General features: G+C 49.6%; 46 protein-coding genes, 4 tRNA genes and 1 pseudogene (2 of these 51 cut by a window edge). 43 read left to right on the top strand and 8 right to left on the bottom strand.

Translation table 11 applies throughout. The annotated features are described in order from the left end of the window. The 8 genes from ACTQ3A_RS00255 to ACTQ3A_RS00290 all read left to right on the top strand — a co-directional run. A protein-coding gene (locus ACTQ3A_RS00255; RefSeq protein WP_441494238.1) for an ABC transporter ATP-binding protein crosses the window boundary here: on the top strand, positions 1 to 386 show its end. Its footprint begins 1,033 nt before the window's first position; the window shows 386 of its 1,419 coding nt (coding positions 1,034-1,419); the start codon falls outside the window, past its left edge; the stop codon is at positions 384 to 386. A gap of 150 nt (positions 387 to 536) precedes the next feature. Continuing rightward, positions 537 to 2,795, top strand: coding sequence for a methyltransferase domain-containing protein (locus tag ACTQ3A_RS00260; protein ID WP_441494237.1), 2,259 nt, complete (start codon positions 537 to 539; stop codon positions 2,793 to 2,795). A gap of 9 nt (positions 2,796 to 2,804) precedes the next feature. After that, positions 2,805 to 4,991 carry a glycosyltransferase family 2 protein gene (locus ACTQ3A_RS00265; protein WP_441494236.1) on the top strand — a complete coding sequence of 729 codons (2,187 nt, stop codon included), beginning with the start codon at positions 2,805 to 2,807 and terminating at the stop codon, positions 4,989 to 4,991. Beyond that, complete coding sequence (locus ACTQ3A_RS00270) at positions 4,988 to 6,856, top strand: glycosyltransferase family 2 protein (RefSeq protein ID WP_441100683.1); 1,869 nt, start codon at positions 4,988 to 4,990, stop codon at positions 6,854 to 6,856. Before ACTQ3A_RS00265 ends, ACTQ3A_RS00270 begins: the two co-directional genes overlap by 4 nt. A gap of 121 nt (positions 6,857 to 6,977) precedes the next feature. After that, a complete protein-coding gene (locus tag ACTQ3A_RS00275) occupies positions 6,978 to 8,819 on the top strand; it encodes a L,D-transpeptidase family protein (protein WP_441100682.1) in 1,842 nt (613 codons plus the stop codon). Positions 8,820 to 9,040: 221 nt separating this feature from the next. Then, positions 9,041 to 9,113, top strand: a tRNA-Thr gene (locus ACTQ3A_RS00280). A 437-nt stretch (positions 9,114 to 9,550) separates the two neighbouring features. Next, positions 9,551 to 10,585, top strand: a complete 1,035-nt coding sequence (locus tag ACTQ3A_RS00285) for a Kae1-like domain-containing protein (protein WP_441100681.1) — start codon at positions 9,551 to 9,553, stop codon at positions 10,583 to 10,585. A gap of 254 nt (positions 10,586 to 10,839) precedes the next feature. Next, entirely contained in the window at positions 10,840 to 11,646 is an 807-nt protein-coding gene (locus ACTQ3A_RS00290; RefSeq protein WP_441100680.1) for a TVP38/TMEM64 family protein, read from the top strand. Positions 11,647 to 12,012: 366 nt separating this feature from the next. On the opposite strand, the gene ACTQ3A_RS00295 is transcribed toward ACTQ3A_RS00290, so the two are convergent. Further along, positions 12,013 to 12,086, bottom strand: a tRNA-Val gene (locus tag ACTQ3A_RS00295). A gap of 339 nt (positions 12,087 to 12,425) precedes the next feature. Here ACTQ3A_RS00295 and ACTQ3A_RS00300 point away from each other — a divergent pair. From ACTQ3A_RS00300 to ACTQ3A_RS00310, 3 genes are all read left to right on the top strand, one after another. Further along, positions 12,426 to 14,129, top strand: a complete 1,704-nt coding sequence (locus ACTQ3A_RS00300; protein WP_441100679.1) for a glutamine--tRNA ligase/YqeY domain fusion protein — start codon at positions 12,426 to 12,428, stop codon at positions 14,127 to 14,129. A 303-nt stretch (positions 14,130 to 14,432) separates the two neighbouring features. Next, a complete protein-coding gene (locus ACTQ3A_RS00305) occupies positions 14,433 to 15,272 on the top strand; it encodes an HAD family hydrolase (RefSeq protein ID WP_441495209.1) in 840 nt (279 codons plus the stop codon). Beyond that, entirely contained in the window at positions 15,262 to 16,092 is an 831-nt protein-coding gene (locus ACTQ3A_RS00310; protein WP_441100677.1) for an HAD family hydrolase, read from the top strand. Before ACTQ3A_RS00305 ends, ACTQ3A_RS00310 begins: the two co-directional genes overlap by 11 nt. A 101-nt stretch (positions 16,093 to 16,193) precedes the next feature. Here ACTQ3A_RS00310 and ACTQ3A_RS00315 read toward each other — a convergent pair whose 3' ends face one another. After that, entirely contained in the window at positions 16,194 to 16,358 is a 165-nt protein-coding gene (locus ACTQ3A_RS00315) for a hypothetical protein (RefSeq protein WP_441494235.1), read from the bottom strand. 303 nt (positions 16,359 to 16,661) lie between these two features. Between ACTQ3A_RS00315 and htpG the strand changes: the two genes are divergently transcribed. Beyond that, positions 16,662 to 18,956 (top strand): molecular chaperone HtpG, encoded by a 2,295-nt coding sequence (gene htpG, locus ACTQ3A_RS00320; RefSeq protein ID WP_441100676.1) that lies wholly within the window; start codon positions 16,662 to 16,664, stop codon positions 18,954 to 18,956. Between the two features lie 161 nt (positions 18,957 to 19,117). On the opposite strand, the gene ACTQ3A_RS00325 is transcribed toward htpG, so the two are convergent. After that, positions 19,118 to 19,633, bottom strand: coding sequence for a DUF5721 family protein (locus ACTQ3A_RS00325; RefSeq protein ID WP_441100675.1), 516 nt, complete (start codon positions 19,631 to 19,633; stop codon positions 19,118 to 19,120). Positions 19,634 to 19,840: 207 nt separating this feature from the next. On the opposite strand from ACTQ3A_RS00325, the gene ACTQ3A_RS00330 reads away from it, so the two are divergent. Further along, positions 19,841 to 20,215, top strand: a complete 375-nt coding sequence (locus ACTQ3A_RS00330; RefSeq protein ID WP_441100674.1) for a hypothetical protein — start codon at positions 19,841 to 19,843, stop codon at positions 20,213 to 20,215. A 475-nt stretch (positions 20,216 to 20,690) separates the two neighbouring features. Here ACTQ3A_RS00330 and ACTQ3A_RS00335 read toward each other — a convergent pair whose 3' ends face one another. Next, positions 20,691 to 20,891, bottom strand: coding sequence for a cold-shock protein (locus tag ACTQ3A_RS00335; RefSeq protein ID WP_441100673.1), 201 nt, complete (start codon positions 20,889 to 20,891; stop codon positions 20,691 to 20,693). A 347-nt stretch (positions 20,892 to 21,238) separates the two neighbouring features. On the opposite strand from ACTQ3A_RS00335, the gene ACTQ3A_RS00340 reads away from it, so the two are divergent. The 15 genes from ACTQ3A_RS00340 (at position 21,239) to ACTQ3A_RS00410 (ending at position 36,164) form a co-directional block, all read left to right on the top strand. Then, on the top strand, positions 21,239 to 22,537 hold the full coding sequence (locus ACTQ3A_RS00340; protein WP_441100672.1) for a dihydroorotase: 1,299 nt from the start codon (positions 21,239 to 21,241) through the stop codon (positions 22,535 to 22,537). Further along, entirely contained in the window at positions 22,530 to 23,459 is a 930-nt protein-coding gene (gene pyrF, locus ACTQ3A_RS00345) for an orotidine-5'-phosphate decarboxylase (RefSeq protein WP_441100671.1), read from the top strand. Before ACTQ3A_RS00340 ends, pyrF begins: the two co-directional genes overlap by 8 nt. A 25-nt stretch (positions 23,460 to 23,484) precedes the next feature. Next, a complete protein-coding gene (locus ACTQ3A_RS00350; RefSeq protein WP_441100670.1) occupies positions 23,485 to 24,351 on the top strand; it encodes a dihydroorotate dehydrogenase electron transfer subunit in 867 nt (288 codons plus the stop codon). Positions 24,352 to 24,405: 54 nt separating this feature from the next. Then, complete coding sequence (locus tag ACTQ3A_RS00355; RefSeq protein WP_441100669.1) at positions 24,406 to 25,323, top strand: dihydroorotate dehydrogenase; 918 nt, start codon at positions 24,406 to 24,408, stop codon at positions 25,321 to 25,323. Positions 25,324 to 25,561: 238 nt separating this feature from the next. Continuing rightward, positions 25,562 to 26,257: an orotate phosphoribosyltransferase gene (gene pyrE / locus ACTQ3A_RS00360; RefSeq protein WP_441100668.1), complete on the top strand. Its 696-nt coding sequence runs from the start codon at positions 25,562 to 25,564 to the stop codon at positions 26,255 to 26,257. Positions 26,258 to 26,263: 6 nt separating this feature from the next. After that, positions 26,264 to 26,587, top strand: coding sequence for a hypothetical protein (locus ACTQ3A_RS00365; RefSeq protein WP_441100667.1), 324 nt, complete (start codon positions 26,264 to 26,266; stop codon positions 26,585 to 26,587). A gap of 148 nt (positions 26,588 to 26,735) precedes the next feature. Next, positions 26,736 to 27,332 carry an HD domain-containing protein gene (locus ACTQ3A_RS00370; RefSeq protein ID WP_441100666.1) on the top strand — a complete coding sequence of 199 codons (597 nt, stop codon included), beginning with the start codon at positions 26,736 to 26,738 and terminating at the stop codon, positions 27,330 to 27,332. Next, positions 27,329 to 29,434, top strand: a complete 2,106-nt coding sequence (locus ACTQ3A_RS00375; protein WP_441100665.1) for an aminopeptidase — start codon at positions 27,329 to 27,331, stop codon at positions 29,432 to 29,434. The genes ACTQ3A_RS00370 and ACTQ3A_RS00375 overlap by 4 nt, the downstream gene beginning before the upstream one ends. A 16-nt stretch (positions 29,435 to 29,450) precedes the next feature. Then, positions 29,451 to 29,957: a 5-(carboxyamino)imidazole ribonucleotide mutase gene (gene purE / locus ACTQ3A_RS00380; protein WP_441100664.1), complete on the top strand. Its 507-nt coding sequence runs from the start codon at positions 29,451 to 29,453 to the stop codon at positions 29,955 to 29,957. Positions 29,958 to 30,289: 332 nt separating this feature from the next. Then, a complete protein-coding gene (gene purM, locus ACTQ3A_RS00385; protein WP_441100663.1) occupies positions 30,290 to 31,315 on the top strand; it encodes a phosphoribosylformylglycinamidine cyclo-ligase in 1,026 nt (341 codons plus the stop codon). Between the two features lie 311 nt (positions 31,316 to 31,626). Then, positions 31,627 to 32,271 carry a phosphoribosylglycinamide formyltransferase gene (gene purN / locus ACTQ3A_RS00390; protein WP_441100662.1) on the top strand — a complete coding sequence of 215 codons (645 nt, stop codon included), beginning with the start codon at positions 31,627 to 31,629 and terminating at the stop codon, positions 32,269 to 32,271. Positions 32,272 to 32,480: 209 nt separating this feature from the next. Beyond that, entirely contained in the window at positions 32,481 to 33,764 is a 1,284-nt protein-coding gene (purD, locus tag ACTQ3A_RS00395; RefSeq protein WP_441100734.1) for a phosphoribosylamine--glycine ligase, read from the top strand. 930 nt (positions 33,765 to 34,694) lie between these two features. Next, positions 34,695 to 34,767: transfer RNA gene (locus ACTQ3A_RS00400), tRNA-Val, on the top strand. Positions 34,768 to 34,799: 32 nt separating this feature from the next. Next, positions 34,800 to 34,873: transfer RNA gene (locus ACTQ3A_RS00405), tRNA-Met, on the top strand. 208 nt (positions 34,874 to 35,081) lie between these two features. Then, entirely contained in the window at positions 35,082 to 36,164 is a 1,083-nt protein-coding gene (locus ACTQ3A_RS00410) for a diguanylate cyclase domain-containing protein (RefSeq protein ID WP_441495210.1), read from the top strand. Positions 36,165 to 36,170: 6 nt separating this feature from the next. Here ACTQ3A_RS00410 and rlmD read toward each other — a convergent pair whose 3' ends face one another. Together rlmD and ACTQ3A_RS00420 are read right to left on the bottom strand one after the other, a co-directional pair. Continuing rightward, a complete protein-coding gene (rlmD, locus tag ACTQ3A_RS00415) occupies positions 36,171 to 37,577 on the bottom strand; it encodes a 23S rRNA (uracil(1939)-C(5))-methyltransferase RlmD (protein ID WP_441494234.1) in 1,407 nt (468 codons plus the stop codon). 257 nt (positions 37,578 to 37,834) lie between these two features. Then, positions 37,835 to 38,122 carry a hypothetical protein gene (locus ACTQ3A_RS00420; protein ID WP_441100659.1) on the bottom strand — a complete coding sequence of 96 codons (288 nt, stop codon included), beginning with the start codon at positions 38,120 to 38,122 and terminating at the stop codon, positions 37,835 to 37,837. A 373-nt stretch (positions 38,123 to 38,495) separates the two neighbouring features. Here ACTQ3A_RS00420 and ACTQ3A_RS00425 point away from each other — a divergent pair, with 373 nt between their 5' ends. From ACTQ3A_RS00425 to ACTQ3A_RS00445, 5 genes and pseudogenes are all read left to right on the top strand, one after another. Continuing rightward, the gene (locus ACTQ3A_RS00425; protein WP_441100658.1) at positions 38,496 to 39,227 is read left to right on the top strand and encodes a glycerophosphodiester phosphodiesterase; all 732 of its coding nucleotides are present in this window, start codon (positions 38,496 to 38,498) and stop codon (positions 39,225 to 39,227) included. Between the two features lie 2 nt (positions 39,228 to 39,229). Continuing rightward, the gene (locus ACTQ3A_RS00430; RefSeq protein WP_441100657.1) at positions 39,230 to 40,189 is read left to right on the top strand and encodes an alpha/beta fold hydrolase; all 960 of its coding nucleotides are present in this window, start codon (positions 39,230 to 39,232) and stop codon (positions 40,187 to 40,189) included. A gap of 3 nt (positions 40,190 to 40,192) precedes the next feature. Beyond that, positions 40,193 to 41,701, top strand: a complete 1,509-nt coding sequence (locus tag ACTQ3A_RS00435) for an MFS transporter (protein WP_441494233.1) — start codon at positions 40,193 to 40,195, stop codon at positions 41,699 to 41,701. Between the two features lie 231 nt (positions 41,702 to 41,932). Continuing rightward, positions 41,933 to 42,058 (top strand): annotated as a pseudogene (locus ACTQ3A_RS00440) (carbohydrate ABC transporter permease); the annotation flags it as partial. Positions 42,059 to 42,092: 34 nt separating this feature from the next. Continuing rightward, positions 42,093 to 45,335 carry a glycoside hydrolase family 2 TIM barrel-domain containing protein gene (locus ACTQ3A_RS00445; RefSeq protein ID WP_441494232.1) on the top strand — a complete coding sequence of 1,081 codons (3,243 nt, stop codon included), beginning with the start codon at positions 42,093 to 42,095 and terminating at the stop codon, positions 45,333 to 45,335. A gap of 161 nt (positions 45,336 to 45,496) precedes the next feature. On the opposite strand, the gene ACTQ3A_RS00450 is transcribed toward ACTQ3A_RS00445, so the two are convergent. Beyond that, on the bottom strand, positions 45,497 to 46,300 hold the full coding sequence (locus ACTQ3A_RS00450; protein ID WP_441494231.1) for a DeoR/GlpR family DNA-binding transcription regulator: 804 nt from the start codon (positions 46,298 to 46,300) through the stop codon (positions 45,497 to 45,499). A gap of 578 nt (positions 46,301 to 46,878) precedes the next feature. Here ACTQ3A_RS00450 and ACTQ3A_RS00455 point away from each other — a divergent pair. The 9 genes from ACTQ3A_RS00455 (at position 46,879) to ACTQ3A_RS00495 (ending at position 56,392) form a co-directional block, all read left to right on the top strand. Then, a complete protein-coding gene (locus ACTQ3A_RS00455) occupies positions 46,879 to 48,108 on the top strand; it encodes a substrate-binding domain-containing protein (protein ID WP_441494230.1) in 1,230 nt (409 codons plus the stop codon). Positions 48,109 to 48,249: 141 nt separating this feature from the next. Further along, complete coding sequence (locus tag ACTQ3A_RS00460; protein WP_441494229.1) at positions 48,250 to 49,767, top strand: sugar ABC transporter ATP-binding protein; 1,518 nt, start codon at positions 48,250 to 48,252, stop codon at positions 49,765 to 49,767. A 51-nt stretch (positions 49,768 to 49,818) separates the two neighbouring features. Next, a complete protein-coding gene (locus ACTQ3A_RS00465) occupies positions 49,819 to 50,793 on the top strand; it encodes an ABC transporter permease (RefSeq protein ID WP_441494259.1) in 975 nt (324 codons plus the stop codon). A gap of 79 nt (positions 50,794 to 50,872) precedes the next feature. Beyond that, positions 50,873 to 52,132 carry an S-methyl-5-thioribose kinase gene (mtnK, locus tag ACTQ3A_RS00470; RefSeq protein ID WP_279200232.1) on the top strand — a complete coding sequence of 420 codons (1,260 nt, stop codon included), beginning with the start codon at positions 50,873 to 50,875 and terminating at the stop codon, positions 52,130 to 52,132. A gap of 126 nt (positions 52,133 to 52,258) precedes the next feature. Then, entirely contained in the window at positions 52,259 to 53,362 is a 1,104-nt protein-coding gene (gene mtnA / locus ACTQ3A_RS00475; protein ID WP_441494228.1) for an S-methyl-5-thioribose-1-phosphate isomerase, read from the top strand. 127 nt (positions 53,363 to 53,489) lie between these two features. Continuing rightward, on the top strand, positions 53,490 to 54,185 hold the full coding sequence (locus tag ACTQ3A_RS00480; RefSeq protein WP_441494227.1) for a class II aldolase/adducin family protein: 696 nt from the start codon (positions 53,490 to 53,492) through the stop codon (positions 54,183 to 54,185). Positions 54,186 to 54,295: 110 nt separating this feature from the next. Next, positions 54,296 to 54,733, top strand: coding sequence for an RbsD/FucU family protein (locus ACTQ3A_RS00485; RefSeq protein WP_441494226.1), 438 nt, complete (start codon positions 54,296 to 54,298; stop codon positions 54,731 to 54,733). Between the two features lie 2 nt (positions 54,734 to 54,735). Then, positions 54,736 to 55,725, top strand: coding sequence for a dihydroxyacetone kinase subunit DhaK (locus ACTQ3A_RS00490; RefSeq protein ID WP_441494225.1), 990 nt, complete (start codon positions 54,736 to 54,738; stop codon positions 55,723 to 55,725). A 25-nt stretch (positions 55,726 to 55,750) separates the two neighbouring features. After that, complete coding sequence (locus ACTQ3A_RS00495; RefSeq protein ID WP_441494224.1) at positions 55,751 to 56,392, top strand: dihydroxyacetone kinase family protein; 642 nt, start codon at positions 55,751 to 55,753, stop codon at positions 56,390 to 56,392. Between the two features lie 188 nt (positions 56,393 to 56,580). Here the strand turns inward: ACTQ3A_RS00495 and ACTQ3A_RS00500 are convergent, their stop codons facing one another. Beyond that, complete coding sequence (locus ACTQ3A_RS00500; protein ID WP_441494223.1) at positions 56,581 to 56,832, bottom strand: hypothetical protein; 252 nt, start codon at positions 56,830 to 56,832, stop codon at positions 56,581 to 56,583. A 480-nt stretch (positions 56,833 to 57,312) separates the two neighbouring features. On the opposite strand from ACTQ3A_RS00500, the gene ACTQ3A_RS00505 reads away from it, so the two are divergent. Then, positions 57,313 to 57,671, top strand: partial view of a ribokinase gene (locus ACTQ3A_RS00505; protein ID WP_441494222.1) — the 5' portion only. The gene runs 535 nt beyond the window's last position; the window shows 359 of its 894 coding nt (coding positions 1-359); its start codon is at positions 57,313 to 57,315; its stop codon lies beyond the right edge, outside the window.

A 57,671-nucleotide genomic window follows, 5' to 3' on the forward strand; every position in this document is an offset into this window, starting at 1 on the left:
TCAAGGGAACCCGCTTCACGATCCGCAGCAAGGTGCAGTTTAACGAAGAGATACAGAGCCCGATCTTTACCTATGCATTCAAAAACCTTCAGGGAGTCGCGATCACCGGGACGAATACCATGTATGAAAAGAAGGATATCGGACTGGCGCACAAGGGGGATGTCTATGTCGCGTCCTTTGAACAGGAGATGAACCTTCAGGGCGGGGAGTATCTGCTCTCCATCAGCTGTACGGGATATGAAAACGGAGGATTTGTCGTATATCACAGGCTGTATGATGTCATCAATGTCACCGTAATCTCGGACAAGAACACCGTGGGATTTTATGATATGAATTCGGTTACCCGTGTGGAAAGGGTGGGCGGAAGACCGGAAAGCGTTGTATGAAGCATCCGGCAGGCGCAAAATCCTGAACAGAGTAATATTGGAATGTACTCGTAAAAAGTATATATAAGGCATTCGGCAAACACAGAGAAAAAGTGGAAATACCGATACGTGCAGTAACGATCTCGTCGGTCTCGCGCGGGGCAGGTGTGTATGAAGGAACAGATCGGAAAGGTACAATTGCATATTCTGGGGGAAGATGAAATCCCTGCACCGGAGGTTCCGGGTGCTGCGAAGATCCCCGGAAAGGCAGCGTCAGAAATTTCCGGGACACAGAGGGAAAGGGCAGATGAGAAGGAACTGATGGAGGTCCTTAGAACCTGCCCGGAGGATCAGTACAGGTCTGTGCTGCAGGAACACAAGAACGAATTCCTGCTTGAGGAGCTTTCAGGCCTGAGAGCGAATCTTGTGCGCGCCTTTGCCGTACCGGACGGCGCATCTGTTCTGGAAGCAGGCTGCGGGTGTGGCGCGATGACCGGTACACTGGCAGAAAAATACCGGGAGGTCGTCAGCTGGGATTCCGATGTGGAGCGATGCAGAATCAATGCGTACCGGAACAGAGACCGGGAGAATGTGACACTGTATGCCGGCGATTTCCGGGACTTTTGTAACGAAATCCATTCGGATCATCCCGGGAACAGCTTTGATCTTATCACCTGTATCGGTCCGATGCAGAAGGCTTCCCGGATTATCCCGGGAGATACGCCGTGCCGGGCTATGGTACATGAGCTTCTTTCTTTTCTTGCGCAGGATGGAATCCTGCTGATTCTCTTGAAGGAAATCCGGGAGTACCGTCAGCTGATGGAAGGCAGCGTGCTTTCCGGTTACCGGACCATCTTATACGAGATCCGTCCGGACGCGATGTTTCCCATGGAGATCACGGGTGAACAGTGGCTTTCGGAACATCACCCCGGTGGCGAAGCCTGTAGGACGAAAGACGAAGGCAGACCGGCGCTTCTTCTGATTCAGGGCGCGCAGCGGGCAGCCGATACACTGTTGTACGCGAAGTTCTCCGGAGAAAGAGCGGGGAGATATGCTCTGTATACGGCTGTATATGAGAAGTATGGCGGATTGCCGAGCAGAGAGACAGGCGGCGTTGAAGCACCGGGCCTTTCAGATCAGATTGGCGAATGCGGACCGCAGCGCGCCGGAATGAACACAGATGGAAGCCAACGGTATGTGGAGAAGAGGGCGCTTACGAAGGCTGCAATTCCCCATGTGAGTCACATCAGCGAGCTCTCCGGAAAGCTTTCAGAGATGTACCGGGGAAGGTTGAAGATCAATCGCTGTGAGAAGACGGATATAACAGGAACCGTACGGATGGAATATCTCACCGGCGAGACTTTTGAGGAATATCTGGACCGGGTTCTTGCGAAGCAGGGACCGGATGCCTGTGAAAAGGCTCTTCTGGAGTATCTCGACATGGTTGTCCCGAAAGAGCTGGAGAGCGCGTTTGAGATGACAGATTCCTTCCGGGAAATCTTCGGGGAAATACCCGGGGAAATTTCCGGTGGAATACCCGGTGAGTATGAAATACATTCTCTGAAGACGCTGCCGGTGTCGGACGTGGATCTGATTCCGGCAAATGTGATCAGAAGCGGCGGGAGCAGCACCCTCATCGATTATGAGTGGAGCTTTGATTTTCCGGTTCCGTCAGATTTCCTGAGATACCGGATCCTCTTTTATTATCTGCGCTCCGACAAGAACAGGCAGGAGCTTGCTCAGAGCGGCATCTGGCAGAAAGCCGGACTGACCGGGCAGAAACGAAAAATATTCGCGGCAATGGAGGACTCTTTTCAGAAATGGCTCACGAGAGACAGAATCCCGGTGAGAGATCTTCGCGCCGGAATTTCGTACGAAGTGTTACACACGGGAGACGGGGACCGGAGCCTGCGGGTATATTATCCGGCACGGGATGGGTCGGAAAACTATTCCGAGCTGCGTTCGTCGGACTATCTGATGAGGAATGGAAAGCTCTCCGCTGACCTTGAGGTTCCTCAGGGAATGACGATGATCCGTCTGGATCCGGGAGACCGGCCGGGAATTCTGCGCATCCGCGGCCTGACAATTGACGGAAGACCTCCGGAGCTTATCCGCACGAATGGTATTCCGGTTTTCCGGGAATCAGAAGCCGGAGTGGAAGAGATCGGACCAGTTCCATCCGGAAGACCGGTATTTCTGTCCGCGATCTATTTTGGCAGCGATGATCCGAATTTCACAATCAGATGGAACAGGGATCATTCATCGGCCAATTGTTCCCAGACAGTTTCCGTCGATTTCAGCTTCACGGAGGTTGAAGGTGATTTTATCCGTCCTCTTTTGGAGCTTCAGAGTCAGCGGGTGGCGTCCGCATCATCAAAACACCATAGAAATGGAGGATTTCTTCATCGGCTGAATGGCCGGAAGAACTGAACAGCCTTTATGATAAAGTACAATATTGATGAGACGAAAACAGATGAGGAAGTCCTGACCGCCGCCGGCTGGGCGGCATGGATCAGCGGAGAAGGTGAGGAGAAGGCTCTGACCCATACAGAAATCCGGGTGGAACGGAAGAGCGGGAGAGCGGTCGCTGCCGATATCAGAACCTTGTACCGTTCTGATGTGATTCGCGCGCTTGGAGGCTCGGAAAGCGACGAGATGATGGGATTTCAGATCCGGTTCAGGAAGGAAGAGGACGAGAATCAGTACACCCTTATTTTTACCTCTCCGGACGGAACGGAATCGGAGAAATATCCGGTGGATTTCCGCACCGTAAACATGCTCAGTCGTCAGGAGAACCGCCATTATGAGGGAGCGGCTGACATGCTGAAACATGTCAGCCGGCAGCTGATCACGGATGATTTTCAATACCTGAGACAGTTCGGCCCCAGAAAGTACGCGGGACTTGTGGTCCGGAGAATGAACAGCTCCGACAAAATCCCCGCATATGAGAAATGGGCGAGACAGAACGATGTGAAGGCAGATGAGCTGGCAAGGCAGAGGAAATATCATTTCCGTTATGAGCCAAAGATCAGCATCGTTATTCCGGCATACCGCACCAGAAAGAAATATCTCAGAGAGCTGCTGCAGTCGATCGGGAAGCAGACCTACAGGAAATGGCAGCTCTGCATCGCTGATGGCAGCGGTGAGGACGCCTGTGTAGAAGAAGTGGTGAAAAAATACACGGCAAGGGATCCTCGGATCTGCTACCGGAGGCTTGAAAAGAATGAGGGAATCTCTGGCAACACAAATGAGGCTTTGAAAATGGCAGACGGGGAGTATATCGTGCTCTGTGATCATGACGATGTGATTCCTCCAAACGCTCTTTTTGAGCTTGTGAAGGCGCTTCAGGACCGGGAGGTTGATATTGTATACACCGACGAAGACAAGATCTCCATGGATTCTTCAAGGCGTTTCGACCCGAACTTCAAGCCGGATTTCAATCCGGATCTCCTGTGCAGCACGAACTATATCTGCCATCTGTTCCTTTTTCCCAGAAGCTTCTATGAGAAGTACGGCGGGTTCCGGAAGGAATTCGACGGGGCGCAGGATTATGATCTGATTCTGCGATATACAGAAAAAGCTGGAAAAATCTGTCATATTCCGAAGATTCTCTATCACTGGAGAAGCCACTACGGCTCGACGGCGGACAATCCGGAGTCTAAATCCTATGCTTTTGAAAATGGAGCCAGGGCGGTCAGGGAGCATTACGAAAGACTCGGTATCCCTGCCCGCGTCGGGCATGGGGTATTGGCCGGTACTTATCATACCATGTATGACTGGGGCGAAGAGCCCCTGATTTCGATCATTGTTCCGAATAAGGATCATGTCGGGGATCTGAAGAAATGCATGGATTCTGTCGACAGCAAATCGATCTATCGGAACTATGAATGGATCATTGTTGAGAACAACAGCACCGAGGCGGAGACATTCCGATATTACGACTCCATCCGGGACCGGAAGAATGTTACCGTTCTGACCTATAAGGGAGCATTTAATTATTCCAGAATCAATAACTTCGGAGTGAGACACGCCAGAGGGGAGCTTCTGCTGCTCCTGAATAATGACACGGAGATGATCCGACCGGAGAGCCTGAAGGCGATGGCAGATCTCTGCCTCAGAGAAGATGTGGGGATCGCGGGAGCAAGGCTTCTGTATCCGGACCGCACGATTCAGCATGCCGGGGTCATCGTCGGATTCGGAGGCGTTGCGGGACATGCCTTCTGCAACCTCTCCTCACGGGATCCGGGTTACATGGGCCGTGCCGTGATGACACAGGATTACAGCGCGGTTACCGCCGCCTGCCTTATGGTGAGAAAAGAAATTTTCGAGGCGGCGGGAGGACTCACAGAGGAGTATGCGGTCGCTTTCAACGACATCGATTTCTGCATGAAGGTCGGAGCACTCGGGAAACGCATTGTGTACGAACCTTCTGCGGAGTTTTACCATTATGAGTCCAAATCCAGAGGGTCAGAGGATACCAGGGAAAAGGTAGAGAGATTCCGCTCCGAGGTGGAGCGCTTCGAGTCCACATGGAAGGATTTTCTGGCGAAGGGAGATCCCTGCTACAATCCGAACTTTTCTCTGACGATCGGACCATTCTGCCTTCGACAGGAGACCGGAAAATGAATCTTGTATCGAAAACCTTTCATTACCTGAGAGAAAACGGCGTCCGCGATACCGGAAGAAAAATAAGCAACTGGTATCAGGTTCACTTCACTGCGGAGAATGACTATAAGGCGTTTCGGAGAAGAAACGAGACGGGGCCACTGGAGCTGAGACGGCAGAGAGAACGCCGCTTTGAGCATCCGGTTACCTTCAGCATCGTCGTACCGCTCTACCGAACGCCGGAAAAATTTCTCAGAGAGCTGATCGAGTCTGTGGAGAAGCAGACATATCCGCACTGGGAGCTCTGCCTGGCGGACGGAAGCATCGCGGGAAAAAAGATAGTGAATCCGGAAGGGGAGAGGCAGGCCGCTCCCGCCGTGAGTCCTCTACGTGATATTCTTGAGGAATACGTCCGGAAGGATTCCAGGATAAAAGTGAAGTACCTGGAGGAGAATGCGGGAATATCGGGAAATACGAATGCCGCGCTGGAGATGGCTGCCGGTGATTTCATGGTGCTGTGCGATCATGACGATCTGCTTGCGCCGGATGCGCTTTATGAATGCGCCGACGCCGTCAGTAAGGACCCGGAAATAGATATCCTCTACACAGACGAAGATAAAATCAGCTACAGAGGAGACCGATATCTGGAACCGAATTTCAAGCCGGACTTCAATCCGGATCTTCTGTGCAGCACAAATTATATCTGTCACCTTTTTGTATTCCGGAGATGGCTCTATGAACAGTGCGGCGGGTTTCATTCGGAATTTGACGGGGCGCAGGATCAGGATCTGATTCTGCGTTATACGGAGAAGGCCGGAAGAATCTGTCATATTCCCAAAGTACTGTACCACTGGAGAAAAAGTCCGGCTTCCACCGCGGCTGACCCTGAGCATAAGCGCTATGCCTTCGAAAACGGCGCAAAAGCAGTAACTGCTCATTACCGGAGGATCGGCGTTCCCGCAGAGGCACGGATCGGAGAGGTGCTCGGCATATACCGCACAGTCTACAGATGGACGGAACAGCCGCTTGTATCTATCATCGTCCCGAATAAGGATCATGCCGGGGATCTGAGACGATGCATCGAATCTGTGGAAGAAAAATCTGTGTACCGGAATTTTGAGTGGATCATTGTAGAAAACAACAGTACGGAAGAACAGACCTTTTCTTATTATGAAGAGCTGAAGAAAAAGGCAAATACCCGGGTAGTGGTCTGGAAGGGCCCGTTTAATTTTTCCGCGATCAATAATTTCGGAGCCGGATTCGCCAGAGGAAGATACCTGTGGCTTTTGAACAATGATACAGAGATGATCCGGCCGGAGAGCATGAAGGATATGCTTGATATCTGCATGCGCAGCGATGTGGGAATCGTAGGCGCAAAGCTGTACTATCCGGATGATACCATTCAGCACGCGGGAGTGATCATTGGAGCCGGCGGAATTGCCGGACACATGTTCACGGGTCTCGGGCGCGGTCTGGCCGGATACGGACTCCGGGCCATCTGCACCCAGGATCTGAATGCGGTAACAGCGGCATGTATGATGGTAAAAAAAGAGGTGTATGACAGGGTCGGAGGTCTGGATGAGAAATTTCAGGTCGCGTTCAATGACATCGATTTCTGTCTGCGTGTTCGGAGGGAGGGATATCTGGTTGTATATGACGCAGGTGCGGAATTCTACCATTTCGAATCAAAATCCAGAGGCCAGGACAACACGGGGGAAAAACTGAAGAGATTCCAGTCGGAGATAAACCGGTTCGCGGAGAGATGGAAGGATCTGCTTGTTCAGGGAGATCCTTATTATAATCCAAATCTTTCAATCAGACAGGCGGATTTCAAACTCCGGGTGGGAGATGAGAAGTGGGAGCTTCCGGTTGTGTACCGGGAATAATATTTTTATATCATAAATCCCTGCTGTATAGTATAATATAGGTAACTCATTACGGAAATAAGTCGGGGAAAGTGCGGCAGTTATATTACTCAAAATATGGATTGTGCAGAAGGGAGATCTTATGGGAAGAAAAAATCTGTTTAAACTTGTCACAATATTAACGGCCATTGGAGTGATATCTGCAGCATGTCCGGTTTATGCAGAGGATACAGCAGCTTCTTATATATCTGCCGAAACCGGAGAGACGGATGACTCTTTGGATGGCACATCAGGCAGTGCGGAGAATAGCAGCGATGCCGCGGAGAACAACACGGCGAAGTACAACACGGTTACATCTGCGGATAATGGAGTGGAGAATATATCATCCGAAAATATCGGTACACCAGAAAATGGAACCTCATCTGAAGAAGATTCCGGTGAGAAGGCGGGCGATAACACCTTGACAGATGCTTCGAATGAATCAGTTGAAGCAGAAATCGTGGGGACAGATTCCGTATCCGCATCCTCGGAAACCACGAGCGCGACTGAGGAATCTACTGAAGAAGAGAGGGAAGAGACAGAGGAGAAAGACGACAAAGACGACGCTCAGGAGATACCCGTTGTCAGCTATGCCGCTCATGTTCAGCAGAAGGGGTGGCCGGCGGAGGATGCCGTTTCCGGAACAGAAGCTCAGACTTATGCGGGATTTACGGGCAAGGGTCTTCGTGTTGAGGCAATCAGGGCCAGCGTGAAAGGCGACCAGAATCTCGGCATCACATACAACACTTATGTGCAGCAGAGAAGATGGACCGGATGGCAGAGCGACGGGGCGGTCGCGGGAACGACGGGACAGAGCCTCAGGGTCGAGGCAATCGTCATGAAGCTGACCGGATCCGATGCGGACAAGTACGATCTCTATTACCGCGCGCATGTGGAGAGCTTCGGGTGGCTTGCGTGGGCGAAAAACGGCGAGCTGGCCGGAACAACGAATCTGAGCCGCCGCGTCGAGGCGTATGAGGTCGCGATTGTGAAGAAGGGAGAGGCGGCACCTGCGAGATCTTCCGCCCGGAACGCTGCTTATCTCACTGCTCCGACAGTAACCTATCAGACCCATGTGCAGAGATACGGATGGAATCTGGGAGAGGTTTCGAACGGCGCTCTCGGCGGGACGACCGGACAGGGGCTGCGGATGGAGGCGCTGAAGATCCATCTGAACAAGACGACCGGATTCACGGGCGGTATTTCGTACTGCTCCCATATACAGAGACTCGGATGGGAACAGAACTGGAAGACTGACGGAGCACTGTCCGGAACAGAAGGAAAGGGACTTCGCCTGGAGGCGGTCCGGATCCGGCTGACCGGTGAGATGGCAAATTTGTTTGATGTGTATTATCGTACGCATGTGCAGAGATTCGGCTGGACCGGCTGGGCGTCAAACGGGGAGGACTGCGGATCCGCCGGTTATGGGTATCGTCTGGAGGCGGTTGAGATCCGCATAGTTGCCAGGGGAAGCAGCGCACCAGGAAGTACGGCAAATACATTCTGGAAATATGTCAACCCTCACGCTGGTATGGATGCTATAGCGCAGGGATATTCAAGCTCTACCGGGTATCTTCTGATGGTTGACCGTTCCGCTCATCGGACAGGCGTGTATACAGGAAGCAGGAATAACTGGCAAAACCAGAAGTACTGGCTTTGCTCCAATGGAAAAGCATCGACGCCTACGATTACCGGTGTATACAGACTGGGGATAAAGGGACTTTATTTCTGGAGCGGCAACACCAAATGCTGGTATTACAGCCAGATTTCCGGAGATTATTTATTCCATTCCGTAATCTATGATGGGTCTTCTTCGCCGGTCCGCATTCTGGATGGAACCCTGGGCGCAGCGACATCTCACGGCTGCGTGCGGCTTGCGCTTGAAAACGCAAAATATATTTATGATAATGTGCCTACCGGTACAACGGTTGTGATTTATAACTGAAGGCAGGCCGGTTCACACTGTGTGTGGGGGATGTGTCTCATCTCCCACGCATATCCGCACTTCCGTGCGGGCTGGGGCGGCAATGAAGCCCCTGTCTTCAGGAATAGAAGACGTTGCTGAAAATAAATGCAGAATCTGCCGAAAATAAATGTAGAATCTGCTTGACAATAGAAGAACGTTTTGATATGATCTTACTCGTTGGTGAGAAACACCGACGGATTGCTGATATAGCACAGGTGGTAGTGCGCATCCTTGGTAAGGATGAGGTCACCAGTTCGAGTCTGGTTATCAGCTGTAATGAGATTTCCCCGGAAGATCTGTCTTCCGGGGTTTTTTTTACGCGAACAGTGAGCCTCAGCCGAATGCGAAGTATTCGTGTGCGGCGAGCGTCGCGATAGCGAGATAAAACTCGCGCAGCGTGTTTTATCTCGTTGTAACCGCTTTTTGAAGGACTGGCAGATTACATTTTCACCGGCATATTTCATTGACGTTTTACTTCACAGGCATTACCCCGGTTAAGAGCATCTGAATTGTAAAAAAATACCGGGTAAAAGTCCGCTAATCCTATAAACATAAAATATATTTGCATATCGTACATGCAATGGTATAATTTTTAAATCAGATGACAGCATGGGCGACGTAGACGTAATTGAAAAACTTTTCGAACCGGATCCCGGCTGCAACACGGATATTGATGAAGGCGTTTATCTCAAAAGAGGGGATCAGAGATCATGGATGATAAAATCACATTTGTACTGAACGACGAAGCAGGACAGCATGAGAGGGACACAGTCGAATCAGAGGATATGAAAAAGCTGACCTCTGTTGTGGCACCGATTGCTGACAAATACAACATTCAGGGGCCCGCTCTCTACGTTGTGTATGATGACAATATTCAGGGAGAAGACGGTACTGTATGGGGCGGAGAATTTCTGCTCGGAGACAGAGAACATATATTGAAGATTCAATACACGAAGGAACCGGATGACAGTGGGGAGACTCTTCATGCGGTCCCGATGCATGATGAACTGGACGAGGAAGAGAAGGAGCCGGAGGTCGCGGAGCGCAGCGGCAACTACATTCGTATGGGGTGTCTGCAGCCGGTTCAGCTTCTCGGAGGCAGGGACGATACGAAAAACGCGCAGATGGTACTTGCCTGCATGATGAATGATGCGGAGGACAGAGGTCTGATCTGGGAGGATTATGAGTCAGATCAGATTCTCGATCCGAATCTGCACCAGACGATCGCAATTGCACTTGACGCGGGAAGAGACACTTATATCTCAACGTCACTGCTGCGGCTGTTCGATGCAGCCGCGGCAGTGCTCGGCATCTGCGAGGAGAATACCTATCCCGGTGAATGCGCAGAGAGGCTTGTGGAGGCAGCCAAAAATGCGGTCAGCAAATGGAATGACGGTACATTTGGAATGGCGGCACATCAGATTGATGTTCTCAAGAACCGGTATCCGGTAAGGATGATTCTAGAGAAGAAAAACGGCGAGTGGATTGCTGACGGCCCGCGTCTGATCGGAGATCTTCGCATGGCAAAGGACGGCGGCATTCCGACGGATGAGCTTGCACTGGAATTTCATGACGCGGTAGCGGAGATGACGGTCAAGATGTGTGAGAATATAGTTGCCGATGCTTCCGGGAATGGAATTCAGGTAAACCGTGTCGTGCTGAGCGGAGAAATTTTTGTTGACGATATACTGAGGGAGCGCACGGTTAAAGGACTTCAGGACAAGGGATATCAGGTGTATTACTGAGACGGTACAGCCTTGGCGGAGCCGATATGGTTCGACTTCGGGACAAGGGATATCAGGTGTATTACCGAGAACGGAACGGCTCATATCCTGCAGGGAATGTTGAATTTGACAGGAGACATCTTTTCTTATATAATCTAATGGTTGTCTGGCCGGGTGCGCAGATAATGCGCTTTTTCCGGCAGGGAAGTATCCGAACTTCCGATTCAGCCTGTTTTGCTGCAGAAGCGGTATACAAATCAGAATTTGGAGAATATATGGAAAAGAAGGATTTCAGCTGCTTCTGGAGAAAACACTGGAAGCTGTTCGCTTATATCGGCGTACTTGCTGCCGCTGTGCTGCTGATCTGGTTCGCGTTCGGCGATATGATCCCGCAGTATCTGAAATTACTGCGCGGCGGCGATGAGAAGGAAATTGAATCGTTTATCAATAGGGAGGCTTCCTGGAAGGGCCCGCTGTCGATCATCGTGCTGGCTGCGCTTCAGGTTGTCAGTATAGTCTTTCCGGGATTTGCAATTCAGATTGCATCCGGTGTAATCTATGGCTGGTTCCATTCTTTCTTGATGTGCTACTTCGGCTTTTTGCTGGGAAACCTTCTGGTGTTCTTTTTTGCGAGAAGGATGGGGAACCAGATTGCCGGATTCGCGCCGGTGAAGAAGAACAAGAACAGTTGGATCAAGGAAAAGCTGAAGACGACCAAACCGGAGTTTGTGGTTGCTTTTGTGAACCTGCTCCCTATTCTTCCAAATGGAATTATTCCGTATATTGCTGCTGGATCTTCGATCACGACGCTTCACTATTTTATTGCGATTGCTGTTACAAGCTGGATACAGATTTTCTTCAACTGCCTCGCGGGCGGGTTCATCAAGCACGGGCAGTATCTGTTCATGGTGCTTGCGCTGGGATTCCAGATCTCTGTTCTGATTTTTGTCACCCTGAAGAGAAAATGGCTGATGTCGTTGATTCCCGGCGGAGACGAGTCGGAAGAGGATGAACCGGATTCGAAAATCGGCCTGTCAAAGCATATCAAAACAGACAAAGAGAAGAATGACACAGCTGTCTGATTATCTGTATCGTATCATGTGATGCTGAATGGAGCTTTCTTTTCCAGGCAGTGGCGGATATATCTTTTTCTTTTCATTTTGTTGGAAAAATTTTTCTTGCTACAGGTAAATTCTGTGAGTCTGTTTCTGTGTATGCGGAGACAGGCTTTTTTTATGGGATGAGACGGTTTTTCCGGAGATCAGCAGCCATCCACGCAGGCACCGTTCCGCTCTGCTATGGATGTGAAATTATGCTGTGGATGCGGAGCTCTGCTGTGGTTGTGAAATTAGGCTATGAAGGTGGTGCCTTGCAACTAGGAAGAAAAACAGGCAGACCCCGCTGCGACAAAAGGCGCGTATCCGATTACTCGGATACGCGCCGAACAGTGGGGGCAACGAGGATCGAACTCGTGACCTTTCGCGTGTGAGGCGAACGCTCATCCCGGCTGAGCTATGCTCCCATCAATACTCAGGTTATCACTTTTTCCATCAAAATGCAATGAAAATTTGTCAGAAAATTCAAATTTTGACGCAAACTTAAGTCACTGCGGCACAAGCCCGGGCCCTTGCGATGCAAGCTCACGCCTTGCACGCAAGCGCAAGTCTTTGCAAAGGAAGATATCGTGCAGGATGACAGTTTGTATGAAAGGCAGATGAAGGCAGCCGCGGGGCAAGGTTATGCTTTGAAAAATGAAAAAGTTATGATATGATGTTATCTCAGTGAAAGACTTTAGATATCTGCCGAAACGGTGTACGTCCCGGTGGATAAATGATACAGGAATCGAGGAGGAACTGACACAATGGCGATCGAAGAAACTTCTAAAGAACAGGGGTCGGGTGAGGCGGAAAGAGAAGTCGTTTCCCGGAACTTTATCGAGCAGGAAATCGATAAAGATCTGAAGGAAGGCAGATATGACACGGTTATGACACGCTTTCCGCCAGAGCCGAACGGGTACCTTCACATCGGCCACGCAAAGTCGATCCTTTTGAATTATGGCATCGCGAAGGAATATAATGGTCAGTTCAATCTCCGTTTTGATGACACAAATCCCACAAAGGAAAAGGGAGAATTTGTAGAGGCAATCAAGCGTGACGTGGAGTGGCTCGGTGCGAAGTTCAACGGTCCGTTCTTTGCATCAGACTATTTTGACAAAATGTATGAGGCTGCGCTCAAGCTGATCCGCGATGGAAAGGCTTATGTCAGTGATCTGTCCGCTGATGAGATTCGTGAGTACCGTGGAACATTGACGGAGCCGGGAAGGGATGATCCGAATCGGAACAGAAGCGTAGAAGAGAATCTCGATCTGTTCGAGCGGATGAAAAACGGCGAGTTCGAGGACGGATCAAAGGTTCTCCGGGCGCGAATCGATATGAAAGCGGCGAACATCAATATGAGAGACCCGATTATCTACCGGATCGCTCATCTGCATCACCAGAATACGGGAGACAAATGGTGCATTTATCCGATGTATGATTTTGCCCATCCGCTGGAGGATGCCTTCGAGGGCATTACCCATTCTCTCTGTACGCTGGAGTTTGAGGACCACCGGCCACTGTATAACTGGGTGGTGGAGAACGTGGGCTTTGCGCACCCGCCGAGGCAGATTGAGTTCGCGAAGCTCTACCTGACCAATGTAGTCACCGGTAAGAGATATATCAAGAAACTGGTGGAGAACGGAACTGTCGATGGTTGGGATGACCCGCGTCTTGTCACCATCGCCGCGCTCCGCAGAAGAGGATATACGCCGGAATCGATACAGAAGTTTATCAGCCTTGGAGGAATTTCGAAGGCCAACAGCTCCACAGACTATGCGATGCTGGAGTACTGCATACGGGATGATCTGAAGACCAGAGTTCCCAGAATGTATGCGATCCTGGATCCGGTAAAGCTGATTATTGACAATTATCCCGAGGGGCAGACCGAGGAGTTTACGGTTCCGAACAACCCGGAGAATGAGGCGCTGGGGAGCCGCACGGTTACTTTTTCCCGTGAACTGTATATCGAGCGGAATGATTTTATGGAGAATCCGCCGAGGAAATATTTCCGGATGTTCCCGGGCAATGAAGTGCGCCTGATGCAGGCTTACTTTGTAAAGTGCGTTGATTTCCGCAAGGATGAAAATGGAAAAATCACCGAGATCCACTGTACCTACGATCCGGCGAGCCGCGGCGGCAACAGCCCGGACGGTCGAAAGGTGAAGGGAACGATCCACTGGGTGAATGCAGCAGATGCGAAGCCTGTGGAGATGCGTCTCTATGAGAATCTGATCGATGAGGAAAAGGGCGTGTACAATGAGGACGGCACGATGAATATCAATCCGGATTCTCTTGAGGTTCTCCAGGGAGTGGTCGAGCCCGCTCTGGCAGAGGCAAAGCCCTATGAGAGCTTCCAGTTTGTGAGAAATGGTTTCTTCTGTGCTGACGCGAAGCTGTCGAAGTCCGGAAAGCCGGTGTTCGGCAGAATCGTATCGCTGAAGAGTTCCTTCAAGCTTCCGAAGGCATAAGAGAATCAGAGAAACTTCAGAAGGCATAAGAGAATCGGAGAAACCTCAGAAGACGTAAGAGGTCCGGAGAAACTCCGGAAGGCACAAGAGGTCCGGAGAAACTTTCAAGACATAAGAAGTCCGGAGAAGTCTTCAAGGACATAAGAAGTCCGGCGCAGACTGACGCTGATATTCATTACAAAAAGGCTGCTGTATCACTGCTTCCTGCAGGTGCGGCAGCTTTTTCCTGTTTTTATACCGAAAATGCTGTTTCGCAAAAAATGTCCTTAATGGCGGAGAAATAATGAAGAAGTATATCTTCGATTGTGTTATCCTGATACGAAGAACAGGCGGGAGTTGTCCGGGTCAGTAACGGAGAATGAAGATGACTCTGCAGGAAGTAAAATCCTGGAAGGCGGGATCTTTGAAAGTGTTGCACACCGGGGATTTCCGGAAGAGAGAAAGGAAGAGCAGGAAATGATAAAGGCATGTATTTTTGATCTTGACGGTACACTTACGAAGACGCAGGAGTCCATTGCGCGTCCGGTCAATATGACACTGGAGCATTTCGGGCTTCCTGCGATGCCGGTGGAGAATTACAATTACTACGCGGGGGATGGCCTCGACAACGCACTTAAAAGAGCACTGAAGGATGCGGGTGATCCGGAGCTGAAACATTATGAGGAGGGAAGACCGCTGTGCCGGAAATGGTTTGTCGAGAATTCGCTGTATCATGTGAAACCTTACCCGCACATTGTGGAGATGCTGAAAGAACTGAAGAAACGGAAGATCCGCCTTGCTGTATTTTCCAACAAGATGCATCAGGGAGCAATCGATGTGGTGACGGCAATCTTCGGACCGGATACCTTCGACCATATTCAGGGACAGACCGACACTGTGCCGATCAAACCGGATCCGCAGGGGGTCTATGAGATTCTCAGGGAGTTCGGGGTGAATAAGACAGAGGCACTGTACTTCGGTGACACCAATACCGACATGCTCACAGGTCATAATGCAGGCCTTTTTACCGTCGGGGTGACATGGGGGTTCCGTCCGAGAACGGAGCTTGAGGAATATCGGGCAGACGATATTGTCGATGATCCTATGGAGATCGTTGATCTTGTGGATCGATTTAATTCGAGGGGAAAGGAAAATGTCAGATAAAAGAATTCCATCGATAAGAATTCCGTCGAATATCCGTCTCATTGCAAGTGATTTGGACGGGACACTGCTTCAGGGAGACGCACAAAGGCTGAAACCCAATACCTGCGAGCTGATTCACAGGCTGACTGACAGAGGAATTATTTTTCTCGCAGCGAGCGGAAGACAGTATGCCAATCTGCAGAGACTCTTTGCTCCTGTTCGCAGCGAGATCGCGTATCTCTGCGAGAACGGCTGCCTCAGCTTCTATGAAGGCGAGATGGTGCACAGAGTGACCATGGACCGGGCACTGGGACAGGAGATCATGCGCGAGATCATAGGGACGCCGTCCGCCGAGGTGCTCCTGTCGGGAGTGAATACAAGCTACATTCAGCCGAAGGACATGAGCTATTATTATCATATGCGGGATGTGGTCGGCAACAATGTCACACTGGTGCCGGATATTCTGAAGACGGAGGAGCCGTATTTCAAGATTTCCATCTACGAGAGGAACGGTCTTACCGATGAGGAAATCGCGTTCTGGCAGGAAAGATTTGGAAGATACGCAACGGTTGTTACGGGCGGAAATGACTGGCTCGATATCATGCCGCTTCATGTGAATAAGGGAACCGGAATCCGGAAACTGCTGGAGAAGCTCGATGTGCGGCCGGAGGAATGCATGGCCTTCGGGGATAACTATAACGATATGGAGATGATGAAGCTGGTCGGCTGGCCGGTTGCGGTGGACAATGCCAAACCGGAAATTCTCGCCGCAAGCCGTGACCATACGTCGACGGTGGAGGAATACCTTGAGAAAATATTGTCAGGCGATTTTAGCGGATAATGTTGCTTCGCATCGCTCCATGCTCATACCTGTTGTCGTCGCTAATGTTCTTACCCACTGGTGAGCAAGCTCCCCGCGGGCCAAGAACATTGCGACTGGACTTATACAGTACCGGCTATACGATACATTGTGCCACACACTGTATAAGTCCCCGCGTCACTTCGCTGCTTCGCAGCTTCCGTGCCGCTAACAGGTATGATCATTCTCGCGTTGCTTGGCATCGCTCCATGCTCATACCTGTTGTCGTCGCTAATGTTCTTACTCACTGGTGAGCAAGCTCCCCATGGGCCAAGAACATTGCGACTGGACTTATACAGTACCTTACTAGCACTCGATAAAAACGAGTGCTAATTTTTCCTTGACTTTCTGTAATAAGGGTACTAATATAACACTTGTCGGGTATAAAATGAATACCGGTCATAATGACAGAAATCACAGCCGGAATGGTCCGCGAAGTCGGGTTTCCACAGACAGCGGATCATCAGCGGCGATAACATAAATATCCATTTTCCTGACGGGGATATGTCACGAAAATGAAGGATCAAAAGTGAAAAGGAGTGTGTATTAGTATGGAAATGAGACATGGAAATCTGTCGATTAACAGCGACAACATTTTTCCAATAATCAAGAAATGGATGTATTCGGATAAGGATATCTTTATCCGGGAACTGATTTCGAACGGATCCGATGCCATAACCAAGAGAAAAAAGCTGGATGCCGTAGGTGAGGTAAGGCTTCCGGAGGGATATAAGCCGAAGATCACAGTATCGGTTAACGATAAGGAAAAAACACTGAAATTCACCGATAACGGAATTGGTATGACAGCGGACGAGGTAATCCGTGACATCACAGAGATTGCTTTTTCCGGCGCGACGGAATTTCTGGAAAAGTATAAGGATAAGGCGGACAGCGACCAGATCATCGGACATTTCGGACTCGGATTCTATTCTGCATTCATGGTAGCGGATCTGGTGGAAATCGATACATTGAGTTTCCGTGAGGGAGCGGAGGCCGTTCACTGGGAGTGCGACGGCGGTACAGAGTATGATATGAGCGAGGGCACCCGTACCGAGGCAGGGACAACGATCACACTGCACCTGGCAGAGGATAGTCTGGAATTCGCCAACGAGTACAAGGTACGTGAAACTCTGGAGAAATACTGCTCCTTCATGCCGGTAGAAATTTATCTTGAGAATGAGACGAAAGAGCCGGAGACGGAGATCATCGATGAAAAGGACCTCAAGGATACCGATGTTGTCATTGAGCATATCCATGAGGACGCGAAGTACGAGGAGAAGAAAAATGATAAGGGCGAGACCGAAAAGGTCGAGACCAGCCCGGAGAAAAATCAGGTAAAGATTCAGAAGCGGCCGGTATCCATCAGTGATACGCATCCACTGTGGACAAAGCAGCCCAGTCAGTGCACAGATGAGGAGTACAAGGAATTTTACCGCCATGTATTCCTGGATTACAAGGAGCCGCTGTTCTGGATTCATCTGAATATGGATTATCCGTTCCGCCTGAAGGGCATTCTGTACTTCCCGAGAATCAACACGGAATACGAGTCCATTGAGGGAAAAATCAAGCTGTACAACAACCAGGTATTCATCGCGGATAATATTAAGGAAGTTATCCCGGAATATCTGCTCCTGCTCAAGGGCGTGATTGACTGCCCGGATCTGCCCCTCAACGTCTCCCGTTCTGCGCTTCAGAATGACGGTTTCGCGCAGAAGATTTCCGATTACATCTCAAAGAAGGTTGCGGACAAGCTCTCAGGCATGTGCAAGACCAAGAGAGAAGAATATGAGAAATACTGGAACGACATCAGTCCGTTCATCAAGTTCGGAACGCTGAAGGATCCCAAGTTCTCTGAGAGAATGATGGACTACATCCTCTATGAGGATCTCGACGGCAAGTATCACACGCTGAAAGATATCATCGCCGCCAATACTCCTGAAAAGACTGAGGAAGAGAAAACAGGGGGAAGCGCAGAAGACAAGAGCAAAGCGGCAGATGCGAAGGAATCTGAGACGGGTGCCGATGGTGAGAAGAAGCCTGAGGCAGAAGCTTCAGAAGAGAGTAAATCCGGTGAGGCGGACCAGAAGGACGACAAGAAGGATGCACCGAAGATCACGATCTATTATGTGACAAATGAGGTGCAGCAGAGCCAGTACATCAACATGTTCCGGAGCCAGAAGAAACAGGCTTATAAGCTGGTCCATACCATCGACGCTCCGTTTATCTCCCATGTGGAGCAGCTGAATGAAAATCTTCATTTCCAGAGAATCGATGCGGATCTCACCGATGATATGAAGGAAGACAGCGAATCTCTGAAGGAAGAGAGCAAGGATCTGCAGGAGCTCTTCCGCAAGGTTCTGAACAAGAGTCAGCTGTCCGTCCGGGTGGAGAATCTGAAGGATCCCAGTGTTTCAGCCATGGTCACGATCTCCGAGGAGATGCGCCGTTATAGCGAGATGATGCGCATGTACGGAATGGCGGACAAGAACATCAACGTGGATGAACTCGAGGGACAGCAGACACTTGTTCTGAATGCAAAGCATCCGCTTGTGAAATATGTATTCGAGCATAAGGCATCCGAGGATGTCAGCCTCTTCTGTGAGCAGCTTTATGATCTGGCAGTTATCAGCAACCGCGCTCTGACTCCGGATGAGATGACAAAGTTCATCAGCAGGAGCAATGAGATCATGGTAAAGCTTGCAGAGAACGCGAAGCCAGCGGGAAAAGCCCAGATCAAAAAGGCAGATACAGCAAAGAAAGAAGTGAAAGCGTCGGAGAAGAAGGACACCAAGGCACCGGCCAAGAAGACTTCAAAGGAATCAAAGGACGAGAAGAAATCTGAATAAGCAAGATTGAAAGCAGAGCGGGATAAAAACGCGAGGTGGGCGTTTTTCCCGCTCCTTTTGTGTTCGCGCAAAACATTTTCCTGGTATTCGTATAAAATATTTCCTTGTATTTACACAAAAAAACACATTCCGATATTTGTACAACAACAATTTAAAGGTGATCAGTCGAGCCCGCAGGCGGTGAAAAATTTCTGCACATACCGGTCCCACGCCTGGTCAACGGAGTGATCCAGCGTAAAGACCCGGAGGGAGGATCCGGTAGTTACAGTCAGTGTCTGATTCCGGTATTGAATGTTCAGGAACAGTCCAAGGATATCATCCGGATCGTAATTCAGTTCGTTCTTTTCCATAAAACGCCGGATCTGTCCGGCACTCAGCTGGAAGACAAAACGGAAGGAGAGAGGAAGCCTGCGGCCTTTCAGGATCTGTACGCAGAAGGATCGGATATCCCTCCAGTGCACAAGAGATTCCCGGTGTGTCTGTGGGTTCGTGACTTTGTTCGTGATTCCGTCATCTGAAGCGTCGCCCTCATAATATTCCGGGTGAGCCTGACCGTCGATGGAAAATGTGGTAAAGGTTGTGATCTGCGCCTCCGAGACCAGAAAACGGTCGAACGTTTCCTTCAGAAGAAGGTGATTCATGAAGCTGCCGACATGTTCAATCTGTAATGCGATCATAGTAAAAACCTCCGAAATACAGTATCCATTATAATAGACTTCCGGGTATCTCACAATCCGGGAATTTACGGATTGTGCTTTGCATTTGATTGGAATTGTTGTATACTGTTTACATTGGGCCGACGCAGGAATTATGGCAGATGCTGAGAAATTTCTGCCCGAATCAGCCGGAGCCCGGATCAAGAGACAGGTAAGGAGTATGTTGGAATGAGTCAGGAAAAGGTCGATTTATATAAGGAAGAGAAAAAGAACCGCAAGAAAATCATGCGGAGAGAAAAGATCAGAACGAGACTGACCGTAGTTGCAGTTGTGGCCGTTTTCGGTATTCTGATCGGCTGGTTCAGCTGGGCGGTATATAATAATGTAAAGAACAATCAGGCGACTACGGCAAAGGCAACGACGACGGAGCTTGACCTCTCTGCCATCGAATCCTACACGACAGCTTTAAACAGCTATGTCACAGAGCAGAAGACAGGTTCTGACAGCACTTCAACTGAAGCATCATCTGCGACAGCATCAGACAGCAGCGCAGCATCTGCTTCCTCGGACGCATCCGTATCATCGGCGTCGGCTGCGCAGTGACGGATTCCGGCAGAACGAGAGAATGATTTCTCCCGTCAATGCCCATAAGTGCCATGCATGACAGCAGTCATAGAGGAAGCGCAGGCATAAAAGATATTTTACAGCAGCAGCCATAGGGATTATGTATGGCAGCAATAATATAGCACAAGATCTACAAGGCGTTCTGCGAGAGCAGGGCGCCTTTTTGAGATGCGTCAGCAGAGGAAACCGCTTTTTTGAGATGCGCCAGCAGAGAAAAACCGCCTTTTTGGGATGCGCCAACAGAGAAAACCCGCTTTTCAAAGATGAGACAGCAGAAAAAAACCGCCTTCCGGAGCGGAAGACGGTGATTTTTCGATTGAACTGATTATAACGTGTGCAAACACTTGATGCGTAACTTAATATCTATATATATAAATCAATGCTTCAAAATGCTGTAACAAGAAAAGCAATTCTTTCGATGTCTGGATTAGTGATTCGGGTTCATTCGCTGAAATTACAGTTTAACAACGTTTGCTGCCTGCATTCCCTTTGCGCCTTCAACCAGATCATAGGAAACAGCCTGGCCCTCGTCCAGAGATTTGAATCCCTCACCCTGGATTGCTGAGAAGTGAACAAATACGTCCTTTCCGTCCTCACCAGTGATGAAACCATAACCTTTTTCAGCATTGAACCACTTAACAGTGCCCTTGTTCATTTGAAGTACCTCCATACTTACTAAGAAAAATAATGAATCGGTGAAGCTTTCACCGTGATTTGATTATAGGTTTGAAAGGTTGAAAAGTCAAGAAAATTTGAACAATTCGACTTTCTTTTCAGTGGCCTCTTCAACGGACTCCGGGGCAGTATCGGCAAAGTTTTTCGCTTTTTTCACGCTTTTTTCCGGGAGCTCTTTTCCATGACAAGACAAGGGGTGATTCTTGAATTCTCAGGCACCATCTTGTATACTGTAAACGGAAATTTATGCCCGGGACAGGAAAGGCACAAAAGAAGGTTTGATGAAATCCGGCCGGATGTCCCTCATACGGAAAGGCAGAAATCGTTATGGATACAATTCTGATAAGAAACGGCAGAATCATCGATCCGGACACCCGTTTTGACGGCATCGCTGATCTCTATCTGTCCGGAGGAAAAATCACCAGAGTCGCGAAAAAGATAACAGAAAAGGCGGACCGGGAGATCGACGCAAGGGGCATGTGGATCATGCCCGGGCTGATCGATCTGCATGTGCATCTTCGTGATCCGGGGCTTACCTGGAAGGAAGATGTGACTACCGGCTCGAAGGCGGCTGCCAGAGGAGGCATTACCACCATCGTTGCGATGCCAAATACAAAACCGGTCTGTGACAGCCCGGACCGCATCGACTATGTTATGCACAAGGCGGAGCATACCGCGTCGATTCATGTGCTTCAGGCCGGAGCGGTCACTGAGGGGCAGGCCGGTGAAAAGCTGGCCGATATCAGAGGAATGGCGAAGCATGGGATCCCCGCTGTTTCCGAGGATGGAAAGTCGGTCATGAACGCTGAGCTTGCGCGGGAGGCAATGAAAATCTGCCGTGAACTGAACATTCCGTTTCTGGATCACTGCGAGGACAGGAATCTCGTACAGGGCGGCTGTGTGAATGCGGATGAGATATCCAGAGCTGAGGGCCTTCCCGGTATCACAAATTCGGTGGAGGATGTCATCATCGCGAGAGACATGATCCTTGCTCATGAGACAGGTGCACATCTTCATCTCTGTCACTGCTCCACGAAGGGAAGCTACGAGATGCTGAAGGCGGCAAAAGAAAAAGGCTGGGATGTGTCCGGCGAGGTCTGCCCGCATCATTTCATTCTGACGAGCAGCGACAGAGTGCACGGCGACACGAACTACAAAATGAATCCGCCGCTGCGCACCGAAGAGGACAGAAAGGCACTCTGCAGGGGGCTGGCTGAGGGAGTATTTGAAGCAATCAGCACGGATCATGCGCCCCACACGCGCGAGGAGAAGGATCAGCCCATGGAAAAGGCCCCCTTCGGAATTGTCGGCCTCGAGACTTCCGTCGCGCTGACCATCACCTATCTGGTCAAAACCGGTATCCTGACACCAATGCAGATGGCGGAGCGGATGAGCGCGGGCCCGGCGAAAATTCTGCATCTGGATCAGAGGGGATCCCTTGCAGAGGGCAAGGAAGCGGATATAACGATCATCGATCCCGATGTATCCTATAAGATTGACGCGCGGGAATTTGAATCCCGGGGAAAAAATACACCGTTTGACGGCTGTGAGGTTACCGGCCGGGTCGACACCACGATCTGCGGCGGGAAAATCGTATATCAGAAAGGAAGAATGTACTATGATTAATCGCCTGATTCAGAACATCAGAGAAAAGAACGCGCCGGTGGTCGTCGGTCTGGATCCGATGCTTTCCTATGTGCCGGAATCTATCTGGAGAAAAGCGTTCCATCAGTACGGAGAAACGCTGGAAGGCGCTGCGGAGGCGGTCTGGGAGTTCAACAAGGAAATTGTAGATGCAACCTTCGATCTGATCCCTGCGGTGAAGCCGCAGGTCGCGATGTATGAGCAGTTCGGCGTACCGGGGATGGCTGTTTATGAGAGAACAGTTTCATATTGCCAGAGCAAGGGGCTTGTCGTGATCGGAGATGTGAAACGCGGCGATATCGGATCAACCTCGGAGGCCTACGCTGTCGGCCATCTCGGGCATGTGAAGGTCGGAAATAAAGAGTATTCCGGTTTCCATGAGGATTTTGCGACGGTCAATCCTTATCTGGGAAGCGACGGCATCAATCCGTTTATCAAGGTCTGCCGCGAGGAGAAGAAGGGAATATTTGTTCTCGTGAAGACGTCAAATCCGTCAAGCGGAGAGTTCCAGGACCGGCTGGTGGACGGAAAGCCTCTGTATGAGCTGGTGGGCGAAAAGGTAGCTGAGTGGGGACGCGAGGCGATGGGCGATGAATACAGCTATATCGGCGCCGTTGTAGGAGCAACCTATCCGGAACAGGGAAGAATGCTCCGGAAAATCATGCCGAAGACCTTCATATTGGTTCCGGGATACGGTGCGCAGGGTGGAAAAGGCGCCGATCTCACTGACTTTTTCAATGAGGACGGACTCGGGGCGATTATTAATTCCTCCCGCGGAATCATCTGTGCATACCGGAAGGAAGAATATGCGGAGTATGGCGAGGACCATTTCGCGGATGCCTCCAGGGCTGCGGTTGTCGACATGATCCGGGATATCAACAGTGCTCTGGAAGCAGTCAGATGAATCTTTGAAAGGACAGCGAAAACATATGAAAGTAAAGGAGACGGCAACAATCGTCAGCCAGAACCGGATCAGCGATGGCATCTATGATATGGTTCTTCAGGCACCGGAAATTTCCGGCGAGGCAGTTCCCGGACAGTTTGTAAATGTTTTTCTCCATGACAAAAGCAGGCTGCTTCCGCGGCCGATCAGCCTCTGCGGAATTGACGCGGAGCGGCAGACGATCCGTCTGGTCTACCGTGTTTCCGGGGCGGGAACGGATGAGATGGCGCAGATGAGTGCCGGTGAAAAACTGGAGATTCTGGGACCTCTTGGCAATGGCTTCCCGCTCGAGGAAGCGGCGGGCAAAAGAGTGTTTCTCATCGGAGGAGGAATCGGAGTTCCGCCGCTTCTGGAAACGGCGAAAGTACTTTCCGAAAGCGCGGCACTTGATGAGGAACAGTCAGATGTGATTGAAGATGAGCAGAGAGTTTCCGAAAAGTCCGACGGAGTCAATGCGAAGATTCGTGATACAGAGGTGATCAGCGTCATCGGTTATCGCAGTGACTGCTTTCTGAAGTCAGAATTTGACCGGTACGGCGATACGATCATCGCGACGGAAGACGGAAGCGTGGGAACGAGAGGAAATGTAATGGACGCGATCCGTGCCGATGGAAGGAAGCCGGAGGTGATTTTTGCGTGTGGACCGCTTCCTATGCTCCGCGCTCTGAAGGCATGGGCCGAAAAGGAGCAGATACCCTGCTGGGTTTCCATGGAGGAGCGGATGGCTTGCGGAATCGGCGCCTGTCTTGCGTGTGTCTGCAGGACACGGGAGATCGACGGTCATTCTCAGGTGAAGAATACCAGGGTGTGCAAGGACGGACCGGTGTTTAATGTAATGACTCTGGATCTCTGAGAGATTATCCTTGCGCATAGAAAGAAAACCTGAATCAGCTGGAGGCACAGATAGATGGGAACAACGAACAGACTTAGCGTGAAGATCGCCGGGGTGGAATTGAAAAATCCGGTCATGACAGCGTCCGGAACTTTCGGGTCCGGCGAGGAATACAGTGAATTTGTAGACCTGAACGGACTCGGAGCCGTTGTAACGAAGGGCGTGGCCAATGTGCCGTGGCCCGGCAACCCGACACCGAGGGTGGCCGAGGTGTACGGCGGCATGCTGAATGCCATCGGTCTCCAGAATCCGGGTGTTGAGGTCTTCTGTAGGAGAGACCTTCCGTTTTTGAAGAAATATGACACAAAAATCATCGTAAATGTCTGCGGCCATTCGGCCGAGGAATATACGGAAGTGGTGGAACGGCTGGCGGATGAACCCGTGGATATGCTGGAGATCAATATCTCCTGCCCGAACGTCAGAGAAGGAGGAATTGCCTTCGGAACGGTTCCGTCTGTCGCGGAAAAAATCACAAAAGCATGTAAGAAAGTGGCGAAGCAGCCGATCATCATGAAGCTCAGCCCGAATGTCACCGACATCGGGGAGATGGCCAGGGCAGTGGAGGCAGGAGGCGCAGACGCGGTTTCGCTTATCAATACCCTGACCGGTATGAAAATCGATGTGAACCGCCGGAAATTTGTCCTGGCGAACAGGACCGGCGGAATGTCTGGTCCGGCCGTAAAGCCGATTGCCGTCCGGATGGTATATGAAGCGGCGCATGCGGTGCATATTCCGGTCATTGGAATGGGCGGTATCGCGTCCGCGGAGGATGCGCTGGAATTTATTCTCGCGGGAGCAACGGCTGTGTCGGTGGGAACCGCGAATTTCATAAATCCGCGCGCAACCCTGGATGTGGTAGCGGGAATCGAACGATACCTGGAAGAAAATGGAATCGACAGCGTACAGGATCTTGTAGGCGCAGTTGAGGGATGATGGGCAGACAGCGCAGATACGGAGAATTTGTCGAAGTGATCAGTACCCATCTGCTCACATTAATTTACGCGAACAGTGAGCCGCAGCCGAATGCGAAGTATTCGTGTGCGGCGAGCGTCGCGATAGCGAGATAAAACTCGCGCAGCGTGTTTTATCTCGTTGTGAGGCGATGGGATCACCGCCGTGGCAGACCGATGAAGACGGTCTGCTGCAGATTGGAAGGAGCGACAGAGAAAAGATGGAAGAATACAAAAAACAGTTTATTGATTTTATGATTGACAGTCATGTATTGAAGTTCGGAGATTTTACGCTGAAGAGCGGAAGAAAATCGCCTTTCTTCATGAATGCCGGCGCGTATGTAACCGGATCGCAGCTGAAGAAGCTCGGCGAGTTTTACGCAAGAGCTATTCATGACAGCTACGGGCTTGACTTTGATATTCTCTTCGGACCTGCATATAAGGGAATCCCGCTTTCAGTTGTAACCGCGATCGCCATCAGCGACCTCTACGGAGTCGATGTGAAGTACTGCTCCAACCGTAAGGAAGCGAAGGATCACGGCGGCGACAAGGGAATCCTTCTGGGGAGTGAAATCAGGGACGGAGACCGGGTTGTCATCATCGAGGATGTGACCACCTCCGGAAAGTCGATCGAGGAAACTTTCCCGATTATTCAGGCGCAGGGCGATGTGCAGATCAAGGGGCTCATGGTATCCCTGAACCGCATGGAGCGTGGAAAAGGAACCAGAAGCGCACTTTCGGAGATTACTGAAAAATACGGATTCCCGGCGAATGCCATTGTCTCAATGGCTGATGTCTTCCGCTATCTCGGAGAAAATCAGGAGACTGGACGAATGACGCTTACAGAAGATCAGAAGCATGCGATCCGCAGCTATTACGCGCAGTACGGGGCAGAGGAATATCAGGGGTTGTTCTGAGGCGGCATGATTAAGAAGAAAAATGTAAAATATACCTTTATCAAAAAAGATAAATTTACGGACACCAGAGTATCCCTGATACTCTCTTTGATCTCGTTAGGCGCGCTCCTGGTAACGGTTCTGATCTCCTTTGTTGTGCAGGCGCAGGGCGGGATTGCTCTCGGCTGCGCGGGGCTGATCGCGATGCTTTTTTCCTTCTACGCGTTTTACCTGGGCATGCGTGCGCTCTCGGAAAAATCAGAGAGCGTTCGCAGAGGAACCTTGTCGGCGATTGCCTCAGGCATCATGTCGATCCTGTGGATTGTGCTTTTCCTGCTGGGCATTCATTAAAGAAAGCAGAGGCAGAAAGCAGAAAATACATAAGCGCCGCTTAAGGTGCCTGCAGAAATGGGAGCAGGATATATCGGCGCCAATGTGAGGCAGAAGAAGGACCGTGAATGCCGGTGATGCTGTGCGGCAGAATGGAGGCGGATTTTATATGGAAATGGATCAGGAGCGATTCCGGAAACAGCTTGCTTTTATTCTTGAGATTGACAAGGAGAAAAACATTCTCCGTCAGACCCATCTGACAGGACACGGCCGCCGTGAGGATGACGCGGACCACGCATGGCATCTGGCTGTCATGACATGGATACTCAGGGAGTATTCCAATCAGGAGATTGATATTGTGCGTACGATTCTGATGGTACTGATTCACGATATCGTCGAGATCGATGCCGGGGACACCTACGCATACGATGAGGAGGCCAAAAAGACAGAGGCAGACCGGGAGATGAAGGCGGCGGAGCGGATATTCGGGCTTCTGCCGGAGGATCAGGGGCGTAAGCTCCGTGAAATCTGGGAGGAGTTTGACGCATACGAGACACCGGAAGCCCGTTTCGCGCATGTGATGGATAATTTTCAGCCGATGCTGCTGAACAATTCGAACGGCGGTGGAGACTGGAGGGAGCATGGTGTGAACCAGTCTCAGGTCAGGCAGAGAAACGCGAAGACAGGAACCGGATCAGAGGAGATCTGGTCTTATATGCAGGAAATTCTTGCGGAAAATATCAGGAAGGGCAGTTTAAAACCTTGAGGAACGAACAGATTATTGCGGATACCGAAGATTATAAGGAACGCTTCTCGCTTGCGCTCGGACGCGTAAGAGAGATTCCGGGGGAGAAAAGGGTGCGAGAGCCTTTCAGGGCGTGGTTTGAGCAGGAAGCTGCTTTTCTCTCGGATATGGCGGAGCTGATGCTGAAGAAGGAAAGAGGAGAATTCAGGGATGCCTCGTTGGAGGAGCTGAGAGAACAGAACCACAGCATGTATCAGGACATACTTCCGGAAAATTACGGGAAGAGCTTTGGAAATCCTGATTTCTCTGCCGATACCCTCGGTGAGGATTACGGGCAGCTCTTTTCTTTTCTGTACATGGAGCTCCGGGGAACCGTTGTCTATGCGTTTGAGGACAGAGTATGGGACATGCTGATTTCTCTGGAAATTTTTCTTGAGGTGTATCAGCTGTTTACAGGCGGTGAGCTTCCGGAACCGGAACTGATCCGGGAGTCGCTGTACTGGTACTGCAGCGATTACTCCGCGGAGATGATGGACAGAAGAACCCGCGAATGTCTGGATCCCGGACTTTCCTTTGCACGGGACATCATCATGAAGGAGGACCTTGGCGACCTGCGGTATCTGTACCGGTTTGGGGAATATGTGACAGAGAACGAGGAACAGACGGCGTTATTTCTGAACACCCTCTCCGAGGAGGAAATCGCGTCGATTGCCCGCACATGGACAGAGGGGTATCGGATCGGATTTGAGGTCGGTCACAAGGATATCCGCAAAAAAAAGACGGTCAACATCCGATACCGGCTCGGCTTCGAGCGGGTTGTGCGGCAGGCGGTTCTTCAGTTCCGGGAAATGGGGCTGGAAAGCGTCATATATCGTTCCGCCACACATGCGGTGAATAAGAGACAGCATCTGAGGATTGGCTACTACGGAGCCGTACCGAATCCTCAGTTTGAATATGATCACCGAAACGACGCAGGCATCTTCCTTGATGAGCGTTTTGTCACCCGGAAGCTGCAGGGACTGCGGGCAGCATACGAGAAATACAAGGACCTGGCGAAGGTCCACGGCGGTCCGGCGTGTATGGATGTGTTTGGTGAGACGCCTTTCACTCCGGCGGAATCCCGGCACAGCTGTACTCTGACCGAGGAGCAGCAGAAGGAGCAGGTGCGGTACAACAATGAGGCGGGACAGATTACGAACCGTTATATCATCGGATCGGAGCGAAGCTTTACGATCATTGCCTATCCCGTACCCGCAATCGGAGAACGCTTCCGTGATATTTTCCGGGAAACCGTGAAGATCAATAATCTCGATTACCGGAAGTATCAGAAAATCCAGCAGAAGCTCATCAACGCCCTGGATCAGGGCACGGCGGTCCGGGTCAGAGGAATGAACGGCAACTGTACCGACCTCAGGGTGGCACTGCATACACTGACGGATCCGGAACATCAGACAAATTTTGAAAACTGTGTGGCAGATGTGAATATTCCAGTCGGAGAAGTATTCACCTCTCCGGTTCTGAAGGGGACAAACGGAGTATTGCATGTGAGCCGGGTTTATCTCGGGGAATTCCAGTACCGGGACCTGAAGATTGAGGTCAGAGACGGTATGGTTGCCGGCTACAGCTGCGGCAATTTCGCGTCGGAGGAGGCAAACCGCCGCTATATCGAGGAAAATATTCTGTTCCATCACGCGTCACTTCCAATGGGCGAATGTGCCATTGGAACCAATACGACAGCGTACCGTATGGCGAAGATCTACGGGATTGCGGACAAGCTGCCGATCCTGATCGCGGAGAAAATGGGACCGCACTTTGCGTTCGGCGATACCTGCTATAGCTGGGAGGAAGACAATGCCGTCTATAATCCGGATGGCAAGGAAATCATCGCGAGGGATAACGAGCGTTCCATCCTGCGCAAAACAGACCCGGGCAAGGCTTATTTCGGCTGTCACACCGATATCACGATTCCCTATGAGGAACTGGGAAGCATTACCGTGGAAAAGGCAGACGGAGAAGAGATCACGCTGATTCAAAATGGAAAATTTGTGCTTCCGGGAACGGAAGAATTAAATGAGCCGTTGAAAGATTTATCGGAATCAGATATGATGAATGACGTCAAATGAAAGGAGATAACAGACGATGGCAAAAGTTGGAATTGTGATGGGAAGTGACTCGGACATGGCAGTCATGTCCAAGGCGGCAGCGGTACTCGAGGAGTTTGGAATCGATTATGAGATGCGGATTATTTCCGCTCACAGAGAACCGGAGGAACTTGTGTCCTGGGCAAAGGGCGCGGAAGAGAGAGGAATCCGCGTGATCATCGCGGGAGCCGGTATGGCGGCAGCTCTTCCGGGAATGGTTGCGGCACTCTTCCCGCTTCCTGTCATCGGAGTGCCGATGAGCAGCAAGGCGCTCGGCGGTACGGATGCGCTTTATTCTATTGTTCAGATGCCGTCCGGTATTCCGGTTGCGACGGTTGCAATCGACGGATCGAAGAACGCGGCGATTCTTGCGGCCCGGATCCTTGCGGTTTCAGACCCGGAGCTTCTTCAGAAAATCCGGGACTACGGCGAAGAGGGCAGAAAGAACGTCGTGGCAAAGGACGCAAGACTGCAGGAAACCGGCTACAGGAACTACACAAAGTAAATCTGCATGCCCCGCAGGCGGGGCGCCAAAAACGGAATAAGCTGCGGATTGCTCCATGCTTCGCACTCCCGCAGTTGGGGTGCCATAAACGGAATAAGTGCGGATTGCTCCGTGCTTCGCGCTCCCGCAGGCGGGGCGCCATAAACCGTATAAGTCTCCGCGTCATTTTAGCTGCTCTCGCAGCTGCCGCGTAATCAGCGGAAATGCGGAAAAGTCTGAAAGAACAAAAACAACAGAAAAAACAGAAGCAACAGAAACACAGGAACAACAATGGGCCATGCGGGATTTGCCCGCGCCACAATATGTCTGTCTGGAGAAGAATGGAGGACAAAATGGATTATAAGTCATCTGGAGTAGATATCGAAGCCGGATACAAATCAGTGGAGCTGATGAAAAAGTATGTAAAGGAAACGGTGCGTCCTGAAATGCTCGGAGGACTGGGCGGCTTTTCCGGTGCGTTTTCAGCGGATGCGTTCAAGAACATGGAGCATCCCACACTGGTTTCCGGAACTGACGGCGTAGGGACAAAGCTGAAAATCGCATTTCTGATGGACAAGCATGATACTGTCGGAATCGACTGCGTTGCCATGTGCGTGAACGATATTGCGTGTGCGGGCGGCGAGCCGCTGTTTTTCTTGGATTATATTGCGTGCGGAAAGAACTATCCGGAAAAGATCGCGGAGATCGTCAAGGGAGTCGCGGACGGCTGTCTGCAGTCCGAGGCAGCGCTGATCGGCGGCGAGACCGCTGAGATGCCGGGCTTTTATCCCACAGACGAATACGATCTTGCGGGGTTTGCTGTCGGTGTAGTGGATCAGAAGGATATGATCACCGGAGCGGATCTCCGTGACGGAGATGTACTGATCGGCCTCGCGTCCTCCGGCGTGCACAGCAACGGATTTTCTCTTGTCCGGAAGGTATTTGATATGACTCCGGAATCACTGGACACCTATTATGACGAACTCGGCGGAAGACTGGGCGATGTTCTTCTTGCACCGACAAAGATCTATGTGAAAGCGCTCAAGAGCATCAAAAAAGCGGGCGTCAGAATTCAGGGCTGCAGTCATATCACCGGCGGCGGGTTTTACGAGAATGTTCCCCGTATGCTCCGCGACGGCGTGTACGCAGAGATCGAGAAGAACTCCTATCCGGTGCTCCCGATCTTCAAACTGATGCAGAAAAAAGGCGATATCGACGAGCATGTGATGTACAACACCTACAACATGGGAATCGGCATGGTGCTGGCGGTTCGTCCGGAGGATGTGGACGCAACCATGAAGGCAATTCGTGATGCCGGCGAATATTCCTATCAGATCGGACATATCAGAGCAGGTGAGAAGGGCGTAAAGCTGATCTGATGCAGTGTATAAGTCCGGCCGCAGTGTTATTTGCCCACATGGAGCTTGCTCACCAGAGGTGAAGAAGATTAGCGGCGACAACAGGTATGAGCATGATGGAGTGCGAGAAAACGTGAGAATGCTCATGCCTGTCAGCGGAACGGAAGCTGCGAAGCAGCGAAGTGAAGCGGGGACTTATAGGTATTGTGGCGCTGTTTACATTAATGATATTATTGCTGTCTTCGAAACCGTGTTCGGTCATCAATGCACGCTATACGGGTAATCGTACTGACTGCGATTTCGAAGAACGCAAAGGGCAGGAGGAAAAAATAATGCTGAGAATCGCAGTGCTGGTTTCCGGCGGCGGAACAAATCTGCAGGCCATTCTGGATGCAATTGACAGCGGGACAATTACAAATGCCGAGGTTGTCGGAGTGATCAGCAATAATCCGAAGGCTTATGCCCTGGAGCGGGCGAAGAAAAAGGGAATCGAGGCCGCGGTTGTAAGACCTGCGGATTTCGCAAGCCGGGCGGAATTTGAGGACGCATATCTGGAGAAGACACAGTCCTATCATCCGGATCTGGTGGTTCTGGCCGGCTGTATGGTTGTAATCCCGAAGAAGATGGTGGAAGCCTTTCCAAATCGCATGATCAATATCCATCCGGCACTGATCCCTGCTTTCTGCGGGACCGGTTATTACGGCCTGCATGTGCATGAGAAGGTGCTGGAGCGTGGCGTCAGAGTGACCGGAGCGACGGTTCACTTCGTAGACGCAGGGACGGATACGGGGCCGATCATTCTTCAGAAGGCAGTCTATGTACAGAACGGAGACACGCCGGAGATCCTTCAGCGGCGCGTAATGGAACAGGCGGAATGGAAGATCATGCCGGAGGCGATTAACCTGATCGCAAACGGAAGGGTATCCGTAAGAGACGGAAAGGTGCAGATCCGGGATTATACCTTTGGTGAGATCTGAGCGATCACACAGGGACAGAGAAGTTCTGATAAACAGCGGATGATCTGCGCAGAGGATGCTGTCGGTGTACAGGCATTCTGACAGGAAACGACAGCGCAGGTATTGATTTGAGTGCAGACAGGTGATCCGGTATGGGATAGGGCGTATGCGGCCTGTATACAGACCGGCTGCCTGCAGGATAAAAAGAAAGCGAGGAGCGCGACATGGGAATGAAAGTACTGGTAGTCGGAGGCGGCGGACGGGAGCATGCAATCGTATGGAAGGTTGCGCAGAGCCCGAAGGTTGAAAAGATATACTGTGCGCCGGGCAATGCCGGAATCGCAGAATTGGCGGAATGCGTTCCGATCGGGGCGATGGAATTCGATAAGCTGACCGCCTTTGCCAGGGAGAAGGGAATTGACCTGACGATCGTCGGAATGGACGATCCACTGGTAGGCGGAATTGTCGATGCGTTTGAGGCGGAAGGACTGCGTGTCTTCGGACCGAGAAAAAATGCGGCGATCCTCGAGGGCTCCAAGGCATTCTCAAAGAATCTGATGAAGAAATACAACATCCCTACGGCCTCCTATGAGACATTTACATCTCCGGAGGATGCGATTGCCTATCTCGAGAAAAATCAGAAGTACCCGATTGTTCTGAAGGCGGACGGCCTCGCGCTTGGCAAGGGTGTGCTGATCTGTAACAACCTTCAGGAGGCGAAGGACGGGGTTAAGGAGCTGATGGTCGATAAGAAATTCGGTCACGCAGGCGATGAACTGGTTATTGAAGAGTTTATGACCGGCCGTGAGGTATCGGTGCTGTCCTATGTAGACGGGAATATCGTGAAGACAATGGCATCTGCTCAGGACCATAAGAGAGCCAAGGACGGGGATCAGGGCCTGAATACCGGAGGAATGGGCAACTTCTCACCGACGCCGTTTTACACAAAGGATGTGGACGATTTCTGCCAGAAATACATCTTCCAGCCCACCGTGGATGCGATGAAGGCCGAGGGACGCTCATTCAAGGGAATTATCTTCTTTGGCCTGATGCTTACGGACGACGGCCCGAAGGTGCTTGAGTACAATGCCCGGTTCGGAGATCCGGAGGCGCAGGTCGTGCTTCCAAGAATGAAAAATGACATTATCGATGTCATCGAGGCATGCATTGATGGTACGCTCGATCAGATCGATCTGCAGTTCAAGGATGATGCCTGTGTGACCGTCGTGCTGGCCAGCGACGGATATCCGGTCTCCTATGAAAAGGGATTCCCGATTCACGGACTTGAGAACTTCAAGAACAAGCCCGGATATTATGTCTTTCATGCCGGAACAAAATTCAATGACAAGGGTGAGATTGTGACAAACGGCGGACGTGTGCTCAACGTCACGGCACTCGGTAGGGATCTGAAGGAAGCAAGAGCAAACGCCTACAAGGCCGTGGACTGGATTGACTTCCAGAATAAGTATTACCGTCATGATATCGGTCACGCAATCGATGAGTTCAAGGGCTGAGGAGACGACAGTACTTTCACAATTCCCTTCGCGAGCTCCTCGTCCAATCAATGCGTTCAGAGGCTGAGCAGACAGCGGCACTGTAGAATGGCAGATTGGAGCAGAGCTGTTGTGGAAAACATCATAAAAATATCGCGCGGAAGCTCACACGGCAGTATGGTGTGGGCTTCCGCACTTTTTGCGCGAACAGTGAGCCGCAGCCGGATGCGAAGTATTCGTGTGCGGCGAGCGTCGCGATAGCGAGATAAAACTCGCACAGCGTGTTTTATCTCGTTGGCGCCTTGTTTGTGAGAACAGGTAAATTGCTAAATATGCAGAATACTCTGACAAATATATTTTAATAAAAATATTTGCAAAAAACGGTTGACAAATCTCAATTAGTTCTGTATTATAGACTCAAGAAAAGAGATAACCAATAAGGAATAAAAGTTACCGATTTTCTTTCGAATATATTTACTTCAGGAGGATGGTCCGATGGGAAAGTGAAAGCCGGATGATCAGAGAACGGGAAAGCAGTTGAATGTTATGCGAGCTCAATAGGATTTAACTGATAAAGCTAAAAAAATACTCACAGAAAAATCAAATCGCAGGAGTGCGATGAGCGAAGAACGAGATCTGAGAAGTCGGAAGGCGAAGAAACATTTGATCCGGAAGATCTGCCAGAAAAGTGAATATGGTATAATGAATAGAAAGTGAGGTTATACAGTGAAACTTCAGGATATTCATTAAGAGGGCTGCTTGATTTGAATGAGACGATCAGGCAGCCCTTTCCCATTGGGTTCGGCATTTCATAAATGTTTTATAACTGTTCATAAAAGCCATAAATGGTTTTTCAAAAAAGCCATAAATGTTTTTTCAAAAAAGTGTTGACAATTGAAACAATATCAGGTTATAATAGCAAAGCGAGTTGAGGAAAGAAACAAAGCAAACGGGATCTTAGCTCAGCTGGGAGAGCATCTGCCTTACAAGCAGAGGGTCACAGGTTCGAGCCCTGTAGGTCCCATATCTTTCACTCATATCGCAGCGATTTAATATGGCGAGATAGCTCAGTTGGCTAGAGCATGCGGTTCATACCCGCAGTGTCGAGAGTTCGAGTCTCCCTCTCGCTACGTATAATCGGGAAGTCAGGTTTTTGCCTGACTTCCCTTTTTCTGTATTACACGTTCTGCTTTTACACTTGGCTGTTGCAGCTTGTTAATGCTTTGTTAATTGAATCTCCCGGCAGGAGGGGAGTGGAAAGGCGGTGACCGGATACAAATGGCTGCGGTAAATTATTTGATCATAAATTTGAGCTGTCTTATATGTGCTGCTATTCTTTTGTTCCATACAGGAGATGACCTGGCAGGAGTGCTTGAGATTCATCTGTTCAGACTCCTTCTGTCTGTCTTCTGTATCTTCATGATCGATGACAGTTTGTGGGAAATCGGTGCCAGTCACATGATTTATATGCCATGGCATGCGCGCAGTGTGCTGAACGCGGTCGGGCTTGCGTGTCAGCCGGTGATGTGTTTTATCTGGTATTTATTTTCGGAGGTACGGATGAAGCACCAGCTGTTTGGCAGAAAATGGTTCCTGCCCGTCACAGCAGCACCGATGCTTATCTCTGTGATACTGATTTTCAGTTCCCTGCAGACGGGCCTGATCTTCTACAGCGATGCTGTATCCGAATATCACGGACCGTTGTATGACCTGGTCATGGTATTTGATTTTATCTACCTGTTGCTGGTGACAATACATGCGGTCATCAAATCCATACATGCAAAGTCCAGATCGGTAAAGAAGGGATATTTCACGATGATTACATTCGTTCTGTTCCCTTTTGCCGCGGGCATTCTGGACAGCATTGTGCCGGACACACCGACAATGGCACCGAGTATCCTCTCGGCGCTGCTGTTGTTCTTTGTCAATGTACAGGAGATGCAGATTTATTCCGATGCGCTGACGGGCCTGAACAACCGCAGACGTTCCGATCAGATTCTTGAGGAATACATCGAGAAGGCAGATGCATCCAATGGCTTCTATCTTTTTATGATTGATGTGAACCGGTTCAAGCTGATCAATGATAAGTACGGACACCTGGAAGGTGACCGCGCACTCCAGACCATAGCATCATCTCTGACACAGGTCTCGGGAAAATATCCGGTATTCCTGTCCCGTTGGGGCGGCGATGAATTTTTGATCATTGGTACGCAGAGTGCGCTGGAGCCGGTCAGCAGCTTTGTGGAACTGCTGCATCAGCAGGTAGAGGAGGATGCAGACAGATTCCACCTTCCATATCGTCTTTCGATCAGCGTCGGATACTCGCTGTGTATGTCTTCTTCAATGCCGCCAAAAGAGCTGACTGCCGCGGCGGACCGCATGCTTTACGAAGACAAGCGCCTCGCGCACCAGAAGGAGTGAACGGAATCAAATTTCGGTCCGCGACAGCAGGACAACCGTCTCCACATGCACGGTCGCGGGGAACAGGTCAACGCAGGCAATTCGCTCCAGCCGGTAGCCATGCGTCAGAAATACCGGGAGATCTCTGGCAAGGCTCGTGGGTTTGCAGGAAATGTAGATAATCTTGTTGACGCCGTAGGCGATGATTTTGGGCAGGGCTTTTGGGTGAATCCCCTCGCGGGGCGGATCGAGAATGATGGAGTCGGGCTTGTCCGGAATTTCGTCGAGAACCTTCAGAACATCGCCTGCGAGAAAATGACAGTTGTCGAGATGATTCAGGCAGGCATTTTCACGGGCTGCCTCTACGGCTTCCTCTACGATCTCGACACCCACGACCTTTTTCGCCACCGGAGCGATGATCTGTGCGATGGTTCCGGTACCGCTGTAGAGGTCGAAGACAGTCTGATTCCCGACATCTCCCAGAAATTCTCTGGCGGTGCTGTAAAGGACCTCTGCACCTCTGGAGTTTGTCTGGAAAAAGGAAAAAGGAGTGATGCGGAACCGGAGACCGAGAAGCTCCTCGTAGAAATAGTCTCTTCCGTAGAGCAGATCGGTGCGATCGTTACGGATGATATCCGCGACGGAGTCGTTTACGGTATGCAGAACGCCGGTTAGCGTTCCCTCAAGGTCCAGGTCTCTCAGCTTCGCGCACAGTTCCTGAAGAGCTTCCTGCTCCGGATACTGAGAGCTTGTGACAAGATCGACCAGTATCTCACCGGTTATGGATGCGCGTCTCACCAGAAGATGACGCAGATATCCTTCGTGGGAGATCTTATGGAAATACGGCCAGTGGTGCGCCCGGCAGAATTCAAGCACGCAGGAGAGGATGCGGTTGAAATCTTCGTGCACGATCTGGCAGTGGTCAGCCGTCAGAATATCGTAGGTGCTGTTCTTCCTGTGAAGACCAAGGGTCAGTTCGCCGTCCTTTTCCATGTCCCCGAAGGCATATTCCATCTTGTTGCGGTAACCTTTTTCTTCGGGACTCGGTTTGACACCCTCGAATACATAGTCCGGGGAGCCGTCGCTCCGGATCTGCCCGCCCTCGGCCAGCGCTCTGCCGATCAGAGACTTGATTTCGCCTTCCTTCAGCGCAAGCTGTTCCGCATAAGGAAGTGTGCGGTAGGTGCAGCCGCCGCAGCGCGGAAACAGACTGCATCCGGGGTCGGCTGTCTCGAGAATGGATGGCTGAAGAACCTCCAGAAGCTGTCCTTCTAAGCGTCCGGCCTTCTTCTTGTTGATGCGGAAGCGTACGGTCTGACCGGGGATAGTGTTCTTGACAATTACCTCACTGTCTTCCCCGGCGACAAGGACGTGTCCTTTGTTCGGGAAGGAAATATGGTCGACAGTGCCCTCGTAGATCTCACCTTTTTTCATAAATAAAATCCTTTCGGTTGTAATACAGGATGAATATGGTAATAACGGATGAATATGGTATCAACGGATGAATAATAACGTGGATTGATGATAACGGCTTATGAACGGATAAAAAAATAACTTCTCCTCAAAAAAGCCCCGGCACATCATGTGTCGGAGCTTAGTATTATTTCCGCTCTGTTGCTGTTCTTGTGATTGAATACCGGTTTTGCCGCCGGATATCCGCAGGTCTGAGGTGATCCATTCAGCGGATGATGTCAGTCTTCGCCGGATTCATCGGAACTCTTTCCGGAGGATTTCTCTTCTTCGTCTTTGTCGTTCTCATCAAAATAGCTGTCAAAATCATCGTCAAAGTCTTCGTCATCGAAATCTTCCAGATAATCCGGTGTGAAGTAGCGGTATACTGCGTATGCAATTCCACAGACCGCAGCGGTTGCGGCGACGGCTATCGCAATAATTCTGAGCAGAGAACCCTTCTTCATCGTTGTGCTGTTCTTCTTTGCCTGAATGGCATCGATAATTGCCTTGATTGATTCCTTATCCATGATCGGTCACTCCATTTCGCTAGAATTTAATATTGCAGCGGTATCCCCCTCATTCTGCGCTTTAAGATTAACTCTCAATTAACGCTATTATATCATAAGTACGTGCGAAAAAACAAGGAATCAACAGGGAAATACTTGCCGGAGAGACCGGTGTTTTTGTAGAAAACGTATAATTTTTACATAAGCATAATTCGGAGTTTAGGTAAAAATATTGAAATCCTATCTGGTGTTGCGGTACAATGAGATATAAATTTTTTCTCGTTGCAGTACAATGGGGGGTATGAATCATATCCTGTTGCAGCACAATGGGGTATGAATCATATTCTGTTGAGATGCAGCGAGATAGAACATTTCTTTTGAATGGAGGCTTATTATGAGTACACCTTTTGTTTGGGCACACAGAGGGGCAAGTGGATATGCTCCGGAGAATACACTGGAGGCATTCCGACTGGCTGCGGAGATGGGCGCCGATGGCGTGGAACTGGATGTTCAGCTGACCCGTGACAATCAGATTGTCGTATGCCATGACGAAAAGATTGACCGTACCTCTGACGGGGCCGGATGGGTGAAGGATTATACGCTGGAAGAATTGAAGAAGATGAATTTCGACAACGGCAACAAGGCGTATGAGGGAGCCCGGATTCCCACGATGCAGGAGGTTTTTGACGCGCTCCGGGATACCGGTCTTGTGATTAATATCGAGCTGAAGACCGGAATCATTTTTTATAAGGACATTGAAAATGCCATCGTCAAAATGACGCAGGAAAATCACTATGAGGACAGGGTCATTTATTCCTCCTTCAATCATTATTCCGTCATGAAGATCAAGGAACTGGATCCGAATGCCAGGACCGGATTCCTGTATGCGGACGGAACACTCGACATGCCTTCCTACGCAAAAAATCACGGAGTGGACGCACTTCATCCGGCGCTCTATAATCTTCAGTTCCCGGGATTCATGGAGGAGTGCAGGGAGAAGGACATCGATGTAAATGTCTGGACGGTAAACGATGAGAAGTACATGAAGATGTGCCAGGATGCCGGCGTGAATGCGGTCATTACAAATTATCCGAAGAAGGCGCTGGAGCTGTTCAGGAGGAAATAATCATGGAATTCCTCGGTGAAGATGATTACAGACAGGCAATGGACGGGCCCTGCCGCCGATGGCGGGAGGAGTGCGTGAAGGAGAATTATTTTATCTCCTCCGATGGGACAAAGATCCATTACTATTATGCGATACCGGAAAATGCAACGGCTGTCGTGGTGATGTTTCACGGCTTCTGTGAGTTTTACGGCAAGTATCATGAGATGTCCTGGTATTTTTACAGGCACGGATTCGGATTCTATTTTCCGGAGATGCGTGGACATGGACTGTCCGGTGGAAAACTGAAGGAGAAGGATCTGGTCCATATTGATAATTATGATACGTATGTCTCAGATATGAAGGGATTCTATGATCAGGTCGTTTCGGCGGACAGCCATCGAAGGCTCCTGTTTGCCCATTCGATGGGAGGGGCGATCGCGTCTCTGTATCTGGAGAATTATCCGGAAGACTTCGGTGGGGCTGTGCTTTCAAGCCCGATGCTGAAGCTGAAGACAAAGGGTTATTCTGAGGCGCAGATACGGGCGATGCGGTTTCTGGTGACGCTGTTCCATATGAAGAAAAAGCTTTCGGCGGGACAGAGCCGTTTCGACGGGGTCAATATTTTTGAACAGTCCAGCTGTCAGTCGCGTTCCCGTTATGATTACATGTTTGAGATGCGGTGCGCGAATGATAACTACCAGACCTACGGAGCTACGTTCGGCTGGTCGATCGCCAGCCTGGAGGCGACAGCGAGACTGATACGCGACGCGAAGAAGATCCGGACACCGCTCGCTGTTTTCATGGCGGGGCAGGATCATCTGGTTGATCCTGAGGGATACCGTGATCTCTTCCGGGCACTTCCACAGACGCACCGCTATGAGTTTCCGACATCGCGGCATGAGATCTTCAATGCAGCGACGGATGTGCGTAAGGACTACTACGAGAAGCTGTTCCAGGAGCTTGACTCCATGAGAAAGGAGTGACACATGCAGTCAGGAAAGCACAGTACAGGATTATCGTCCCAGTTCATGTACGGGGCGGGTGAGTTTTTCAACGGAGGAGCCTTCGTCATCATTAATGCGTTCTTCTCTGTCTTTCTGATCAAGGCGATCGGGATGCCGGCGGCGCTCGCCGGAACGGTTCCCCTGATCGGACATTTCTGGGACGCGGTCACAGACCCGATCATGGGAAATATCGCGGACCGGACCAGCGCGAAGATGGGCGCCAAGCGTTTCTATATGCTGATCGGTTCCTTTGCGACGGCGCTGACCTTTGCCACGCTGTGGGTACCGTTCCGCACAGACAGACCTGTCACGATGTTCATTTTCTATGTGATTATGTACTGCCTGTTCTCAACCGGATCGACGATCCTGATGGTTCCTTATAACGGGCTTCTGCCGGACATGGTGGATGATTACGACACCAGATCACGTTTCTCCAATGTCCGTATGATCTGGTCCACGCTTGGAGCGATGGTCTGCGGAGTTGCTCCGACGCTTCTGATCACAGATACGACGAAGACAACCATGTATCTTCGCTGCGGCGTTATCTTCGGACTTCTGTTCCTGGTGACCTGTCTGATCACGGTTGGGGGAACCTGGGAGAATTATCACGCGCCGGTTCGCTCTAAAATGATCAGCAGCTTCGATCATGCGGCAAGCGCATTCCGCAGCCGGTCATTCCGCCTTTTTATTGGAATCTACCTGACGGGGCAGTGCGGCATGGATTTTGTATCCGGAATGGCGGTATACTATGTGGATGACGTCATTAACGGCTATAAGAATCACTATGTCACCTATCTGATGGCGGCTCTGATTGTAGCGCAGCTTATCGGTATGCTGATCTGGGGCCCGGTGATGGCGAAGACCTCCAAGCGAACGACGATTCTGATCGGCGCCCCGATCCGTGTCGCCTGCACGCTGCTCCTTATCCCGTTCTCCTATGAGGGCGCCAGCATTTATCCGATCCTCGCGCTGGCAGTCGGGATCGGAATCGGCAATGCGGCTACGCTCACGAGTATCTTTGCCATCATGGCGGATATGCCTGATGTAGACGAGCTGATCACTTCAATTCATCGTCCCGGCGTAGTATCCGGAATGTCAACCTTTGCCAGGAAGATTTCTTCAGGACTTTCTGCATGGCTGATCGGTATTCTGCTCACCGCGGTCGGGTACAGTGAGAAGCTGGCAAACGAAGGGGCAAGGCAGTCCGCGTTCACACAGAAGGGAATCGCAGCGATTTTTGTACTCATGCCGGTCATTCTCTGCGTACTCTTATTTGTATTCGGGTATCTTTTCCCGATGACAGAAAAGGAATTCAATATTGTCAAGAAGGAGATCCGCAGACGCAGAGGAGAGGACAGCTCAGAGGCAACGCCGGAGGAGATCCGCATATGCGAGAAGGTGACGGGAATGCCTTTTGACAAACTCTGGAATATCCGGAACCAGTGGGTCGGAAACAGAACCCACGGAAAGGAAGAAAACGGAGATGCCTGAGGTTATGCCGGGCTGCGGCGTGAAACCTCAGATATTCTGTGGTCCGATATTCCGTGGTCAGATATTCCGTGGCCAGACATTCCGTGACCAGACATTCCGTGGCCAGACATTTCGTGGTCAGATATTCCGTGACCAGACATTCCGTGGTCAGATGTTCAGCGGTCAGATGTTGTGCACTCGGGTATTCTGCGATCAGAAACTATGCGGTCAGAGCAGATATTTCAGACCGGAAAGGGTTATACGACAGACTATGGCGTGCTGATGCTCGGTGTACTTTTCTGCTCCATTCCTACGATGATCATCTTCTTCGTACTGCAGAAACAGTTTGCGGAAGGTATTACCGGTGCTGTTAAATAATCCGAATACAGTGTGAGAACGGAAGGAATTAGAAATGACAGAATTTGATTACAATATAGTAAAAGATCCGCGGATCTTCAGCCAGAATCGTCTGCCGGCGCATTCGGATCACATGTTCTATCAGGGCGAACCGGGAAAAGCGAGGGAGGAGTCTGACTGCCGTTATCTGCTGAGCGGAGTGTGGAAGTTTTCCTACGCGGAGAATTACCGGGAAGCGATTAAGGGATTTGAAGCAGCTGACTATGACTGCAGAGGCTGGGCGGACATTCGGGTTCCGGGACACATCCAGATGCAGGGATACGGACATCCGCAGTATGTCAACACCCAGTATCCGTGGGACGGAATCGAGAAAATCTTACCGGGACAGATCCCGGAGGAGTTCAACCCGGTCGCGAGTTATGTCCGGTATTTTACAGTCCCCGAAAACATGCGAAATCATGAACTGCATATCTGTTTTGAAGGCGTTGAGAGCGGGTTCGCGCTCTGGCTGAATGGCAGTTATATAGGATACAGTGAGGACAGCTTCACCCCGTCAGAGTTTGATCTGACACCTTATCTCGTGGATGGAGAAAACAAGCTGGCGGTTCGTGTGTTCCGGTTTACGGCGGGAAGCTGGTGTGAGGATCAGGATTTCTTCCGGTTCTCCGGCATTTTCCGGGATGTATATCTGATCATGATACCGGATCTTCATGTGAGCGATCTGCGTCTCACACCGGAGGTGGCAGATGATTATCGCCACGCTTCTCTGAAGGCAGAAATCTATGGCACGAAAGAGGGGAGCATTGAGCTATCACTGGAAGGCAGAGAGGGTAAGGTAATCTCTGTGAAGAAGGCGGAGCTTCACAAAGTGGAAGCAGGACCTGTGAAAGCGCGGACAGAAGAGAAGACGGCCGAGGATTCCCTCAATGGCGCCGGAAAGCGCTTTGCTTTTGCAAGAGAGAATGAAAAATCCGCATACCGGGCGGAAATCCTTCTGGATGCCGGTGAACCACGGCTCTGGAGCGCGGAGGATCCCTTCCTGTATCAGGTGAGAATACGTGCCTTCGACAGCAATAATATCCGCAGAGAGACCGTCCTTGAGCTCTTCGGATTCCGCCGTTTTGAGATGATTAATCACATGATGCATATCAATGGAAAACGCATCGTGTTCAATGGAGTGAACCGCCATGAGTTCAGCGCGGACAGGGGAAGGGCGATTGATGCGGAGACGATTCGCACCGATCTTCTGACGATGAAGCGCAACAACATCAATGCGGTCCGTACGAGCCACTACCCGAACCAGACCGCCTTCTACCGGTTCTGTGATCTCTACGGCCTCTATGTTATCGATGAAACGAATCTGGAAACGCATGGGCTGTGGGACATGGTATTCCGGGGCGATATCACACTCGAGGAGACAGTCCCCGGGGACAGACCTGAGTACCTTGATCTGATTCTGGACCGTGCGAACAGCATGCTTCAGCGGGACAAAAACCATGCCTGCGTGCTGCTCTGGTCCTGCGGAAACGAGTCGCTGGGAGGAAAAGATCTCTACGAAATGTCCCGCTTTTTCCATGCGGAGGATGCTTCGAGACTTGTGCACTATGAGGGAGTGGCCCACGATGACCGCTATCCGGACACGACAGATGTGGTCAGTACCATGTATACGCCGGTTCAGGAGATTCGAAAATTCCTGTCGGAGCACAGGGAGAAACCCTATATCTGCTGTGAATATGCGCATGCCATGGGCAATTCCTGCGGCGCGTTTCTGAAATATATCGAGCTTGCGGAAGACGATCCGCTGTATCAGGGCGGATTCATCTGGGATTATATCGATCAGGCGATCCTTCGGAAGGACCGGTACGGCAGAACCTATCTGGGCTATGGAGGCGACTTTGACGACCGGCCGCATGACGGGAATTTCTCCGGAAACGGAATCGTCTACGGAGATACCAGAACTCCATCTCCGAAGATGCAGGAGGTTCGGAACGGATATCAAAGTATCTGTGTAAGCATTGGAGCGGAATCTGTCAGGGCCTCGGATCCGGCATCTGCAGACAGATCAGCCGGAACCGCCGCCACGGGAATCACCGCTGTTGTAAAGAACAAGTTCCTGTTTACGAATACAGACCGGTTTGACTGTGTGATTACCCTGACCGGGGAGGATCGCGAGATCTGTCGTGTGAAAACTTCGGTGTCGGTCGGACCGCAGGAGGAGAAAACAATTTCTCTGCCGGTTGAGATACCGGTTTTGGCAGGAGAGGCAGCCCTCACAGTATCATTCGTCACCAGGGAGGAGACACCCTGGGCGCCGGCAGGCACCGAGATTGCGTGGGCGCAGAAGATGATCGCTTCTGGAGAAAAGAATGTACAGGCAGATTCTGTTTCCGGAATCAAGAATAACCGGGCGATATCGGAATCCGGCAGCAGGATGAAGGTCGTAAAGGGCGCGGTTAATCTTGGCGTATCCGGTGAGCATTTCCGTGTTCTGTTTTCCAATCTTCACGGCGGTCTCGTCTCCTACGTATATGCAGGAAGAGAAATGCTTAAGGCAAATCCGCGCCCGAATTTCTGGAGAGCGATGACGGACAATGATAGGGGATGCCTCTTCCCGATGCGCGCGGGACAGTGGAGACAGGCTGGACTTTTCGCAACCACGATTTCGCAGGAAGAGAGACAGGTGACCGATTACAAGATCGACATTTCGGAAGATCTGGTAACCGTCACATACACGTACCATCTCGCAACTATACCGGCGAAGGACTGCCTGGTGACCTATTCCGTGAAGCCGGACGGAGAGATTTCTGTCCGTATGCAGATGGATGCCTCCCGGGAAATCGGAGAGCTCCCGGAGTTCAGTATGCTGTTTATGCTGGACGCTGACGAGAATCATCTGAAATGGTACGGCGCGGGCCCTGAGGAAACCTACCTGGACCGCCGCAACGCGAAAATCGGAGTTTATCGGACCACTGTCGATAAGTGTATGGCCGGGTATCTTCGCCCGCAGGAGTGCGGAAATCACACAGATGTCAGATGGGCCGAGGTGACCGACAGTCTTGGAAGAGGCCTTCGTTTCAAGGTGAACGGACTGCAGTTCTCCGCGCTTCCGTACACGCCCGAGGAGCTGGAATGCGCATCGCATCCGAACGAGCTTCCGGAGACGGTTCATACCTGCGTGAGAGTCGGGCTTCAGATGGGCGTCGGAGGAGATGACTCCTGGGGCGCACAGGTTCATCCGGAATATCGTCTGGACAACACGAAGCCGATGGAGATCGAGTTCTCCTTCAGAGGAATCTGAGAAAACATAAAGTTAAGAATATAACCGGCAGAAAAAGCCGCACCTTTATGTTCCGGAATGGATAAAATTCAAATCCATTTCGGGGAGATAAGGGTGCGGCATTTTCGATTGAGATAATTTTCTGGTACTGTCTTTATGCAGAACCGACTGCGCAGAGATGATCAGACCAGTTCAAGAGGAATGTTTTTTTCTTCCAGGTACTGCTTCCAGTCCGAGGAAAGGCCGGTGTCACTGATGATCATATCCATTTCCTCGAGTGGGGCAAACAGACTTGAGCGGACAACACCGAATTTTGATGAGTCTGCCAGAAGAATTTTGGTGCGGGAAGAATGGAGCGCAGTGGATTTGGTTGTGACTTCGAATTGATTGGAACAGGTCAGCCCCATTTTTTCTACGCCGGATGTTGAAATAAATATCTTTGATGCCCGAAGCCTTTTCAGCAGTTCTGTATTTTCCGTGGACTCGAAGGAGAGTGAGGATCGGTGAAAATAACCGCCTGCCAGAATGATCTGGATATTTTTGCGGCTGTACAGCGTCTGCATGACGTTGAAATTATAGCAGATAACGGTGAGCGGAATGTCATCAGGAAGTGCCTGCATCATGCAATTCACGGTAGTTCCTGTATCCAGAATAATCACGTCATTTGGTTTCAAAAGAGTGGCTGCATAAGCTCCGATCCTGCGTTTGCTGTCGCTGTTCAGTGCGTTTGCCGCAGAAAATTCATAACCGCTTTTGACTGGTATTTCTACGGAGCTGTTTTGCGACGGGGAGGCAGGAGCCGCGACATATTGTCCGGGTAATGGAACGGGCTGCTCAGGAAAACCATTTTCCTCAATGTAACGGATATCTCTTCGAACTGTCATTTCTGAAACGTGATATTTGTCAGCCAGGTTTTTTATCGTATATGTGGGATTATTGACCATGTCCTGAGCGATGGCCTGAATCCTCATTTTTTTCTTTAACATGATTGTGCCTCCTGTCTCTGCCTTATCGATCATAGATAGAAAAGATATTAAGAAAGTGTTGTATTTCTTCATAATCTTCATCTTTCTAAATCTTCGCGATGAGTGTAACACATCGACAAAGAATTAACAAGAAACAATACTTGAAAATTCTGTGAAATGATAAAAAATGATAAACTCTCACATTAATTATGATAGTAAATGAGAAATAATGTTATTGCAAGCGGTAATAAATAACAAAATTAAACCCTAATAATCGTGTGAATCTAACAAATACTATCATAAATTCATGATAATGATTGACAAAAGGAGAATATTCGTGTACTATGAGGCCAATGAAGAACAAAAACGTTCATTTATCCAAATGGCAAAAGTTAATATATGTTAGTATTTGTTGCAAAACATGAAGAATATATCACATTTTGGGAACAGATATCAGCCAGAAGTTATACAGGTCAGATAACAACAGGCGGGAATAACATAAAGCTCAACCAAACAGTAAGAATACAAAGATCACCGAATACTGTGAAATGCAGGAAAATGAATGTGAGTTCACAAGCGTATAACGAAGGAGGAGAATTATGAAAACAAAAGCTTTGAAAAAGGTTCTTGCTACTGTACTTGCAACAGCGATGATAGCCGGGCTTTCCGCCTGCGGATCAGGCGGCGGTTCTGGTTCCGGATCATCCTCTGCTTCTGCAAAATCGGAGGCAGTGGCATCAACGAGCACAGCTGCCACGTCAGTTACGGTTAATACTGACAATCCCGTAGCAGGTAAGAAGGTTGCATACATCATGCTTCTTCCGTCGGCTACAATTTTCCAGATGTGGAAAGATTCCTGTGCAAATCTTTGCAAGGCAATGGGAGTGGATTTTGATTTCTTCTTCTGCGACGGAGATTTCAATAAGTGGCAGGATACGATCAGGACCTGTGCAGAGGCAGGCTATGACGGTTTGGTTGTGAGCCACGGAAATCAGGACGGATCTTATGTATTCCTGAAGGAGATCCACGACTCGTATCCAGATATGAAGATTGTTACCTTTGATACTCAGTTCTATACCGATGGTGAGTATCAGAAGATTGATGGTGTAACACAGATGTTCCAGCAGGATAAATCTCTGGTAACGGTTCTTCTGGATTCGATGATTGAAGCCAAGAAGGAAAAGGGAGAAGATGGACCGGTTCGTCTGATCAAGGTATGGAGAGGCCCGAACTATAATAGCCCGTTTGACCGCCGTGAAGTAGGTTGGGAAGAATATGAAAAAGCAGGCAAGATCGAGACGGTTGGCGAGGTACAGCCGCTGGAGGACTCCGTTGATTCTGCAAATACTGTAACGGCAGCATATCTGCAGACAGTCAATCGGGATGATGTTGATGGTATCATTTCCTTCTATGATCTTTATGGCCAGGGCGTATATAACGCAATTCTTGAAAACGACAATATGAATGGAAACAACGGCGATGCACTTCCGATGGCATCTGTTGATATCGATAATGTCGATGTAACGAACATGCAGACAAGACCGGACATCTGGACAGCCGCCGGAACAACAGACTGGACAATGAACGGTGAAATCGCGATGCGTATCCTCTTCCTTGAGATGGCGGATGATTATGATGATATCTATGATCCGGCAACAGGAAAGAAGGGCGTTGATGTCGTAGAAGTTCCAGGTACTGCCATTCTTGCCAAGAATTTGAAATCCGATTCGACCGTTGAGAATCTGGGCGACATTGCGGGAGAAACCTACGGCAATCTGGATTATCTCTCTGAGGCAAGCTGGATGCCGAAGGATCTGCTTCATAAATAATTCAATAGTATTGGAATCTTAAATATTAAATAGCACGGTGATCTTGAGGAGAGGGCGTCGGTTCAGAAACCCGGCGCCCTCGCTGTCTGAGAAGACAGTTATCCTGGATGAAATGGTCAGCTGGAGGACAAAGGGCAAAAGATGAAGGAAAAATCTACGCTAGAAACGAGACATGTCTCCATTGAATTTCCAGGCGTAAAAGCGTTGGATGACGTCAATTTTTCAGTGACAACCGGGGAAATAAGAGCAGTGGTTGGCGCAAATGGAGCAGGCAAGTCTACTTTGATGAAGGTTCTGGCAGGAGCAAATCCGACTTATACAGGAGAAGTTCTGCTGGACGGCAAAAAAATTGAGCTGCGGCAGCCGGTAGATGCCAAGAAATTGGGAATACAGATTGTATATCAAGAGGTTGACACAGCACTTGTACCTACTCTCTCGGTTGCCGAGAATATCATGCTTAATGAGATGGTTATGCATGGCGGCGGAGTGATGAGATGGAAATATGTGAGGGATGAGGCAAAAAAGGCACTTGCCAGACTGAACATCGAAGATATAAATGTCAGGACGCTTGTTCAGAATCTGTCCCTGGCACAAAAACAGATGGTTCTGATTGCCAGGGCAGTGCGCATGGACTGCAAGTTCCTGATACTGGACGAACCGACAGCCCCATTAAGTACTTCCGAGACAGAGGAGCTGTTTCATATCGTCAGAAGGTTAAGAGAAACGGAAGGAATTGCGGTTATTTTTATCAGCCACAGACTAAATGAAATTCTTGAAATCTGTGAAAAATACACTGTCATGAGAAATGGTCAGATTGTCGGAACCTCGATGATCACGCCATCAACAACTACAAAAGAAATCGTTGAGCAAATGCTTGGCCGTTCATTTGAAGAAAATTTCCCGAAGGAAAGCTGTGAAATCGGTGATGATCTGCTGAAAATCGATCATCTGAGCGGAGCAGATGGAAAAGTAGACGATGTTACGCTGCATGTAAGAAAAGGAGAAATTGTCGGAATCGCCGGACTGGTTGGAGCGGGAAAATCAGAGCTGTGCAAGACAATCTTCGGCGCGTATAAGAAAACCGGCGGAACGGTAACGTTAAATGGAAAGGAATTGAAGATAAGAACACCATCCGATGCGGTGCGCCAGGGAATTGCCCTTGTACCAGAGGAAAGAAGGAAAGAAGGCGTTCTGGTAAATGAGACGGTTGCGTTCAATCTATCTGCGGCAAGCCTTGGGGATTTCTGCACGGCGTCCTTTGTTAACCGCAGAAAGGTCAACGAGAATGCCAGAAAGCTAGTCAAAGATCTTGAAATAAAAACACCGTCTATCCGTCAGCAGGTTCGAAATCTTTCCGGTGGCAATCAGCAGAAGGTTGCTGTAGGCAAATGGCTCTCCGCAGACTGTGATATCTACATCTTTGATGAACCGACAAAAGGTGTGGATGTAGGAGCAAAGCAGGATATTTTCCGTTTGATCAATAATATCGCAAAAAGAGGAAAAGGAGTTTTGTATGCGTCCTGTGAGGATTCAGAGCTGCTGTCATTGACAGACCGCATATATGTCATGTATAGCGGGAAGATCGTAGCCGAATTAGATACAAAAGAAGCAACGGACAACCGGATTATGAACTTCGCGGTCGGCGGAACAGAGTCCTGAAGCCGCAAATAATTATAACTGGAGGAAACAACTGTGAATACAAAAGCTGGTATCGATAGTAAGAAAATCATTAGGTTCTTTGTAAACTGGGCTGCGGTTCTGGCGCTCTTTCTGTGTTTTATTGCTTTTTCAATTATCAGCGGCAGTAAGTTTGCATCCGGAAGCAATGTCGTGAATATTCTCCGTGCAATGGCGATCAATACCGTCTTCGGTATTGCGGCGACGATCACAATGGCTCCGGATGGATTCGATATGTCCGCAGCGACGCTGGCGAGCTGTTCCGCTTATGCGTTTGTGTCCGGATATCTTTGGTTCGGGTTCAGCGTTCCGGTGTCCATTCTGTTCTGTATCGTTGTGACGATGGTGATGTATCAGATGACGATGTTCCTGATTCTGGTCTGCAAGATTCCTGATATGCTGGCAACCTGCGCATTAATGTTCGTGCATCAGGGACTTGGACAATGGTACATTGGCGGAGGCGCTGTATCAACAGGTATGAAGACCTCCTGGGGAGCAGATCCGGCTAGGACGACACTGTCCAATGGCTTTCAGGCAATCGGACGTGCGCCGTGGATTATTATCATCATGCTGGTATGCGTTGGTGTAGCACATGTATTTCTTACTTATACAAAGCATGGCAGATTTCTGTATGCAATGGGCGGTAACAGAGAAGCGGCAAAATTGTCCGGAATCAATGTCAAGAAATATCGTTATCTGGCAGGTATGATTACGGCAGTTTTCATCGCAATTGCCGGAATTCTGGTTTCTTCAAGAGGAAGCTCCGCGCAGGTAATGTGCTGTGATAACTATCTGATGCCTTCTCTGGCAGCAGTATTTGTAGGACGTACGGTAGGAGGCGCTGAGAAACCAAATGCACTTGGAACGCTGATCGGCGCGGCACTGGTATCTACTCTTGAAAACGGGCTTACCATTCTTGCGGTTCCTTACTATGTACTTCCGGCTGTTAAGGGAGCGGTTCTTGCGCTCGCTCTGATCGCTGCATATGCATCCAAGAAGGAAAATTGATCTGACTGGAAGTGGTGTCTGGATTGATCGGAAATAATGATGATATTTATCAAGATTGTTTTTGTAAGAGAGGTAAATCATGAGCGATTTTTCAAAATATTTTTTAATGATTAACGAGGATGACCCGGAAGGGACCGAGAAGACGGTTATTGCCTACACGCTTCTGAAAACACAGGGGACCGATGCCGGGAAAATTGACTGGGATACCGCTACGATGAAAGCAAAAATTCCGTCCGAGCATGGTAATCTCAATCATGTCTGCCGCGTATATGACGCGAAGGGACATTCTATTTATATCAAGCAGGCAGGATTGGAGACACGGATATCGAAAGATATGACTGCTTCTCTGGATCGGAACCGGCAGGAGAGCGAAATCCTTGAATTGGAAGAGAAAATGGCTCCCGGGATGGTGCCGCACATCTATTTCTTTGATACGGTTATGTGTGCTTCCGGAATGGAAGACTGCAGTGATTTCGAGGTGATGCGGGATGCTATGCTGGAGCACAAGACATTTCCAAGATTCGCTGATGATATCTCTACATTCATGGCGAGAACGCTGCTTCTGTCTAGTGATGTGGTCATGGATCACAAAGAGAAAAAAGAACTTACCAGGCGCTTCATTACACCGGATCTCTGTGATATCACCGAAAAATTGGTGCTTATGGAGCCGTATCTGGGCTCTTCAAGGAACAATGTATTTCCACCTAACAGAGAGTTTGTAGAGAAAGAACTGTACAGCGATGATGCGTTACACCTTGAGGTTTCCAAATTAAAGTTCAACTTTATGACAAATGCGCAGGCGCTCCTGCATGGAGATCTTCATACCGGATCGGTTTTCATTAAACCGGACGCTACAAAGATTTTTGACTGCGAATTCGGAACTTTTGCCCCTATGGGATATGATATCGGAAATGTTGTGGCAAATATGATTTTTGCCTATGATAATGGCCTGTCTGCCGACGACGATGTTTTCTGCAGCTGGTGTCTGGATACGATTGAGAAAACAATTGATCTTTTCATCAGTAAATTCAGCACCCTTTATGATGAAGCAGTGACAGAGCCTATGGCAAAGGTACCAGGCTTTAAAGAGTATTACATTGACAGCATTCTTCGTGATACTGCCGGATATGCAGGAACGGAGCTGCACAGAAGAACAGTTGGTATGGCGAATGTAGTGGATGTGACATCCATAAAGGACGAAAGAAAACGTCTTCTGGCAGAAAGGATCAATATTCTTGCCGGAAAAGACTATATACTTCATCAGGGACGCTTTAAGACCGGGAAAGACTTCGTTGACGCTGTTCTTAATGCCAGGGAGGCTGCGGTTAAGACGCTGTGATCAGAACGGCAGGAAAAGTGAGAAGAAATAGCCTGCATCAGGTGAATTCCCGCTTCCATACATCGATACGGGTATAATGGAAGTGGGAAAGCTCCGATTCGGAGGGCTGAAAGGAGATATACAAATATGTCATCTTTAAATGATTTTTTTGAGAAAGTAATTACCGTTAAATGGGGACCTGAGAAAAAAAGTGTAGATATCATTGATCAGACTCTTCTGCCAAATACCATCAAGAGGATTCAGATCCGGACACAGGAGGAAATCTGGGAAGCAATAAAGAAACTTCGTGTAAGAGGGGCGCCGGCCATTGGCGTTTCAGCCGCATATGGAATAGCAGTAGTGGCGAATGAGATTCAGGCGAAGAATTATGAGGATTTCTACAAACAGTTTAAAGCTTCAAAGGATTATCTGGCCAGTTCCAGACCGACAGCCGTTAATCTGTTCTGGGCATTGAATCGAATGGAAGATACTGTGATTGCGAACAGCTCCAGGACGGTTCCGGAAATTAAACAGATTCTTTATAATGAGGCAGAGAAAATCCGGGAAGAGGATGTTCAGATCAGCAAAAATATCGGAGAGATCGGTTTCCGTTTACTGGAGGATCTGAAAGAGGATGGAAAGGAGCTGGGAATCCTCACACATTGTAATGCCGGAACTCTGGCAACTGCGAAATATGGCACGGCGACTGCGCCGATGTATATGGCGCTGGAGCATGGATGGAGTGGCACTGACATGCATGTATATTGCGATGAAACAAGGCCTCTTCTGCAGGGTGCAAGACTGACATCTTTTGAACTTTGCAATGCAGGGATTACAACGTCCGTTCAGTGCGATAATATGGCAGCGCTGCTGATGAAGACTGGAAAGATAAAGATAATTTTTGTAGGCTGTGACCGGGTAGCCGCAAACGGCGATGCTGCAAATAAAATCGGGACCTCTGCCCTGGCAGTATTGGCACATCATTATGGTATTCCGATGTATATCTGTGCGCCAAGTTCTACGATCGACATGGCAACACCCACCGGTGACGACATTCCGATTGAGATGCGAGATCCCGAAGAAATCAAGAGCATGTGGTATAAAGAACCGATGGCTCCGGCAGGGGTAGATGCTTCTTTTAACCCGGCGTTTGATGTTGCAGATCACAGACTTATTACTGGAATTATCACAGAAAAGGGCCTGTGCAAAGCGCCTTATGAGGAAGCGTTCAAAAAACTTGGTATCCATTAATCATTATCGCCGTATTCTGCAGATTATCAGATATTCTGATATTTCCAGCGTTCATGTGACACGGAAAATCGGAGGCTGCAGGGATGCGGAGAACTAATAATGCTATTCGATGATGGAGGGATATGAAGTGATATTGGAAGTAAAGAACGGGTATCCGGATGATTCAGCTGCACGGAATATGATTCTTGAGGTGGGCAGGAGAATGTATGAGAACAGATATGTTGCGGCTAATGATGGCAACATATCCTGTAAGGTTTCAGAAGATACCATCTGGGTCACTCCGACAGGAGTCAGTAAAGGATTTATGCAGGAGAAAGACCTGATAAAAATGAAGCTGGATGGAGAAATTCTGGAGGGAACCCTGAAACCTTCCAGTGAAATCCGTATGCATCTGAGAGTTTATCAGGAGGACAAGCGGGTAAAATCGGTTGTACATGCACATCCTAAGTTTGCAACTCTGTTCGCAATCGCAAACAAACCGATCGACAGTCGTCTTCTTCCAGAAGGAATTGTTCAGCTTGGAGTAGTTCCTTGTGCCAAAACAGTAATTCCTGGTACACAGGACGTGCCGGATTCCATAGCTCCCTATGTGAATGAGTACAATGCTGTACTGCTGGGAAATCACGGGGTGCTTACCTGGAGTGAAGAAAGCATCATACAGGCATATTACCGTCTGGAAACCGTAGAATATTTTGCGGAGATTATCTTGTATTCAAAGTTGTTCTTTGGTGACCAGGTAAATCAATATACGGACGAGCAGGTAAATCAGCTGATTGGGATTCGTGAGAAGCTGGGAATCCACAGGGGCGGCAGGCCAACGTGAGTGAGATTTCACTCCAGAGAATCAAGAGGATTCCTGATTGTATCTATGAACAGCGCCGTTTAGACCGATTTTGGTTCTTTTTAGATCTTTGCTGTCAGAAAGGAAAAAATATGCTGAAAGGGATACCGGATCTGTTATCTCCGGAGTTTTTAAAGATACTTGCAGAAATGGGGCATGGTGACAGACTTGTCATTGGTGACTGTAATTTTCCGGCGGCGTCTATTGCAGACGGAGAAAGAAATATCCGCTGTGACGGACACAGGGCGACAGAAGTGCTCGACGCCGTGCTGCAGCTGTTTCCGCTTGATACATTTGTAGAACATCCGGTGATTATCATGGATAAGCCGGCAGAACAATCGGATCTTCCAACCCCGGTGTGGGGTGAATTTTCACGGATTGTCGGGAAATATGACAGCAGAGGAGATTCTGCAGTTTCCTATACGGACCGTTTCACATTCTATGATCTTGCAAAAAAGTCATACGCTGTAGTGTCGACGACGGAGCATGCATATTATGCCTGCATTATTTTACAGAAAGGATGCCTGTGAGGATGAAAAAGATACTGAATAAGCCGGAAGAATATACGGATGATATGCTTAAGGGAATCTATGCAGCACATAGGGGTGAGGTGAAATACACTGCTGGAGATCTTCGATGCTATTGCACTGCGAAGAAAACCCCTGGAAAGGTTGCCATCATAACGGGCGGAGGAACAGGACATCTTCCTTTGTTTCTGGGATATGTGGGAGAAGGACTGCTGGATGGATGCGGTGTCGGAAGCGTATTTCAGTCTCCGTCACCGGAGCAGATTTTTGAAATTACGAAAGAGGTTGAAAGCGGCGCCGGAGTGCTTTACCTGTATGGAAATTACACAGGGGATATCATGGCGTTTGATATGGCCTCGGATATGTGTGAGATGGAGGATATTAAGACAGCTTCCATTGTTGGAGCAGATGACGTTTGTTCCGGTGATCCGTCTGTCCGTCGCGGCGTCGCGGGGATTTTCTTTATGTATAAAGCGGCAGGAGCAAAGGCGGCGCAGATGGGGAATCTTGATGAGGTGCTGAAAGCGGCTGAAAAAGCAAAGGAAGCGACGCGGACCGTCGGCTTTGCGCTTACGCCTTGTGTGATTCCTGAACTTGGTCATTCCAATTTTACTCTTGGGGAAAATGAAATGGCAATGGGGATGGGGATTCACGGTGAACCGGGAATCTGGAACGGTCCGATCAAGAGCAGCAAAGAACTCGCAGAGGAATCTTTGGAAACCATTTTCAAGGATATGAAGGTAGAAGAAGGCGAGGAAGTAAGTATTCTGATTAATGGGCTTGGAGCTACATCACAGGAAGAATTATATATTCTTTGCGGTGATGTTCTGGATCTTCTGAATCAGAAAAAAGTCAGAGTATATAGAAGCTTTGTAGGAGAATACGCCACGTCGATGGAGATGGCCGGCGCTTCTATTTCAATCTGTAGGGTGGATGATGAAATGAAGGAGTATCTTGATTATCCGGTGCATACACCATTTATTACAATTGTATAAGGATGCATGGAAGAGGGAAAAATAAGTGAAAAGCATAAGAAGAGAGGATCTTCCGGATTTTTTCAGAAAGATCGCAGATATGTTTGAAAAACATGCAGATGAATTATGCGAGATGGACGCAAAGCTTGGAGATGGTGATCTTGGCCTTACCATGAAGAAGGGATTCGGCGCACTACCGGAGGTGGTGACGGAATTGGAGGAACCAGACATAGGAAAAGCAATTATGAAGTGCGGAATGAAAATGTCGTCTCTGATTCCTTCTACGATGGGCTTTCTCATGGGATCCGGACTGATGGGAGGTGGAAAAGCTGTAGCTGGTAAAGCTGAGATTTCCGGGGCAGGTATGGCAGCGTTTTTACGTGGGTATGCGGACGGAATAAAAAAAAGAGGAAAGTGCGAGCCAGGGGACAGGACCATCCTTGATGCCGTTGATGCGGCTGCAGGAGCGGCGGAAGAATTACTTCGTTCCAATCCGGATGCGTCGCTTGTAGCTATAGTGGATGCTGCGGCGAAAGGAGCTGAATCAGGGGCAGAAGCAACAAAGAATATGATCCCGAAATACGGAAAAGCTGCTGTGCATAAGGATGCGGCAAAAGGAATCTGTGACCAGGGCGCGGTTGCTGGAAAATATCTCGTAGAGTCGATTGCTGATTTTTGCAGAGAATAAATAAAACGTGATATACAACAGGAGGCTGCTGCGGCAGCCTCCTGTCGGTATTTACGCGAACAGTGAGCCACAGCCGAATGCGAAGTATTCGTGTGCGGCGAGCGTCGCGATAGCGAGATAAAACTCGCGCAGCGTGTTTTATCTCGTTTAGAGAAATTCATGATAATGGTGCCCGGCATGCTCACGGGTCATTTCTGAAGACTGATCCCCATTATTGCGAGACTCAGGACCAGAATTCCGGACATCAGATACGGAAGAACCGCCTCGTATACGGACCGCATATCGCCGCCGTTGATGTAGCAGACAAAATAGAAAATGCCGATTGTTGCGAGTGCGATTGCCATAATCACGATGGCAAGCTTCCTTTGAAGCGACAGATGGTGATTTGCGGAAGCTGTATTATTTTCGGCCTGAAGCTGATTTGTTTTCATCGTTTTCATTTCGTATCCCTCCATTCAAAGGTTCCGGAATCTGCTTGTCCGGAATACAAATTGTTTCTTGTAATTGTATTTTAACGCAGATGTCTGACGAATTCCACTATCTCCCTTTAAATTTAGATGATTTTATTTTAAGTCTGGATAATGCGTGCGTTATCGGTTCGTAATTTTAGGACCGCGCAGAGTCCTGTCAGTGTTTTCGTAAGAAGCATGGAATTGATGGAGCTGTTGTGAGCTCACCGCTGATAGATGATGCTTATGAAAAACAAATGCAGATTTAGGATAGTGTCTGAATATGCTATATTGAATATATGAATGAAAGGATTGAACAACGCAGTCAGCAGGCATTGGTTCGCTGTCCGGAGAGTATCTGCACCGGCAGGTGTGTCAGACTGCCGTGCAATTTCTCTATTGCCGGGTCAGCGGAAGAAAAAGATGGGCCATCGTAAGAGGGCATGTGATCATTCAGGAGGATAGTAATTTATGAAGATGATCAATTTCGGTTCACTTAATGTAGATTACGTGTACAAGGTGCCGCACGTTATTGTCAGGGGAGAGACACTTTCTGCGACAGACAGGAATATTTTTCCGGGTGGAAAGGGACTGAATCAGTCCGTGGCACTCAGTCGCGCGGGACTTGAGGTTTACCATGCGGGATGCATCGGAAAGGGAGGGGAAATTCTTCTTCAGGTTTTAAGGGATGCAGGTGTGAATACGGATTTTGTCCGATACCTGGATGACATACCGGTCGGACATACGATCATACAGAATACGGATGATGGAGACAACTGCATCATTCTGTTCGGCGGTGCGAATCAGGCGGTGACAGAAGAACAGGTGGA

This window comes from Bilifractor sp. LCP21S3_F8, from assembly GCF_052117805.1.
GTDB lineage: Bacteria > Bacillota > Clostridia > Lachnospirales > Lachnospiraceae > Bilifractor.

Coding starts and splice junctions, on each gene's coding strand:
- ACTQ3A_RS00420 (WP_441100659.1), bottom strand. CDS start 38,122: ATGGATAAGGAATCAATCAAGGCAATTATCGATGCCATTCAGGCAAAG.
- ACTQ3A_RS00285 (WP_441100681.1), top strand. CDS start 9,551: ATGGATGATAAAATCACATTTGTACTGAACGACGAAGCAGGACAGCAT.
- ACTQ3A_RS00290 (WP_441100680.1), top strand. CDS start 10,840: ATGGAAAAGAAGGATTTCAGCTGCTTCTGGAGAAAACACTGGAAGCTG.
- purM (WP_441100663.1), top strand. CDS start 30,290: ATGGATTATAAGTCATCTGGAGTAGATATCGAAGCCGGATACAAATCA.
- ACTQ3A_RS00425 (WP_441100658.1), top strand. CDS start 38,496: ATGAGTACACCTTTTGTTTGGGCACACAGAGGGGCAAGTGGATATGCT.
- ACTQ3A_RS00310 (WP_441100677.1), top strand. CDS start 15,262: ATGTCAGATAAAAGAATTCCATCGATAAGAATTCCGTCGAATATCCGT.
- ACTQ3A_RS00365 (WP_441100667.1), top strand. CDS start 26,264: ATGATTAAGAAGAAAAATGTAAAATATACCTTTATCAAAAAAGATAAA.
- pyrE (WP_441100668.1), top strand. CDS start 25,562: ATGGAAGAATACAAAAAACAGTTTATTGATTTTATGATTGACAGTCAT.
- ACTQ3A_RS00430 (WP_441100657.1), top strand. CDS start 39,230: ATGGAATTCCTCGGTGAAGATGATTACAGACAGGCAATGGACGGGCCC.
- ACTQ3A_RS00435 (WP_441494233.1), top strand. CDS start 40,193: ATGCAGTCAGGAAAGCACAGTACAGGATTATCGTCCCAGTTCATGTAC.
- purD (WP_441100734.1), top strand. CDS start 32,481: ATGAAAGTACTGGTAGTCGGAGGCGGCGGACGGGAGCATGCAATCGTA.
- ACTQ3A_RS00260 (WP_441494237.1), top strand. CDS start 537: ATGAAGGAACAGATCGGAAAGGTACAATTGCATATTCTGGGGGAAGAT.
- ACTQ3A_RS00485 (WP_441494226.1), top strand. CDS start 54,296: ATGCTGAAAGGGATACCGGATCTGTTATCTCCGGAGTTTTTAAAGATA.
- pyrF (WP_441100671.1), top strand. CDS start 22,530: ATGATTAATCGCCTGATTCAGAACATCAGAGAAAAGAACGCGCCGGTG.
- ACTQ3A_RS00490 (WP_441494225.1), top strand. CDS start 54,736: ATGAAAAAGATACTGAATAAGCCGGAAGAATATACGGATGATATGCTT.
- ACTQ3A_RS00370 (WP_441100666.1), top strand. CDS start 26,736: ATGGAAATGGATCAGGAGCGATTCCGGAAACAGCTTGCTTTTATTCTT.
- purN (WP_441100662.1), top strand. CDS start 31,627: ATGCTGAGAATCGCAGTGCTGGTTTCCGGCGGCGGAACAAATCTGCAG.
- ACTQ3A_RS00335 (WP_441100673.1), bottom strand. CDS start 20,891: ATGAACAAGGGCACTGTTAAGTGGTTCAATGCTGAAAAAGGTTATGGT.
- ACTQ3A_RS00300 (WP_441100679.1), top strand. CDS start 12,426: ATGGCGATCGAAGAAACTTCTAAAGAACAGGGGTCGGGTGAGGCGGAA.
- ACTQ3A_RS00450 (WP_441494231.1), bottom strand. CDS start 46,300: ATGTTAAAGAAAAAAATGAGGATTCAGGCCATCGCTCAGGACATGGTC.
- ACTQ3A_RS00455 (WP_441494230.1), top strand. CDS start 46,879: ATGAAAACAAAAGCTTTGAAAAAGGTTCTTGCTACTGTACTTGCAACA.
- ACTQ3A_RS00355 (WP_441100669.1), top strand. CDS start 24,406: ATGGGAACAACGAACAGACTTAGCGTGAAGATCGCCGGGGTGGAATTG.
- ACTQ3A_RS00325 (WP_441100675.1), bottom strand. CDS start 19,633: ATGATCGCATTACAGATTGAACATGTCGGCAGCTTCATGAATCACCTT.
- ACTQ3A_RS00270 (WP_441100683.1), top strand. CDS start 4,988: ATGAATCTTGTATCGAAAACCTTTCATTACCTGAGAGAAAACGGCGTC.
- mtnA (WP_441494228.1), top strand. CDS start 52,259: ATGTCATCTTTAAATGATTTTTTTGAGAAAGTAATTACCGTTAAATGG.
- ACTQ3A_RS00445 (WP_441494232.1), top strand. CDS start 42,093: ATGACAGAATTTGATTACAATATAGTAAAAGATCCGCGGATCTTCAGC.
- ACTQ3A_RS00340 (WP_441100672.1), top strand. CDS start 21,239: ATGGATACAATTCTGATAAGAAACGGCAGAATCATCGATCCGGACACC.
- ACTQ3A_RS00265 (WP_441494236.1), top strand. CDS start 2,805: ATGATAAAGTACAATATTGATGAGACGAAAACAGATGAGGAAGTCCTG.
- ACTQ3A_RS00275 (WP_441100682.1), top strand. CDS start 6,978: ATGGGAAGAAAAAATCTGTTTAAACTTGTCACAATATTAACGGCCATT.
- rlmD (WP_441494234.1), bottom strand. CDS start 37,577: ATGAAAAAAGGTGAGATCTACGAGGGCACTGTCGACCATATTTCCTTC.
- ACTQ3A_RS00350 (WP_441100670.1), top strand. CDS start 23,485: ATGAAAGTAAAGGAGACGGCAACAATCGTCAGCCAGAACCGGATCAGC.
- ACTQ3A_RS00330 (WP_441100674.1), top strand. CDS start 19,841: ATGAGTCAGGAAAAGGTCGATTTATATAAGGAAGAGAAAAAGAACCGC.
- purE (WP_441100664.1), top strand. CDS start 29,451: ATGGCAAAAGTTGGAATTGTGATGGGAAGTGACTCGGACATGGCAGTC.
- htpG (WP_441100676.1), top strand. CDS start 16,662: ATGGAAATGAGACATGGAAATCTGTCGATTAACAGCGACAACATTTTT.
- ACTQ3A_RS00500 (WP_441494223.1), bottom strand. CDS start 56,832: ATGAAAACGATGAAAACAAATCAGCTTCAGGCCGAAAATAATACAGCT.
- mtnK (WP_279200232.1), top strand. CDS start 50,873: ATGAGCGATTTTTCAAAATATTTTTTAATGATTAACGAGGATGACCCG.
- ACTQ3A_RS00460 (WP_441494229.1), top strand. CDS start 48,250: ATGAAGGAAAAATCTACGCTAGAAACGAGACATGTCTCCATTGAATTT.